The following is a 57,274-nucleotide window of genomic DNA, read 5'->3' as shown; positions in this document are numbered from 1 at the left end:
CACAGATCGTCGCCGCGGTCCGCGAGTCGCTGTCGAACGTGGTCCGGCATGCCCGGGCCGGCGCCGTCGCAGTGGAGATCACGGTGACCGGTGTGGACGTGACGGCCCGGATCTGCGACGACGGGATCGGCATCGGACCGTCCGACCGGCGCAGCGGTCTGCGCAATCTCGAGGAACGGGCCGCCGCACTGGGTGGCGCCGTACGGCTGGAGGCCAACCAGCCGCGCGGCACCGTACTGGAGTTACGCGCGCCACTCAACGCCAACCCCAGCTGATCGGAGCGCTCACCGCAGCCAGGGGTACCGCTCGACGATCGGCAGCTCCGCCCACTGCCTGCCGAATCCCCAGACGTTGCCAGCGGCAACAAGCGCCAGGGCGACCAGGGTGATCGCGCCGATGATGTGATCGTCCAGCACCGGGTTGGTCTCCAGCGGCAGACTGGCACTCCACATCAGCAGGTAGAGCACCGTTCCGGCGACGGCGGCGATCCGCATCCCGATCCCGAGCGTGACGGCCAGACCGATGCCCGCCAGTCCGATCATGAACAGCGGGGAAACCCAGAAGTCACCGACCAGCGAGTGGTAGAAGCTCGCGAACGGTCCGGTGGCGCCTTTGCCCAGGAACCCGGCAGTCGGGTCGCCGCCGTCGATCCAGCCTTTGCCTGCCTTGGTGGAGAAGCCGAGGCCGAACAACTTGTCGGCGAAGGCCCACAGGAAAGTGAGTCCGGCGGCGATCCGGAGTACGGCGAGCGCGCGCCCGGCGTTGACGCTCGTACTGCGGGCCGGGCCGGCCTCCTTCACAGGTACCGAGCCGTGCAGCCGGTGCGACGTGGCGGTCATGGTGTTTCCTTCCATTGGGTGGGAACACCTGATCGTGGCGGCCGAGGTGGCACAGCCGGCAGAGCACGCGGTCACCTAGTTGGTGCCGAAGGTCCTGGCCGGGCGGGACTCATGCCTGCTGTGCTCCGGCGCCGCCTGGCCGAGGCTCAAGACGCGGCAGGAGTTGCCGCCCGATCAGGTCGTGGAGGCCCTCATGTCCGAAGACCAGCTGACGACCGAACAGATCGACGTACTGCTGGGCGCCGCCGCGGCCGCGCCGAGCATGCACAACACGCAGCCCTGGCGGTTCGAGGTGAACGGCCCGGTGATCGACATCTACCTGGACGGATCGCGGGCGCTCCTCGCCGAGGACCTGACCGGTCGCGCAGGACGGATCGCTGCCGGGGCAGCCACCTTCAACCTGCGCTGCGCCGCGGCTTCGCTGGGCTACGACAGCTGGTTCGGCCTGCTGCCGAGCGCGTCCGAGCCGGATCTGGCCGCCCGGATCGTCGTGCAGCCGACGGACAGCCCCGACCGCGAGCTCAACCAGCTCTTCGCCCAGATCCCCCGCCGGCACACCAGCAGGGAACCGGTCCGCCCGGTCGAGGTGCCGATCGACGATCGGATGGCACTGAGTCGTGCGGCGATGGCCGGCGGTGCCGAGCTCACCTGGTTGCCGGCCGACCAGGTCCGCGAAGTACTCGCTCTGCTGATCGATACCGACCTACGCGAGATCGGCGACTGGCACCGCCGCGCCGAACGCGCCCGCTGGGTCGGCGGCGATCGCAGTACCGACGGCGTCCCCAGCTCGGTGCTGGGGCCACGCTCGGACACCTATCCGGCGCCGGTTCGCGACCTAGGGACCAGGCCCGCCGATCAGACCCGCCCCACCGCGACCTTCGAGACCGAGCCGGCGTTGGCTGTCCTGTCGACCGCCGGCGACTCCGAAGCCGGCCAGCTCGCTGCCGGCATGGCCCTCCAGCGCACATTGCTGATCGCCACCCGCGAGGGTCTGAAGGCGGCGTTCCTGAACCAGCCCCTCGAGTTCGACGACCTGCGCCGCACGGTCCAGCGCATCACCGGCAAACCCGGCTTCGCCCAGATGATCATCCGGTTCGGCCACAGCACCATCCACGCCACCACCCCCAGACGCCTGCTCGCCGGCATCGCCGACAGGTCCTGATCCCCCCGCCGCCACTACCGATCGGCATGGACGGCTCGACGCAAGCATCCGAGCTGCCGGTCGGCCCGGTCGCCGTGACACAGGCGACGATCGTTACCAGGTGAGGAGAACACCGATGTCCAGCAAGGTTCTGGTCGCCTACGCCACCAAGATGGGTTCGACGGCAGGGATCGCCGAGGCGATCGGCACTGGGCTGCGCCGGCACGGGCACCAGGCCGACGTACGGAACGTGACCGCGATCGAGTCGGTCACGAAGTACGACGCCGTCGTCGCCGGCAGCGCCATCTACCTGCGCCGATGGCGTCCGGAGGCGGTCCAGTTCCTCCGCCAGTACGCCGGTGAGCTCCGCGACCGTCAGGTCTGGTTGTTCCACAGCGGCCCGGTCGGTCCCGACCGCGAGCAGCTCTGTTCGATGCCCCACAACGTCAGCCGGCTCGCTCGCCGGATCGGTGCGACGCCCGCGATGACCTTCGCCGGCGCGCTCGACCCGGACACGGCCAAAGGCTTCCTCGCCCGCCACCTGGCCACCGGCGAGCTGGCGACCGACTCCCGCGACTGGGAGCTGATCGCCGCCTGGACCGAAGATGTCGCCGCCGCAATCTCGGCCTCCCTGACCGCCCGCATGGGAAGCTGAGGCATGCGCATAGTCATTGCACTCGGCGGCAACGCCCTCCTGCGCCGGGGTGAGAAGCCCGATGCCGCCGTCCAGCTCGCGCACCTCGTCGCGGCGGCTCCCTCGCTGGCCAAGATCGCCGCCGAACACGAGCTGGTACTTGTCCACGGCAACGGTCCGCAGGTCGGACTGCTCGCCCTCGAAAGCACCGCGGACCTGAGTCTCTCGCGTTCGTACCCGCTCAGTGATCTGGTCGCCGAGACGCAAGGCATGATCGGCTACTGGCTCCAGCAAGCGCTCAGCAACGCAGGCCTGGCTCGTCCCGTCGTCACCCTGATCACCCAGACCGTCGTCGCCGCCGACGATCCTGGGTTCGACCGTCCCAGCAAGTTCATCGGGAGCGGGTACGCCGAGGACAAGGCCCACCAGCTCGCCAAACGGAACAACTGGACGATCCGCCGCGACGGCAACAGCTGGCGACGAGTGGTGCCCTCCCCCAAGCCTCAGCGCATCGTCGAGCTCGACACGGCCGACCTGCTCCTGCGGAGCCAGACGACTGTTGTCCTCGCGGGCGGGGGTGGTGTACCGGTGACCGAAGGGCCTGACGGTTTGACCGGCGTCGAGGCGGTTGTCGACAAGGACTATGTGGCTGCCTTGGTGGCGACACAGCTCAACGCGGATCGGCTGGTGATGCTCACCGACGTACCGGCGGTGTACCTCGACTATGGGACCTCGACCGAGCGACCGCTGCACGACATCACCCTGGCCGACCTGGACGAGCACACCTTCCCAGCCGGCTCGATGGGGCCGAAGGTCGCCGCCGCCCGGCAGTTCGTCGCGGAGACGTCCGGCCGGGCAGCGATCGGATCACTCGACGACGCCACTGCAGTTGTCGCCGGCAGCGCCGGGACTCAACTCTCACGTACCTGAGTCGGAGGACATGAGATGACCGAACCTCTGCTCGACCGGGTGCAGGCCTATGCCGATAACGTGCTTCGCCCGCGCGCGCTGGAGACCGACCGGACCGGCGTCACCGAGCAGACCGTGCGCGATCTCGCCGAGCTAGGCGCTCTCAACCATCTCGCCTCAGCGGAGTACGGCGGTGCCGACCTCGATCGCGGCGCCGATCGTCGCCTGCACGAACTGCTCGCCGGGGGCTGCTACAACACCTGGCTGGTCTGGGCCCAGCACGCGCCGCAGGTCGGGCGGATCCGGCAGGCTGTCGAGCAACCGGGGTCCAGCTTTGATGGGGAGCTCGCCGATCGGCTGTTGCGTGGCTCGGTATTGCTGGGGGTCGCGCTCAGCGACGTGCGGCGGTATCCCGAGCGGTACGTCGCAGTCCGGCGTACCGATGGCGGTTGGGTGTTCGACGGAACCATCTCGTGGGTCAGTGGCTGGGGACTCAACCAGTGGATCGGCGTCGCCGGGGTCGATGCGGTCGATCCGGCCCGGCCGCGGGTGGTGCACGCGCTTGTCCCGATCGGCGACGGCGTCATCGGTACGCCGCTGCGCCTCAGCGCCGCAAACGGCAGCCGGACCGAGCGCGTCCAGCTGACCGGCGTCGAGGCGCCGGACCGCCACGTCATCGCAGTACAGGATCTCGACACCTGGCGAGCGGCCGATGTCGCCGGAGCCGCAGATGCTCGTGCACACCATTTCGGGCTGGCAGCCACCGTGCTCGACGAACTACGCGCCGGCCCGCATCCGGCCGCACACAAGGTCGCTGAGGTCTGGGCACCCAGGGTCGACCTGATCCGCGAGCAGGCTTACGCACTCACCGATGCGGTCACCGCGGCCGGCCCCGATGCCCCACAGCGCATCGACGAAAGGCTCGCCTTGAAGGTCGCGATCGGCGATGCGCTTGGCGTCCTGACCCGTGCACTTCTCATCTCCCGTGCCGGGCGGGGTCTGTCCGCTGACGACACCGCCCAGCTTCACGCCCGCTCAGCCCTCTTCGCCTTGGTCCAAGGCCAGACTTCGGCGGTCCGCGAAGCCCAGCTCCGCGCCTTGGCCACCTAGAGCCCAGCGCCACGCTCTGGCCAGCTCCGCGCTCTGGCCGGCTCCGCGCTCTGGCTCTAGAGGGTCAGCTTGGTGATGGAGTCTGTGTTCAGCGGGCTGCCCGCCAGCCGAGCTGCGTAGAGGGCGGCGCCGAGGACGGGCGAGAGCATCGGGTCACGCAGGTCGACCGGCTCCTCGGCGAGATGCTGCTGGAAGGCAGTGCGGACCTCGTCGCTCTTGAAGACACCGCCCGAGTACGACACCGGCACCACCTCGCCGGGCGCGTAGCCGAGCTGCGCGATGGTGGATTTCACCAACCCCGCAAGGGATCGACCGGCTTCGCGCAGGATCGCAGTACAGGCTTCGTCGCCGTCATCGGCGGCCGCGGTGACCAGCTGAGCCAGCGACGCGATCCGGGCCCGATCGCCCTGCCAGCGGTTGAGAACCACGTCGACGAGATCCAGGTCCGCGGCCAACCGTAGGTGCTCGGCGAGATGCTTCCGCAGCGGACCAGGAGCCAGCCGACCGTCGGACATCTTCGCGAAGGTGTTCAGGCCGCGGATCGCGATCCAGTACGCCGATCCCTCGTCGTCGAACAGCTCACCCCAGCCGCCGACCCGAAGCCCGTGGCCGTCGCGTTCGCCGTACGCCATCGACCCGGTCCCGCCGATCACGTTGACGCCGTCGATCGCGCCCAGCGACCCGGCCCAGCCGGCGACCATGTCGTTGTCGCAGCTGTAGCGCTGGTGCCCGAGCACCCGACCGGGAATCGCGTCCAAGGTCGCCAGGTCAGCACTGACCTCGCCGTATCCCGGCAGCGCGAAGAACGCGTAGGCCAACTGCTCGGGCGGCACACCCGCTGCGCCGCAGACCGACTCGACGCCGTCGCGCAACACCTGCTCGACCAGCTCGATGCCCTGCCCGAGGTAGTAGCAGCTCGGCGCCACCGTGCTCGCCAGCACTTCACCGGCACTGGACACCAGGGCGAAGGCGGTCTTGGTGCCACCACCGTCGACTCCTAGGAAGACACCGGACACGATCGCTCCCCTCGTTGCAATAATCTGCACAGATTAGCATTCAATTGTGCCTTAATGCACAGAAAGCATGTCAGAAGTTAATCGATTAAGCGTCCACAAATGATGCCTGCGGCAACTATTAGCAGCGCGTGATTGTGCTCACAGAGGGTTAGATAAACTACCCTGAGTGGCATTGTTTACCTTATTGTGATCTCTCGTGCCTACCGCTCCCGCCCCTTCTGCCCTGGCCGCCATCGTCCCCGCTCTGCCCGCTGATCGCCTCACCCTGGCCGACTTCTCGGGCCTGGCGACCACCGTCGCCGGCTATCCCTACGTCAAGCTCGTCCTCGACCAGCAGACCTCGACGGTCCACCTGATCGACGGCGCCGAGCGCATGCTGCACGTCCAGTACGTCGCCGAGCGGATCCTCGGCATGACCCGGGCCGAACTGGCCCGCAACCTGGACGCGTTCAACGACTCCGTCTACCGCGCCGGCGACCGGCGATTCCTGCTCGGGACGCTCGCGCTGCACGACCGCCCGGAGTACGGCGGCCTGTTCTTCTCACTCGAGACCGTCGAGGTCGACACGATGGGTCCCGACCTGCTCGGCGCCTTCTACACAACGGTCCGCGCTCTCGTCGACGACGCCGTACCGGTGCTGCTGAAGCCCGCGAACCATCTGCAGGAAGGCTTCCTGCAGGGCACGACCGCGCCGCTGATCCTCGCCCACGAGCTCTACTCCACCGCGCCGTACGTGCCGCTCAACCCCGGTACGACGACCGGCCGCCTGCGCGTCTTCGCCGATGAAACGGCCTACCGCACCACGACCGATCCGGTGCGCTGGCACGACATCCTCGTGATGGAGCGGATGCCCGACGACATCCCGCGGGTGTCCGGGCTGATCAACGCCAAGCACACCACCCCGCTGTCGCACACCAACGTGCTCGCCGCCGGCTGGGGCATCCCGAACGCCATCCAGCAGGGCGCATTGCGAAGCCTCGCCCAACTCGACGGCAACTGGGTAGAACTGACCGTCGACGCGGCCGCCAATGCCTTGGCCGTGCGCACGATCACCCGGCCGGACTCGGTCGACGCCGGCCCGCCCTGGGCAGTCACCCAGGTCGACATCGGCAAGCCCGACCTCGCCGCCGCCCAGATCCTCCCGCTCGAGCAGCTGCGTTCGACGGACGCGCATCGCTTCGGCACCAAGGCCGCCAACCTCGGCGAGCTGACGGCGGTACTGCGCGACGGATCGCCTTACTGGCTCGGCTTCTACGAGAAGCCGCGACCGCCGCGGCCGCACCTGCTCGAGTACCTCGCCCGGCAACTCGGCACGACCGGCACCGATACCGGCGTACTGGACCAGGCGGCGCAGCGGATGGTCGCCGAGCACGTCGTCGTACCGCGTGGGATCGCGTTGCCGTTCGCGTTGCAGCAGCAGTTCCTCGAGTCGTCGCCGGCCATCCAGCAGACCATCGGCAAGCTCAAGATGGCGCTCGCCCTCGGCGGCGAGATCGACGGACTCTGCGCCGAGCTGGGCGCGCTCATCCGCGAGACCCCGCTGCCGGCCGAGCTGCGCACCCTGATCGAGGATTCGGTACTACGCCACCTGACCGGCGCCGGCCGCGTCGTCGTCCGCAGCTCGTCGAACGCCGAGGACCTGATCGGCTTCTCCGCCGCGGGGATCTACGAGTCGGTGCCCGAGGTCGAGTCGATCGAGGACGTCATCGACGCGATCCAGCGGGTCTGGGCCTCGCTCGTCACGACTCGCGGCGTACTGCTCCGCGACGAGGCCGGCATCGGACTGTCCGACTGCTTCATGGGAGTCGTCATCCAGCAGCAGCTCGATGGGGCGCTCGGCGGGGTCATGGTCACCACGAACCCGCTCGACCGGACCGACTTCCGCTCGGTACTGCTGAACCTCGCCCGCAATTCGGTCGACGACGTCGTCTCGGGTGCTCGGGATCCGCTGCAGCACCTCTACAACACGATGGAGGGCGGCAGCCGGACCGTGGCGATGGGCGCCGAACCGGCTGACGTCGACGACCAGGCGAAGGCGACACTCGGACGGCTCGCGCTGATCGGCCGGTTGCTCCAGGCCCATTTCGCCGGTGCCGACGGATCCGTCGATGCGCCGGTTGATGTCGAGTGGCTCGTCGACGGCGACCGGATCGTCCTGCTGCAGTGCCGTCCGTACCAGCTCGCCGCGTGAGCGCCCCGACTCCCGAGGCGACCCGGGTCATCCGTCGCTACAACGCTTTTCAGCTCTTCGCCGGGCTGCTGTGGTGGTTGCCGGTCTTCTATGTCTTCCAGCGCTCGGCCGGGCTGTCCGACCAGCAGATCTTCTCGATCCAGAGCATCTTCTACCTGGCGTTCTGCCTGCTCGACATCCCGACCGGGATGATCGCGGACCGGTTCGACTACCGGCGCTGCCTGCAGGGTGGCGCTGTCATCCTCGTGGTGGCGAACGTGATCCCGGTCTGGCAGCCGACCTTCATCGGGTTCCTGGCGCAGTTCCTGTTGATCGCGCTGGCTCATTCGCTGTTCTCCGGCGCGGGCAGTGCTTATCTGTACGAGTATTTGCATCGGACCGGAAACGACGCGGCGTACCAGGGGGCCGAGGGATCGGCGCGCGCCTGGACGCTGATCGGGCGGATCGTGTGTCTGCCCGCCGCCGGCTTCCTCACTGCTTGGTGGGGTCCTTCGCCGTACGTGTTCTCGGCTGTGACGTGCGGGATCGCCGCTGCGATCGCCTTCGGTTTCCCTGCTCTCCCGAGGACGGACGAGGACCCCGCGGTTCCTGAGCCGGTGTTTCCTGCGCTGGCCGGTGCGCTCCGGTCGTTGCGCTCGTCGAAGCGGCTGATGCTGCTGATGGCGCAAGGCATCGCGATCTTCACGCTGGTGCGGATCGGGCAGGCCAACCTGTTCCAGCCGATCCTGGAGTCGAAGCACCTGCCGCTGCACTGGTTCGGCGTACTGATGGCTGCGACGACTGTCTTCGAGGTGGCGGGCGCCGCGCGTTCGAAGGTACTGGCTCGCTTCGGGCAGATCCGGGTCGTGCTGGTACTGACCGTGCTGATGGCGATCGCGCTTGCCTCTGTCATCCCACTCGGGCTGGCCGGGACGATGGTCTGTCTCGCGGTGTTCTCGCTCGCGTCCGGGCTCGCCTTCCCCGTGCAGCGCAAGCTGGTCAACTCCGCCATCACCGAGCCGTCCCGGCGGGCGACGCTGCTGTCCGTGGAGTCGCTTGCCGACCGCGCCGTCTGCGCCCTCGTGGTGTTCGTCCTGGGCTGGTTTCTCAGCCGTGGCGCGATGTCCGGCTTCCTCGTCGCGCTTGCGGCAACTGTCACCGTGGCGATGGTCGTTCTCGCCGTACTCGTCAATCGCAGCCGCGACCGCGCGGCCGTCAAGGAGCGTGTCGCGTGAAGAAGATTCTGTACGTCTACGTCAAGGGCGGCGCTCCCCTGGAGACCGCGTTCCCCCGGATCGCCGCCTGCGGAGAGCTGCATGTGCTCGCGCTGTCGCCGTTGCCCGAGGCCGCGAAGGAGATCTGGGAGCCGTGCTGCACGAGCATCACCGTGCACCCGGGCGGGCTGACGCCCGGTGAGCCGGTGGTGGAAGCGATCGTCGCGCATGCTCGTGAGCTTGGTGCGGATGCGCTGTTCACGCTGTCGGAGTTCGCAGTACTGGCTGTCGCCAACGCTGCGGATCGGCTCGGTCTGGCCGGTGCCGGGCCCGGCATCCGGGTGGCGCGTGACAAGCGGCTGATGCGGCAGGCGTGGCAGGCTGCCGGCGTACCGATACCTCGGTTTCGTCGGGTCGACTCGGCTGCTGACCTGCATGGTGCGCTGGCCGCGTTGACTCCGCCGCTGCTCCTCAAGCCTGCGTGGGGCGCTGGGTCCGTGGCTCAGCTTGTGCTCACGTCTGCGGATCAGGTCGCTGACGCCTGGGCGGAGATCGAGCAGGCGCTGGAGCTGGGCGGCCAGGTCGGCATGAACGAGCTGTACGAGCAGAACACCGACGCCGACCGGCTGGTCGAAGAGATCATGGACGGCACCACGGAGGGCTGGTACTCCGATCCCGGGTACGGCGACTACCTGAGCGTCGAGGGCATCGTTGCCAAGGGCAAGTACCATGCCCTGGCGATCACCGCCAAGCTGCCGACCGTACCGCCGTACATCGAGGTCGCCAGCACGTCCCCCTGCGTCCTGCCCGAGCCTTTGCAGCGCCGGATCGAAGAGGTCTCCCGCCGCGCCGTCGACGCCCTGGGCCTGGACACCTGCGGCACCCACACCGAGCTCAAGCTCCGCGCCGACGGCGAACTGGTCGTCATCGAGGTAGGCGCCCGCTTCGGCGGCCTCCTGACCACCCGCCAGGCCGAAATCGTCTTCGACCTGGACCCCATCGGCATGCTCATCCGCGAACAACTAGGCGAGCACGTCGACTACCCACCCGCCATGCTCGTCGAGGGCGGCCGGGCCGCAGCCTCCGTCGCCGTGGTCCCAGCCAACTCAGCCGGCACCCCCTGGCAAACCCAACCCCTCTGGCACCCCGACCAGGTGGACTGGTCAACGCTCCTCTCCCCCGGCAGCACCATCGCCCCCGTCCCCGCCTTCATGCTCCCCACCGGCACCCGAGTCCCCGAATTCGACCCCTCCGGCGGCTCCCGCAACTGGCTAGGCGTCTTCCTCCTCACCGCCGCAGACGCCCCGACCTTGTTGCGCGACTGCCGCGCCATCCTCGACGGGATGGAAGACGCTCTGCCCAGCTAGCTTCAGGGCAACAGCACGCGCCAGACCGGTAGGTAGGCGGGGCGATCGGGTTGGCCGATCAGGTAGCCGGTCAGCCCTGTCTGCTCTGCCACGGTGATCTCGGCGGGGGTTTCGCCTTCGTAGAACGAGTGGCAGGGGGCGGCTGCGTCGCGGCCCCGCTCGAAGAGGGCTGGGGCCGGCTTGGACTCGGCTTTGGTACGCGGGGTGAGGATGCGGTCGCCGAAGAGGTCCCAGGGGAAGGGGTGCGACTCGGCCCAGGACGAGTTGACGTACGCCTTCGTCGCGGCGGCCCGCTCGGCGTCGGTGGCACCCCACTCCGGCGGCACGTTGGTGATCAGCCCGACCGGTACGCCGACCGCCCGCAGCAGCAACAGATGGCGCAACGCACCCGGCATCCACGTCATCCGCCCAGGCACCGAGGTATCCACCAAGGTGTTCCCAAGGTCGAACCACACCACCGAGCACGAAGACCGACGCCGCCCCGCCGAATCCGCGGCGATTACCGGTACGAGGGCACTCGCTGGCGCGACCGGGACGGCAGACGTCGGGGCAACCCGTACGGCGCTCAACGGCGCGACCCGCACCGCGGTCGCCGGCGCGACCCGTGCGGCGGTGGCCGGAGTTGCCTGTGCGGCGAATGCCGTGGTCAATCCGGTCGAGGCCAGGAGCGTGGTTGTTGTGGTGAGGGTCAGGGCCAGGCGGGTTAGGGGGTGCACGGGACTCCTTGGGGGCGGTTACTCGAGCCAGATGGTCTCGAAGGTGGAATTCTCGTGGATGTGGATGGCTTCGTAGCCATCGGGGCCGGTGGAGAACTTGTGGGGTGTCTCGGCCGGTACGACGATGATCTGGCCGGCCCGGCCGACGAGTTGGGTGTCGCCGACGGTGAAGGTGGCCGAGCCGCGGCGGATGACGAAGGTCTCCGGGTAATGGTGCAGGTGCAGGCGCGGGCCGACGCCCTCCTTGGTGGTGGACTCGAAGATCAGTGAGACGCCGACCCCGCCGGGCAGCTCCTCGTAGTTCTCGGTCCAGTCCTCGCCGTCGTCGCGGCCGTCGGACCGCTCGACGACGAAGGCTCCGCTCGTCAGCTCGCTCATGGGGTTCCTCCACGGTAATGAACACGGTGCTTGAGGTCAGTCTCGGCCCTTCCCCGGGTCATCGGCCGGTAGTTGCTGACAGCAACAGTTTCGGCCTGGATTCCAGCCCGCTTCAAACGCGTGCTGGGTAAAGGATTTCGCGCGATTGTCAAGACGTCGCAGGGAACGGTTCGGTATTCGGCCGGCATCGATGCCGGACCAGGTCGGGGAAGTTGAGGCTGGGCTGGTGACAGGCACCGGGTCTGCGGGGACACTATCGGTGACCGAACCAGTAGGGCCCGCTTGCATTCCGTGACCGGGTTCTCATCGCACCGGCCGAACTCCCATGCACGGCATCGAACAACGGCGGCATTCCCAGCTGCTCGACCGCCACCGTCATCCCACTCGAGTACGCACCCCGAGAACTCCCACCCCCGATCAGCAACACCACCCGCGCATCGTCTCGCCGATGCCCCGGCGTACTCCCCTGCTCCTTGCGGGCCCGCAGCAACCGAATGACGTCGTCGTCCATCCACCCTTTATAGGCCGGTATCGTCCCCGAAGTCTTCTTCGAAGGCTTCCGCCAACGAGCTGCCGCCGGCCCCCTCTAATCTTGGGTGCCATGCGCAACTCAATGACTCCGCCGGCCGCCGTCGAGATCAGTGAAGGCATCTACGCCTACCTCCAGCCGGACGGGAGCTGGTGGGTCAACAACGCCGGCTTCCTGGTCGGCCGGCGAGGCGTGATCAGCGTCGACACTTGTGCGACCGAGAGCCGGACCCGCGACTACCAGGCGACGATCGGCAAGTTCAGCGACCAGCCGGTACGGACGATCGTCAACACCCATCACCACGGCGACCACACCTGGGGCAACGCGCTGTTCACCGGCGCGACGATCGTGGCCCACGATCACCTCCGCGCCCAGATGGAGGCCTTCGGACCGCCCGCGCAGCTCCCGTTCTGGACCCCGGTCGAGTGGGGCAACCTTCCGCTGGAACTCCCCAGCCTCACCTTCGCCGATCGAGTCACGCTCTGGAACGACGACCTGGCCTGCGAAGTCCGGTACGTCGGTCAGCCCGCCCACACGACGAACGACTCGATCGTCTGGATCCCCGAACGCTCGGTCCTCTTCACCGGCGACCTCCTCTTCAACGGTGGCACGCCCTTCGTCCTGATGGGCTCGGTAGCCGGCTCGATCGAGGTCCTGGAAACCGTCCTCAAGCCGCTCAACGCCACGACGATCGTCCCCGGCCACGGCCGGCTCGCCGGCCCATCCCTGATCGACGACGTGCTCGGCTATCTGCGCTTCATCCAGGAAACCGCCGAGAACGCCAGGGCAGCCGGCCTGTCTCCCCTCGAAGCAGCCCAGAACACCGACCTCGGCCAGTACGCCGACCTGCTCGACGCCGAGCGCATCGTCGGCAACCTCCACCGCGCCTACTCCGAACTCGACGACTCCCCCGTCGACCTGATCGCCGCTCTCACCGACATGGTCACCTACAACGGCGGCCCGCTGATCTCGCACGCCTGAGTACGGTCAACGGAATACTCTGTCCGCATGACCGACCGAGGGATGCAGGAGCTGGCCCTGCTGTTGCTGACGGCGCTCGCCAACGAGTCGCGGCACGGGTACGCGATCGCTCAAGAGGTCAAGGCAATCACCGACGGGCGGGTGGCGCCGCGCACAGGCGCTCTCTACGGCGCTCTGGATCGGCTCCTCGCCGAGGGGCTGATCCAGGTAGAGCGCGAGGAAGTGGTGGGCGGCCGGGCGCGGCGGATCTTCGCACTCAGTCCAGCCGGCCGCGAGCGACTCGAGGCTGAAGCCGAGCGCCTGGCAGCCACCGCCCGCGAGGTCCGCCGACGCCTCGCCGGCGGCACCGCCCCCGCTACATGACCGGCCCCTTCCACCAGGACCCGACCAACCCCCTCCGACCGCGACACCACGCCAGCCCCCTTCGGCGGCGGCATCTCGCTGGCCTCCTTCGGCGGCGGCACCTCGCTGGCCTCCTTCGGCGGCGGCACCTCGCTGGCCTTCTTCGGCGGCGACACAACGCTGGCCTTCTTCGGTTGTATCCGGCCGGCTATCGAGAGGCGTACGGCCGCGAGATTCTCGACGTGCATCGCGACCTGACGATGGATCTCCCTCTCCCGGCCCGGCTGCGCGCGGACGCCGACCTGATCGCGCATGCCCTCCGGGTGCGCCTAGGCCTCGACTCCGCCTCCCCCGCCGGCCGCTTCATCGCCCTCACCACACCCTTCTCCCTGGCGGTCGCCGCAGCGTACGCCGGCATCCAACTCATGCGCTGGTACGCCGGAATCGCCCTCTCCCCCGGCTCGACCCGCAGCCACCTGGCCACGATCGACATCCCGCAAGCACTCAACATCCTCCAGCTCGCGCTGATCACCACCGGCGCCATCCTCACCCTCACCCGCCGCTGGCCCGCCGGCCGATTCCTCACCACCACAGGCCTCCTGGCCTACGCCACCCAGTGGACAGTCACGCCCAGCCTGTACGGCGACGGACCATTCGAAGCCCTGGCCGCAACCCTGACAGCCGCCACCGTCCTCGCCTGTCCCCCCGACCTCGCCACCTCGGGCGACACCCAGGACGGAGGGCGGAGGTTGGCTGTGATGGCTGGGTTGATGGCAGCCATCGCGTGGTTTCCGGTGGCGCTTGTCGAGACTCGGGCGTTTGTCGTCAGCACGGACTACGGCGCCTGGCCGTTGCTGACTCTTGGGCTCACCGGCATCGCCCTGGCGTTCTACGCCCGGCCGGCCGGTCTGCGCCTACTGGCGGCGACCGCGGCCGCCTCGCCGTTGTTCGTTGCGCACGCCTACGTGACCGGGGTTTTGGAGATAGTCCGTTGAAGTGAGTACTCTCGGGTGCGGACTATCCCGAGCAGAGAAGACGACCAACCATGCCCTTCACCCTGGCCCACCCCGCCGCCGTACTTCCTCTGCTGCGCCATCCCTTCGTCCCCGCAGCCCTGGTCGCCGGCTCGATGGCCCCCGACGTCCCGTACTTCCTCAGAGCCGCAGGCATCACCTCAACCACAGCAGGCGACTGGTACGAGCCCCTGCTCAACGCCACCCACACCCACTCCCTCACCGGCCTCCCCATAGACCTCCTGTACGCCGTAGCGCTGGTGCTCGCCTACTGGCTAATCCGCGCCCCCATCACCGCCCTGCTCCCTCCTGGCCTGGCCCTCCCCCAACCCACGTCAAAGCCAAGGCCCGCGCCCGCGACGAGCAGCAGCAACCACGGCCGGGGCCGCGCCGGCCCCCAGTACATCGGCTGGCTGGTTGCATCCGCGCTGATCGGCGTCGGCACCCACCTGCTCTGGGACGCCTTCACCGACGCCGATCTACTCCCCGCACAACGCCTACTCCAGTACGCCAGCACAGCCTTCGGACTGGTCGTCGTCACCTGGTACCTGTGGCGACACCGCACCCAACTCCGCACCACCGAAGACAGGACCCACCACCTCACCCCGGCGGTGCGGCACCTAGTACTGGCACTACTGATCGCAGCACCTCTACTTGGCGCCGCAGTGCTAGCCCACCGCGACTACACCGACTACCAGACCGATTCGGCCGCCTGGACCGCCATCGCAGAAGGCGTTCTGACCGGCGCGGTCAAGAGGGCGGGCGCCGCACTAGCGATCGCCCTCTTGCTCTACACCGCAGCCTGGCAGGCCATCAGACCCTTACAAAAGAAGTCACCGCAGCACTGAAAGCCTCAGGCTCCTCCAGATGCCCGAAGTGCCCGCTCTGCTCCAGCACCGCCAACTGCGAACCAGGGATCAGCTTGTTGAGCTCCTCCGCCCACCGCATCCCACAGATCGGATCGAACCGACCAACGATCACCAGCGCCGGCGCCGTGATCGACCCCAGCACCTCCCGATCGTCGATCACATCCGGTACCCCGTCCGCGTCAACGCCCGAGATGTAAGTGCCACTGACCATCGCTTGCAGCGGCTCGAACTCCTCCCGCCGGTTCCAATAATCGGCAACGTAGAGCGGGATGATCCCCGCCAGCGCCACCGTCATCCCCTCATCGGTCGAGATCGCCGGAATCGACTGCACTGTCGCCAGCACCTGAGGAAGCTCCGGATTGCCCTCCTGACGGGCGATGAACGCATCAATGTTGCGCATGAACTCAGCACCGTGCTCAGGCCCGGTGACCGGCGCACTGTCGTACAGGATGATCCCGGCCAGCCGCTCCGGATGCGTCACCGCATAGCGCTGCACCACGAAGCCCCCATGCGAGTGACCGAGAAGGTAGACCGGGCCGGCACCGAGCCGATCGATCACCCCATCGAGGGCCGAGACATAGCGATCACGGGTGTAGCCGTCCGGATGACTCGCAAGCCGCCCGGAGCCGCCCGTACCGATCGGCTCGACGTAGACCATCGTGAGGTGTGACTCCAGCAGCGGCATCCTCAGGTACTCCCAGAAGACGCCCGGCCCACCGGAGTGCGCGACGCACACCGGCCCGCTGCCGTGGACGTGGTACCGCTGGGCGATTCCGTTCAGATCAATGGTGTGCGTACCCGCGGTCAGCGGGTTCGGATCGAGGTTGGTCATACCGGCAGGACGCAGGCAGAGAAACGAAGTTCAAAGCAGTCCATGTGACCTGGGCCACGAAAGGTCAAGCGGCGACAGGGTGGTACAGCCGCAGTTCCTTGACCAGGCCCTTCGACAGCGACATCAGCCAAACGGCCGCCGGTGGGCAGTGCGAAGGATCGTCCGGCGGACTGATCAGATCCGTCTCCCAGATCGCGATCTCCTGGCTGGCGACAACATGCCTGAGCCGCTGATGCACCCCAGCCTCCAGGTCGCCCTCCATCCCGCGCAGCAAGAACGAGCGCCCGCCGATCACCGACCCACCCATGATCAACGCGACATCCGGCGCCCACCGCTCCGCCAGCACCCCCGCGAACCGCCCCCGCTCGGCCTCCGCCAGCGTCTCCAACCCTTCCCGCCGGCTGGCCTCGGTCAACGCTCCCGCGTCGCCATGCGCAGCGTCCGCAGTACCGCGCAACGCCTCGGCCAGCCGAGCCCGCCCATGGCTGAGCCGACTGCGCACCGTTCCCACCGGTACGCCGCAGACCGCCGCGATGTCCTGGTATGACGTGACGCCGGTGCTGAAGTACCGCAGCATGACCGCCATCCGGATCGGCGTCGGCAGTTCCTCGACCGCCCGCCAGATCCAGTCGCGCGAAGCGTGCTGATCCAGCACCTGCTCGGGCGTCGACGAGGTAGATGCCAACGGCAAGCTTTCGATCGGTACCACCGCCCGGCTCGACCCCGCCGCTCGCAGCCGAGTCCGGCACGCATTGCGGACGATCATCCGCAGCCAGGGTCCGACAGCCGCCGGATCCCGTACATCCCCGATCCGCCGCAACGCGACCAGCGCCGCATCCTGCACGGCATCCTCCGCATCAGGCCCGAACCCGAGGACCCCGAGCGCCACCGCCCGCATCCCGGCCTCATGCCGCTGAAGCAGCACCCCCAGCGCACCGACATCGCCGCCCTGAGCCAGACGCGTGAGCTCGGCGTCGGTACCCCCGCTGACCATGCCACCAGCCTACCGAGGCACGTTACGACACCAGATATTCAACTCCGGTACCCCACCAGTCACAGCAGAACCGCGTGTCCCGTCAAGATGCGGGGGCATCGTTGCGGAGCTATGGTCTGAGCGACGAGTCCGGTCGCCCACCGGTTGAGGAGCTCGGTCTTTCCCCTGGAAGGAGGCCCGCGATGCGCGCCGGCCATCAGCAGTTCAGCGCCCTGCGGCGCTGGGCCTTGACGATCATCGGCAATCGCACCGTCCGCGTCGTCGCCCTGCTGGGCGCCGTCGGACTGTCGTTGTGGAACATCGAGCGGGTCCCGCATACCGCGGTCCTGCCCGCGATGATCGGGCTGCTGCCGTTCGCGATCGGCAAATACGTCCTGTGCCCGCTGCGCTGGCACTCGCTGTCCACCAGCGGCCGCACTCGCTGCTGGCACGTGCGGGCCTATGCGGAGAGCGAGATCCTCGGCCTCATCTCGCCCTGGCACGCCGGCGCCGACCTCTGGCGGATCCACCGGCTGGAAGGCACCGGCGTACGCCGTGCGCCCGCCGTCGCCGAAGTCGCACTCGACCGCTTCGTCGGTACGGTCGGGCTGACCTGTGCCGTCGCGGTCTGCGGCGTCGCGTTCCCGCGGACCGTGCTGATCGTCGCCCTCAGCCTTGCCGCCGTCGTCCTCGCGGTGGCGCTGATCGTGAATCGGCGGCACCCCCGGCTCGCCGGGCGCTGGCCGTGGCCGTCGCCGAAGGTCTTTGCCGGCGGCATCCTTTTGTCGGTCGGCTACCAGGCGACGATCCTCGGCCTGCTGATCGGCGCGCTCCACGCGGTCGGCGACTCGGTGTCGGCTTTCCAGCTGGCCGCGGTTTTCGGAGCCAGCCAACTCGCCGGTGCGCTGCCTGGCGTTCATGGCGCCAGCCCGCGTGAGGGCGCTCTGGTCGCTGGGCTCGCGTCGATCGGGGTTCCGTGGACGGCCGCCTTCGGGGCGGTCGCACTGACTGCGCTGCTCTATTGGGTCCCGGCACTGCTCATCGGCGGCACTTTCCTTTTCCTGCGTTGGCGTGGCTGGTTCACAGAACCGGTACTGGCCAGACCGGCCGACCAACTCGCGTAGCCAGCGAGGGAGCCGACGCCTGCTTGGCGATGGGCGCGGGGTCATCGGTCGGTTCGGTCGGGACCGAAGCAATCAGCCCGTACGGTCGTTGCTGTGCTGACCGATCCGAACTACCTGGTCCCGACCACTCCCCCGGCGGCAACCGGCGTCGCCTGGCTGCGCTCGTCCGTCGCCCGCTTCAGCAACGGCCCAACCCACGCCCGCCGCCGAGCACTGGCCGTCGACTCGCTGGCTGCCATCCGCCCCGATGACCTTCGAGCGCTGGCGGCCCACCGAGGCACCGGACCGGTCGAAGTACTCGCTGAAGCCCTGGGTCTGTCCCCATCGATCGCCGATGACATCGCCATCATCGCGAAGTCCTACCAGCCCCACACCGAAATCACCCAAGAGGCCGACGAAGCCGTAGCCCGCCTGGTAGCTCTGCTCGGCTCCAACGATGAGCACACCGCAAACCTGATCGCCCTACTGGTCCAGGCCTGCGACGCAACCAAAGCCCTGGTCGCAAACACCCTCGCCGGCCACACCGGCCCACCGGTCCCCAAGACCCGCCGCATCGCCCCCGACGGCACAACAGTCGAGATCGACCTGACCGACACCCCCTTCGGCGCCGGCCCCCACGCCTGCCCCGCCCACCTCCACGCCCTCGCCCTAGCTGACGGGCTGACCGCAGCCGGCCGTCAGCCCGGCGAACTCCGTCGCTCAGATGGAGCGTCTCGAGCACCAGCAGCGCCCTGACCACCAGCGCCGCCCGCTATCCCCGACCCCGCCGAGCCGCCCCGAGCCGACCCGAGCCGGCCCCAGGCCGTGCCCGGGCCCAGCCGGGAGGCTTGCCCCCTTTGGCCTAGCCCTGGGAGGCCTTCAGCATGTCTTCCCGGGGGACTACCTTGATGCGTTCGCGGCCCTCGGACTGGCCCAGGGACTGTTCGTGGGCGTCCAGGCGGGACCAGCCGTCGGCGTCGACGACGGTGGCGCCGCGGTCGGCGAGGTGGGCCAGGATTGCGTCGGGGTCGGAGACCTCGGGCCGCGGCAAGGCGTCGACATCGGCCAGCAGGCTGGCGATCGTTTCGGCGGCGTCCGACTTGGTGTGGCCGATCAGGCCGATCGGGCCGCGCTTGATCCAGCCCGTGGTGTAGAGCCCTGGCAGCGGTACGTCGTCGATGTCGAGCACCCGGCCGCGATCGTTGACGATGACCCCGGCCTGGTGGTCGAACGGGATGCCAGGGAGATTCGAGGAGAGGTAGCCGACGGCGCGATAGACGGCCTGTACCGGCGTCTCGACGTACTCGCCGGTGCCCTTCACCGTCCCATCACCCTGCAGCTCGGTCCGCTCGGTGCGGAGCGCCTCGACCCGGTCGGTACCCAGTACTTCGACCGGTGCCTGGCAGAGGTGGATGTGGATGCGGTGCTCGGCGCCGGTCGGCTCGGCCTCGAGGTACTTGAGCAGCGTGTCGACCATCAACCGCGTGCCCTTGTTCGTGTTGATCGCCTGCTGGCTCGCCGCGTCGATCTCGAAGCCCTCGGGGTGCACGATCACGTCGACGGCCGGCGAGTGCGAGAGCTCGCGCAACTCCATCGGGGTGAACTTGATCTGCGCCGGACCGCGCCGGGCGAACACGTGCACGTCGGTGGCCTGGTTGGCCTTCAGCCCGCGGTACACGTTGTCCGCGATCTCGGTGGTGAGCTGCTCGTCGGCCGGCTTGGCCAGCATTCGGGCCACGTCGAGCGCGACATTGCCCGCTCCGAGGACGGCGATGTGGCGGGCTTCCAGTGGCCAGTCACGCGGTACGTCGGGGTGTCCGGCGTACCAGCTGACGAAGTCGGCCGCACCGTAGTTGCCCGGCAGGTCGATGCCCGGGATGTCGAGCTCGCGGTCGGTGATCGCGCCGGTCGCGAAGATGACCGCGTCGTAGTGCCGCCGCAGGTCCTCGAGCTTGAGGTCGGCGCCGTACTCGACGTTGCCGAGGAACCGGATCCGGTCCCGCCCGACCACCCGGTGCAGCGCCTTGATGATCTCCTTGATCCGCGGATGATCCGGCGCCACGCCGTACCGCACCAACCCGAACGGAGCGGGCAGCCGCTCGATCAGATCGACCGTGGCCGTATCGTGCTCCTTGGTCAGGATGTCAGCCGCGTAGATTCCCGCAGGCCCGGCGCCGACGACGGCGACTCGGAGGTCTCTCACGATCTCCCCAGTTCCCTGATGCTAAATTAGGCAAGCCTTACCTAATCACCCTATCCGTCCGCGACCCTGATCCCCAACTCTTGAGATTTAATTCACAAGCGTGGTCCGGTGATACCCTCAAGGCATCACAGCCGGCAGATCAGGTCTTGGACGACACTCGCCCGGCGCGAGCAGAGTCAGAGCTATGAAACCCGGAATGAACCGCGACGCCGTGCTGTGGTCAGCATCCGAGACCGACCGAAATCAACGGCCCGTCCTGGTAATGCTGCACGGCTGGAGCTACGACGAGACCCACCTGTACCGCCTCCTGAAACCCCTGCTCCCGGCCGACCTCGTGGTCGCCTCGATCCGGGCACGCATCCCGGAGGCAGGCGGCTATGCCTGGTTCCCGAGCGCCGGCAACCCGATCGGCGATCCTCGACCGGAGGTCGCCAACGCGGCCGCCGAAGACGTCCTCGACTGGCTGCGAACCATCGACGCGCCGTCGATCGGCCTGGCCGGTTTCTCCCAGGGCGGTGCGATGGTTCATCAACTGATGCGCCTGGCCCCGGATCTTCTCGCGTACGGCGTGAGCTTCGCCGGCTTCGTCGTACGGGATCAGCAACCCGGCGACGCCACCCTCGCCACGACGCGCCCGCCGATCTATTGGGGTCGAGGCCACAACGACTCGGTCATCCCCGCCCCCGCCGTCGACCGCACTGAGCGGTGGCTGAAGCAACACGCCACCGCCGAGACCCACATCTACCGCAACCTCGGCCACGACGTCGCCGGTCAGGAGATCCCGGACGCGGTCACCTTCATCGCCGGGCAGTCGGCCTTCGTGTGAACACACTTGGGGTGGCCCGCTCGGCGGACCACCCCAAGTCGGTGTTGCTTTACTTGGCGAGCGTGTAGCGGAGCTGGTCGTTGCGCAGGACGTCGCCGGACACCTTCACGATCTTGAGGGTGTGGTTGCCGTCCGTCAGACCGGTCTTGCTGAACACCGGCTGCGTGGTGAGCCGGGCGTCGCTGTGCAGGTTGACCCGGGTGACGAGCTTGCCGTCGATGAAGACGTCGGCGTTGCCCTGGTCCGGAGCCAGCGCGGTGACCCAGTCGACGCTGACACCCTTGAAGGCGAAGGTGAGTGACGCGCCGTCGGCCGTCGCCGCGTGCACGTCGTCGCGGTAGTCACCCTTGAAGCTGAAGTCCAGCTTCGTACTGCCGACCGGCTGGGTCGCCAGGTACTCCTTCTTGATCGTCACGACCTTGCCCGCGACGGTGTAGTCGGTGCCCTTGACCAGCAGCTTGCCGGCGTTGGCGACCGAGGCCAGCTCGCCGGGATCGCGGGCGATCTCGGTGGTGACGTCGGCCTGGGCCTGCTTGTCGAAGGACGCCGTACCGGGGTTCAGCAGGCTCTCCTGCCGGATCACCAGCTTGTCGACGAGCATGAACTGGCCGGACTTCTTCACCCCGCGGATCGTGTGGCTGCCGTTCGGCAGATCCGAGATGCTGAAGACCGTCTGCTGCGCCGACCGCGAGTCGGCATGGGTGTCCACGGTCGCCTTCAGCGCGCCGTCGACGTAGATCTCGACCTCGCCCTGGGACGGGTCCTTCTCGGTGATGTAGTCGACGCCGTTGCCGACGAAGCTGTACGAGAACGCGTCGCCGTTGGTCTCGGTGTACTGGACGTCGTCCTGGTAGTCACCCAGTCCGCGCCCGGTACTACGGCTCCACGACCCCGTGTAGACGATGCCGGAGTTGTCGTTGTTGAGCTCGACGGTCCGGGTGCCACCGTTGCCCGCGACCGGCGGCGTCTGGGTGCCGGTGTCGGTCACGTTGACCGTCAGCGGCTCGGACACGGCCGGTACCTCGTTGTTGTTGTTCCGGGTCCAGACACCGTCGTACGAGACGCGCAGGTCGTCGTCGTTGACCCGGATCGCGGCCTTCTTGGCCGGCGTGACCTTGAACAGCCGGACGCCGTGCGGCGGTACGACGGCCGCGGTGTAGCTGCCGTTGTACTGGCCGAGGTCGCGACGGGCCCACAGGTCGCGGACCGTCGCCGAACCATCCAGACCGAGGTCGGAGAACTTCGCCGTCATGTCCGCTTCGGTGGTACCGAGGTTGAACAGGGCAACGGTGTAGGAGCTGTCCGCGTTGAGCGAGTACCAGACCTGCTTGTTGCTCTTGGTCGACACCGGCTGCGCGGGACGCCCGGCCTGGTTGACCGCGATGACCTCGGGGTTGGTGAGCAGCTCGACGCCGTACTGGTCCAGCTTGGTCATGTCGTTGCCGATGTAGAACGGCGCGGCCGAGACGGCCCACAGCGTTGCCGCCGTACGGCGCTCGTCCTTGGTCAGACCGTCCATCGTGCCGTTGCCGACGTTGAGCGAGTCGAAGTCGTTCCAGCCACCGGGGCCGGCGTGACGCCACCAGTCGGCGGCCTTCGGGAACAGCCGGTTGATGTTCGGCCAGGCCGTGAGTGCCTCACCAGGGCAGTAGCACTCGACGTCCCACTCGACCCGCCAGCCGTTCGCGACCGACTTCCAGTAGTCGGCGTAGTTGATGTCGAGGGCCCAGGACAGCTCGAGCCAGATCTTGTGCCGGGCGAGCGCCTGCGACCAGCCCTTGACCTCGTCGCGGGCATCGAGGGACAGGTCGTTCTTGCCCGAGCCCGGCGTGACGCTGTCGAACTTGAGGAAGTCGACGCCCCACGAGGCCATCAGGTCGACGATCGAGTCGATGTACTTCTGCGCGCACGGGTTGTCCATGTCGACGCGGTAGCCGAAGCCCCAGTAGTCGCCCTGCTGCAGCGGCTGCTTGGCCAGGTTGCCGGTCCGGCACTCCGGGGCGCCGTAGACCGGATAGTTGGCGTCCAGCACCGCCTTCGAGATGCCCGGGATGCTGTAGATGCCGACCTTCTGGCCGTTGTCGTGGATGTGCTTGATCAGCGCCGGCAGGCCCTTCGGGTACAGCTTGGTGCTCGGCACGGGCCGGCCGTACTCGTCCGTGCCGCCGTTCCAGGCCGCGTCGATGTTGATCCGGTCGAACCCGTACGGCTGCAGCTTCTTGTGCATCGCGTCCGACTGGGCGGTGATCTGGGCCTCGTTGATCCAGTTGCCGCCGTCGTTGGAGTACACCTGCATGCTGTAGCTGCTCCACCCCATGTAGGGCTTCGCCGCGATCGCCCCCGCCGGCCCGAGCGACGGGCTCCCGCTGGTGACGACGTTCGCCGGCATCGAGATGCTGCCGGCCGTAGTACTGGTCGTGGTCTTGGTCTTGGCATCCGCTGCGTTCGGCGCGGGTTTGGCTCCGCCCGGCCCTTGAGCGGCGGAAGCGGTCAACCCGATCGGGAGGACGGCGGCGACGAGAACCCCCGCGAGAACGCCTCGCCTCGTCTTGTTACGAAGGAACCTGGACATGAAAGATGACCCTTCTTTGTGGTCCGTCCGCCCCCGCAGCTCACGCAGACCAGAACCACAGATCGGATAGGATATTGGAACCCTCATGCCTACAACAGGTGATGTCAAGATCCCAGGGGCAGGATTATTCACGCCGTTAAGTAATCGCTACCCGGGCAGCCAGGCCCCACTACGCCCGGTGGTCGGCGGCCAGCGCTTTCGCCAGCTCGATGGTGGTGTCGTCGAGCTCGGTTGGTTCTTGTACGCCGTACGCGGTGGTGATGTGTTGCTCGAAGGTGGTGGTGTCGAGGTCGGGGCGCTCCGACGTCAGGGAGCCGACCGAGGCGGCGTCGAACGGTAGGTCCAGGTGGCGGTAGATGTCGGTGAGGAGGGGGCGGAGTTGGGCATCGTCGCCGAGGATGATCAGGGTGCTGAAGAGCCAGGCGTTGCGGATTACGCGCTGGCCGGTGCCGATGAGTTTGACGGTGCCGCGGGCGTTGACGCTGTGGGCTCCGGGGCAGTATTCGCCGGGTACTGCGCCTACGCGGGCGTCGATGCCGGAGTCGCGGAGGAGTTCGGCGTACAGGTCGCCGAAGTGCTGGAATCTGGTTTCGAGGCCGTCGGGGGCCAGCAGTTCGTGTTTGACGTGGTCGATGACGAGGGCTTGAGGGGTGTAGGCGACTGGGCGGCCGCCTACGGCTCGTACCAATGGTTCGAAGCCGGCTGCTCGGGCGGATCGGACGGCGGCGGCGAAGCCGGGGAGGCGGGTGTCGCGGCGGCCGAAGACGACGACGGGAGCGGTTGGGCGGTAGATCCGCAGGGCCTCGGTGAGGTCGCCGGTGGATGCCTGGCGCACCAAAGCGTGGGCGACGGCCAGCTCCATCGCCTCGTCGCCACCCGGCAACGCACCCGAAGACAGCCGCACGCCGCCATCGTGTCACGACCGGTACTGTTCCCCGAAAATCGGAGAGGACCAAGGCACCTGTGACGACCTACCGAGACCGCTATCCACTGTCGACGCGGGAGATCAACGGCGTCACCGTCCACATCATCAGTCCCCCACCCGCAGTCGAACCGCCGGCCGGGGTTCCGTGGGTTTGGCGGGCGGAGTTTCTTGGGGCTTTCGATGACGCCGACTGCGCGATGCTCGACGCCGGGTGGCATCTGGTCTACGTCGAGGTGCCTGACCGGTACGGCGATCCGGTGGCGATGGCGGCGTGGTGGACGGCGTACCGGTTCCTGGTCGAGGAGCTCGGCTTCGACCCGCGGCCCGGTTTGATCGCTCTCAGCCGAGGTGGGCTGTACGCGATCTCCTGGGCGGCGGCCCATCCCGACTGCGTCAGCGCCATCTACCTCGACAACGCCGTCTGCGACCTCCGCAGCTGGCCCGGCGGCCTCGGCGACGCCAAACCCGCCCCCACCGAGTGGCAGCAAATGCTGAAGGTCTATGCCCTCGACCCCGCCGACCTGGACTCCGTCGCCGCAATCAGCCCCATCAGCAAACTCGCCCCACTTGCCGCTGCCCGCATCCCCCTCCTGGTCGCCTACGGAGACGCCGACCGCGCAGTACCAGCCAACGAAAACTCCATCCCCCTCGTCGCCAACTACACCAACCTAGGCGGCCCCTCCGAGGTAGTCATCCGCCCCGGCGCCGACCACCACCCCCACGGCATCGACCCAGCCACAGTTCGGGCCTTCTTCATTTCCCACAAACAGCAACGCCATTAGGTAACGCCACCCGGCGGCCCCACTCTGAGGCATGAGCCACCTCGAGGTAGTGCCCACCGAAGAACTCTCCATCCGCCGGCTGAACGTGCTGCGCGCCGGTTACGCGTTCATGGCGGTGGGACTGGCGATCGTCAAATGGCCGGTCGTCATCCAGGACGCCCGCTCGCTGCCCGTGATGGAAGGCGTCGTCGCCTGCCTGCTGACCGCGATGTCGCTGCTGGCGATCGTCGGCCTGCGGTACCCGGTCCGGCTGCTCCCGGTCCTGCTGCTGGAGGTGCTCTGGAAGGTCATCTGGTTCGTCGCGGTCGCACTCCCCCACCTCGTCGCCGGCAACGTGGACACGGAGACCGGCAGTGTCTTATTCAGCTGCTCCTTCATCGTCGTCATCATCGCTGTGATCCCGTGGCGATACGTCTGGACGCACTACGTCAAGGCTCCTGGCGCGGCCTGGCGTTAACGGGCTTCGAGGATTGACATTCGGGTGGGGGTGTCGAGGACTCGGGTCTGGTGGAGGCCGGTGGCGGTGAAGAGTTCGGCGTACTGGGCTGCGGTGCGTTCGCGGCCGCCGGGGAGGACGAGCATGTTGAGGTCGGAGAAGGCGGCTTGAGCCTCTTGGCCGGGGCGGTCGAGGATGGTTTCGATGACCAGGACGACGCCGCCTGGGTTCAGCGCGCGGGCGCAGACGCTGAGGATGTCGACACAGCGGTCGTCGGGCCAGTCGTGCAGGATCGACTTGAGTAGGTAGACGTCGGCGGGCGGGACTTCGGTGAAGAAGTCGCCTACGACGGCGGACCAGCGAGACGCGACGGCAGCGGACGCCGGTTCGGTCGCGACGACGTGTTCCTGGTCGAAGACCGTGCCGGTGAGTTGCTCGTTGCTTCGCAGTACGGCGTCCAGCACGATCCCCTTGCCGCCACCGACGTCGACCACCGTACGGAAGCCGGAGAAGTCATAGGTCTCCGCGACCGCCGTCGCGATCTTCCAGCTGAGCGCGGTCATCGTGTCGTTGAAGATCTCGTTCTGCTCCGGCTGACCTTGCCGATGGGTCCAGACGTCGACCCCATGCAACGCCTCGAAAGCATTCGCGCCAGTACGCACGCTGTGCCCGAGATGCCCCCACGCCGCCCACAGCGCCGGATCCTGCAACGTCCGCGCGAGCGGCCGAAGCGAACCGGGCACGTCCGACCGCAACATCTCCCCCACCGCCGTGTTGCTGATCGCGCCGTCCGCCTCCGCATAGACGCCGATCGCGACCAGCGCCCGCAGCAACCGCGCCAGCGTCTCCTCATCCGCTCCCGCCACGGTCGCCAGCTCGGCGACCGTCCGCGGCCCCTTCGCCAGCTCGTCCGACAGTCCGAGCTCGGCCGCGACGCTGAGCGCCGCCGAGGTCCGGAAGCCGGTGATCATCGACTCGAGCCCACCCCTGGTATCCATGGGTCCGATCATGCACCCGGAACGCCGTGGCGCACTCGGCCCGGAGCCGACTGCTTTTCGACAGCACGTGTTCAGCCAGTAGTCGCTCGCTCACCCCAGACTCGCGGGGTTGCCCCCTTCGAGAGGACAGAAGATGAGCTGGCTTGGGAAAGCGCGCGTCGGAGTCACGGCTCTGCTGGTCGCGGGACTCGGGATCTCCGGTACGTCGTACAGCTGGGCCGCGACCACCTGGCCCGGCGGGTCCGCCGTCACCATCGCCGACGCGAGCAACGTGTTCGGCACCAACCTGAGCGGCCTGTCGTTCCAGAGCGCGACCGTACTGTGGGCGGTCGACAACGGCCCGGGCAAGGCGTACAGACTCGTTCCCAACGGCGCGACCTGGCAGCCGGACCCGGTCGGCGGCCGGACCCTGCACTACAGCAACGGCTCGGGCGACCCGGATGCCGAAGGCGTGGTCGTCACGCCCGACGGCCTGGTCGCCGCGACCGAGCGCAACAACGACGACAATGACAACAGCCTGCTGAAGGTACTCCGCTTCGATCCCGACTCCTCGTCGTCGACGCTGAATGCCAACGCCGAGTGGAACCTCACCGCCGACCTGCCCGACGTCGACCCCAACGGCGGCCTCGAAGGCATCTCCTGGATCCCGGACTCGTTCCTCACCGCCCACGGGTTCCGCGACGAGCACACCGGCGCCGCCTACTCCCCCGCAAGCTACGCGGGCCACGGCACTGGCCTGTACTTCGTCGGGCTCGAGGACAACGCGACCATCTACGCGTACGCGCTCAACCAGTCCAACAGCGGCTACACCCGGGTCGCCACCATCAGCACCGGCTTCTCGGCCGTGATGGACCTGGAGTTCGACGCCGCGACCGGGCACCTGTGGGCAGTCTGCGACAACAACTGCTCCGGCCAGACCAAGACGCTGGACATCAACGCGCAGGGCAGGTTCGCGGTCACCGCGACGTACAACCGTCCGTCCGGGATGTCCAACCTGAACAACGAAGGCTTCGCCATCTCGCCGGCCTGCTCCAGCGGTCGCAAGACCGTGCTCTGGTCCGACGACGACAACACCAGCAAGCACGCGCTCCGCGCCGGCACGCTGAACTGCTAGCCGGACACCAGCTAGCTGACGGCCTTCGCGGCCTTGTCCCAGTTCTCGTGCAGGTTGTCGAGATACGACTGCGCTTGAGCCCCCGGTTCGGCACCGGTCGCGAAGGCCCTCATGTTCCCGGCCCCAGTGTTGTAGCCGAGGGCAAGCAACTCGTCCTTGCTGTACTTCCCGCTGCGCCGGTCGGGCAGCCGCCTGGCCAGATCATGCAGATGCCAGGCGGCCGCCTCGATCGCCAGGTCGGGATGATCGGGCAGCTCTTCCCACTGCCGCTTGCCGAACCGCCCACGCTTGGTGTCGTCGAAGGCCGCCCGATGCATGTTGGCGATCCCGAACGCCGAGTCTTCCTTGAGATGCTGCCACGACCGCTCCAACTGCGGGTCATGTGGCTTGTACGCCTCGTTGTACAAGATTGCCATCAGCAACTGCGCACTGACCCCGGCCCGCTTCGCATACTTCCGCACCGGTACTGCGAACTCGGCCGGATCGTAGTTGTTGTACCAATCCGCCCGAGGCTCCGTCACCTTGGGCCGCTCCGTCGTCGGCCGCTCCGTCGTCGGCCGCTCTGTCGCGCTGGGCCGGTCCGTCACACTCGGCCGCGGCGTGGCAGTCGACTTGGCCGGCTGAGGCGACGCCGACACACCGGGCTTCGACGCGGCTTCCGGTGCCGGCGAATCGTCGCCGCCACGCGCAGCCCACGCCGCAACCACGACGGCCCCAGCCACGAGCCACCACCAGCCCTTACTCACCCACACCTCGCATCCCAGAAGCGTACTGGGCCTCAGGCCTCCCCGTAGGTCACGGCCGGTTCCTGCACGTTGGTGTCGAGGCTGATGCCGAGTTGGTCGAAGGATCGCAGCGGCGTGCCCTCGAGCACGACGTCGCGAAGTACGACATCGGTGATCGCGCCATCGGCGTTGCCTGCGGCAACGAGAGGCTTCATGCCACCCTGGCTGCGGACGTTGATCCGCTCGATCCGTACGCCGGAGACCGGCCCGATCCCCAGGCCGCGCTCGCGCGTATGGATCAGCAGCCAACTCTGATTGCCGCGGTCGTGATCGAGCGACTCGATGTCGATGTCCTGATAGAAGATCCCGCTGCAAGGCTCGCTGCCGTAACAAGGATCGATCGCGATCGCCCTGGTCGCGTTGTAGACACAGCCGTTGCGATAGGTGATGTCGCGCTGATGCGAGTAGTGCCCGTTGCCGACCTTGAACGCCGCGCAATGCGTCCACGCAACCACATCGTCGAACAACACCCGCTCGACCGGTTGACGCGGATGCGGCCAGCTCATCGCGATGTTCGCATCCTCGGCCCAGGCCTTGGTCGAGTACGGATCGTCCTCGCAGATCGCGATCGCATGCCGGACCGTGACGTCTTGGCACTCGTTGATGTCCAGCACGTCGTTCTCGAACTGCCGCTGCGTCTGAAACCCCTTGTAGTTGCTGATCTGTACGTCGGAACACCGGCTCGGCAGGAACGCCCACGACCCCGAGTCCCGCCCGATGATGCCCTCGACCACCAGCCCACGCGTACCGACCGGCACCAGCAAGTGATTGAGATAGCCACTCTCCTTGCGCATCCGCGCACCCTGGCCATCGATCGTCCCCCGCCCGGAGACAGTCACGTCGACAGAGCCGGGCGCCGTCGAGACCAGCCAGGTGCCGTCCATCCCCAAACTGTCATGGTGGAACTGCGTCGAGTAGACCAGCGGAGTACCCGTTGCCCGCAGCACCGATCCGCCGGCCAGGTAGAGGTGCACCCGCGACCGCAACACGATGTTCCCGATCGTGAACACCCCCGCCGGGACGTAGACGACTCCCCCACCGGCCTCGCTCGCGGCGTTGATCGCGCCCTGCACCGAATCGGTGGCCGGGGTCCGTCCGGTCGGGTCGGCGCCGAAATCCGTGTACACGTTGAAGATCCCGGGTCCGGCGGGGCCGGGCGGATCAACCTCCTCCGGGTCGGCCGCGATCACGAGTTCGCGAAGGTCGTCGATCTTCACGATCAGGTAGCGGCTGCGGTCGAGCGTGAACGCCAGGGTGTGGCCGCTCACCTCGGCGGGGATTTCGAGGGCCAGGGGGCTTACGGAGTACGAGGTGATCTTGCGTCTCGTGCTGACCTGGACGTTCACCGTGCCCCGGAAAGAGAAGTGCGCGTAGTGGTACTCGACCCCGCCACCCGGTTCGGGCGCGAACGCGGTGACCGGCACGTTCTCCCCGTTGACCGTGACCGCGAAGTCGGCGGACACGGGATAGATCGACGGCAGCGGATAGCTGTGCACGCGGGGCGAGAGCGCGGCGATCATCAGGCCTCAATTCGCATATGTAAATGCCATACACATCAGCGGATTTGAAACGTATTAGTTCACCGCGGCAGTGTCAATGCCGTGAATTCTTGACGCCGTTAAGTAACGGCTCGTACGGTACTTGGCATGCCAACAGCCCGCATCCTCCGCCGTGCACTCGCCCTGGCAACCGCCCTTCCTGTCGTCCTGACCGCGACGCTGGTCTCCACCAGCGCGACCGCCGACGCCAAGAGCGACTTCAGCGTCAAGCCCTTCATGGGCTGGAGCAGTTGGAGTGTCCAGTCCTCCAGCAACCCCGACTACGGGACGAAGTGGCTCACCGAGGACCACATCAAGTCCGCCGCCGACTCGATGGCCAAGAACCTCAAGCAGGCCGGCTACACCAACATCAACCTCGACGCCGGCTGGAACGCCAACTGGAACTGGGAGTTCCGCACCGACGCCAACGGCATCCCCGAGGCCGACCCGGAGCGCTTCCCGAACGGCATCGCCAGCCTGGCCCGCTACATCCACGGCAAGGGTCTCAAGATCGGCCTGTACGGCGGCGCCGGACTGCAGACCGCGATCTACGACAAGAACGCGCCGATCGTCGGCACGAACTGCACGACGCAGGACATCACCGTCTACCCGCTGACCAAGACCAACATGTGGGGCGGCGACTGGAAGATCGACTTCACCAAGCCCTGCGCGCAGGCCTACTTCAACTCGATCGCGAAGAAGTTCGCTTCCTGGGGCGTCGACTTCGTCAAGGTCGACGGCGTCACCACCGACAACATCGCGGACATCAAGGCCTGGTCGCAGGCGATCGACCAGAGCGGCCGCAGGATGTGGCTGACCGCCAGCGCCTGGCCGGTACCGCGTGACGCCGGCGAAGGCCTGGCGCCCTGGGCGAACAGCGTCCGCGTCGACACCGACGTCGAGTGCTACTGCAACACCGTCGCCACCTGGACCAGCTCGGTCGACAACCGCTGGGAGGACCTGCCGAACTGGCTCGACGTGGTCAGGCCGAACTACTGGCCGGACCTCGACTCGATGCCGATCAACAACAACACCGGCACCGGCATCCAGGACGGCATCACCGACATCGAACGGCAGAGCGTGATGACGTTCTGGTCGATGGCTTCGTCACCCTTGTACGTCGGCGGCGACCTCGCCAACCTCGACCAGAGCGCGAAGGCCATCCTCACCAACCGCGAGGTGATCGCGGTCGACCAGGCCGGCGTGATCCCGACCCGGGTCACCGACGGAACCCTGCAGGTATGGAAGAAGCGCCTCCCCGACGGCCGTCTCGCCGTCGCGGTCTACAACCTCGGCGACACCCCCGCCGACATCACCGTCGGATGGAGTCAGCTCGGCCTCCACGGCAGTAAGAAGGTCCGCGATCTGGTGAATCGCCAGGACCTCGGCAAGGCCAACAAGTCCTGGACCGCCGCGTCCGTACCGTCCCACGGCTCCCGCCTGATCACCCTGTCCTGATCATCCGGTCCTGATCACGCTGTGCTGACCGGAGGCGGTCAGCGACTCTCCAGAAAGGTGACGACGGCGAGGACCCGGCGGTGGTCCTCGTCCGTCTCCGGCAGGCCCAGCTTGGCGAGGATGTGCCGTACGTGCTTCTCCACGGTGCCTTCGGTCACCCAGAGGCGCCGGGCGATACCGGCGTTCGACCGGCCCTCCGCCATCAGCTCTAGTACTTCGCGCTCGCGCGGGCTGAGGCCGGCGAGCGGGTCGTTGTGGCGACGGGCGCTCACCAGTTCCTGGACCAGCGCGGGGTCCATCACCGAGCCGCCCCGGACGATCCGCCCGACCGTGTCGATGAACTCCTCCACGTCCGTCACGCGGCTCTTCAGGAGGTAACCGATCCGCTGACCGGTCGCCAGCAGCTCCATTGCGTGCTCGACCTCGGCGTGGGCCGACAGCACCAGGATCCCGGTCGCCGGGAGCTCGTTGCGGATCTCTCGGGCGGCATCCAGTCCCTCGACCGTGTTCGTCGGCGGCATCCGGATGTCCAGCACGACCAGGTCGGGCTTCAGCTCGCGGACCAGCGGGAGGATCCACTGACTCTCGCCGGTCTGCCCGACCACCTCGAGCCCGGACCGCTCGAGCAGGCTCGCCAGCCCCTCGCGCAACAGCACGTCGTCGTCAGCCAGCAGAACCCGCGTCCGGCCGTCCTCGGTCCCGGACAACTCGCCCGGCGAGTTGATCGCCATTACCTCAGCCTATCGCCGGGCCCCGGCCGAGCAGCCCACGGCCGACCGGACCACGCCGACCGGACCACGCCGACCGAGCCACGACGACCGAACTACGGCGGGCCGGACGGATTCCGGCTACCGGGAATGCGGACGGTACAGCGGCTTGAGACAGTGGATGCATGCTTCGGTGCCTGATCGTCGACGACAGCGAGCGATTCCTCGCGGCCGCGCGGACGCTCCTGGAGCCTGACGGCATCTCGGTGATCGGTACGGCGTCGACGGGTGAGCAGGCGCTGCGCCTGGCGGCCGAGTTGCGCCCGGACGTCCTGCTGGTCGACATCGACCTGGGCGGTGAGAGCGGGCTGCGGCTCGCCGGGCAGCTGGCTGCGCAGGCCGGCACGGACCCGATCCCGATCATCCTGATCTCCCTGCACTCCGAGGAGGACTACGCCGAGCTGATCGCCGCCAGCCCGGCGATCGGGTTCCTTCCGAAGACTGCCTTGTCCGGCAGCGCCATCACAGAGACGCTCGACGGTGTCCGTGGGCGGTAGAAACGGTCTGACCGTTCGCACGATGATCGCGACCGGCCTGCTGGCCTTGATGATCGGTGCCACCTTCGCCGTGTTGCTCTCCTCGATCGCGGAACTGCGGGCGATGGAGCACCGCGCGGAGCAGTCCGAGAACGTCCTGGTCGCCACCAACCGGCTGGAGCGGCTGGTCGTCGACCTCGAGACCGGTCAGCGCGGCTTCCTGCTGACCGGGTCCGCGGAGTTTCTGCAACCCTGGCAGCAGGCCCGAGCCGCCTTCCCCCAACAGGCCAGCGCACTCGAGGACCTGGTCGCAGGCAGTACCGAGCAGCACGCGCGCGCCGTGCGTCTCACCCAGGCCGGCACCTCCTACCTGCATGACTACTCCGAACCTCTGATCGCCGCCGCACAACGGAACAGAGCCGCGGTCAACGTCCTCGCCGCGACCGAGGAAGACCAGCGACGGGTCACCGCGATGCGCACCCAGTTCGATCAGTTGCTGGCAGCTGAGAGCCAACTGGCCGCAGTACGGCAGGACAGCGTGGACGGCGTGGCTCGCCGCGCGATCATCGCAGCGGCCGCCGGCCTGACTGGCTCAATCCTGCTGGTGGCGCTGTTCACCTGGTACCTGAACTCGCGAATCCTCCGCCCGGTACGCCGAACCGCCGCGATGGCCGGTCGACTAGCCGCCGGCGACCTGAGCGCACGAGTGCCCGGCCGTGGCGTGGGTGAGATCGGCGTACTCCAGCGCAGCTTCAACACCATGGCCGCCGCGGTCGAGCAAGGACGGCGGGAGCTGGCCGGCTCGCGGGTCCGGATCGTCGCGGCCGCCGACCGGGCCCGGCGCAGGATCGAACGCGATCTGCACGACGGGACCCAGCAACGACTCGTGTCGCTTGCCCTTCAGCTCCGCGCGGGCGAGGCAGCGGTACCGGCCGAGCACCCGGAAGTACGGGCCCAGCTCGCCGACGCCGCTCGCGAGCTCACCACCGCGCTCGACGAACTGCGTGAGCTCTCCCGGGGCATCCACCCCGCGATCCTGACCGAGGGCGGCCTCGGTCCAGCCCTCAAGTCGCTGGCCCGCCGCAGTACCGTCCCGGCGGAGGTGGCGGTGGAGGTGCCGGGCAGATTGCCGGAGCCGGTCGAGGTCTGCGCGTACTACGTCGTGTCCGAAGCACTGGCCAACACCGCCAAGCACGCCGACGCATCGACCGTGTGGATCGATGCCCGGGTAGCCGACGGCCGCCTGCACCTGTCCGTCCGCGACGACGGCCGTGGCGGCGCGGCGGCTGCCGTCGCGGACGACCGCGGCGGCGCGGCGGCCGATCGCGGGTCAGGGCTGACCGGGCTGGCGGACCGGGTCGAGGCACTCAACGGCACGATCTCGGTAGCCAGCCCGGCCGGAGCGGGCACCACGCTGCTCGTCGACCTTCCGGTGCAGCCGGGCGCCTAGGTCGCTCGCGCTCGGCGGACCACCGCATCGAAGCCTGCCGCGAGAAGCAGTACGGCACCGGTGACGACCCACTCGTAGCCTGCCGAGTTCGCGCCCTGGATGAGGTCGCTCATCCCGTTGATGATGACGGCCACGACCAGGCCACCGAGAACGGCGTCGATGATGCGGCCGTGCCCGCCGAACAACGACGTACCCCCGATGACCGCGGCACCGACCGCCAGCAACAAGGTGTTGCCCGCACCGGCGTTCGACTGCACCGACTGCAGCAGCGAGGCTGCGACGACTCCGGAGACAGCGGCCATACCGGAGCAGATGACGAACACGGAGATGCGAATCCGAGACACCACGATGCCGGCCCGCCGCGATGCTTCCTCGTTGCCGCCGACGGCGTACAGGTGCCGGCCGTACCGCGTGCGGCTGAGGACGAAGTGCCAAACCACGAACAGGATCACCAGCAGCACGACGACCCACGGCATGCCTTGCGCCGAGTTGTCGAAGAACGCATTGGTGGACACGTTGCGGTTGACGCCCATCTCGTAGGTGAACGCCGCCCCGAGCACAGCCAGTACGACGACCTTCCCCGCGATCACCGTGTACGGCGGCCGGGACAATCCGGACCGCACCCGCCCGAGCGCGTCGTTGACCTTGGTCGCGGCGTAGCCAACCACCACCAGTGCCAGCAGCACCCAGCCGAGCCAGAGCGGTACGAAGCTGTTCTCGAGCTTGATCAGTGGCGAGCCGTCGGGCAGGATCACCGACCCTTGGCCGCCGATCAGGATCAGAGTGACGCCCTGGAACGCCAGGAAGGTCGCCAGCGTGATGACGAACGACGGGATGCCGACCCGGGCGCGTAGCCAGCCCATCCCGAACCCGATGGCCAGGCCGACAACGAGACCCGCGACCAGCGCCAGCCACCAGGAGGCGCCGTGCCGCAGGATCAGTACGGCCGTGATCGCCGAGCACAGGCCGCCCGTCGTACCGGCGGACAAGTCGATCTCGCCGAGCAGCAGTACGAAGACCAGGCCCATCGCCATCACGATGATCGGCGCTGCCTGGATCACCAGCGCTTCGAGGTTGTAGGCGCTCAGAAAGCCCTGGTGCACCCAAGCGAAGACGCCGGTGATGACGACCAGTCCGACCAACGCCGGGATCGAGCCGAGCTCGCCGCCCCGCACCCGGCCGGCATAGTCCTTGAGGTAGGCGACCAAAGCCGCCAGTCCCTCCCCCGGCTCGTCCGGCGCCGGTTCGTCCTGCTGGACCAGCTCGTCCACCTGCGCGCTCATACGACCGCTCCGGAGGACTCTTCGGGCGACAACCCCAGGTCACCCGAACGACCCGCCGTGATCAGCTCGACCACCTGCGTCTGGGTCACGTCCTTGCGCCTGACCTGGGCCGCCATCCGGCCGAGGAACAGTACGCCGATGGAGTCGGCGACCCGCATCACGTCGTTCATGTTGTGCGACACCAGGATCACGGCGACCCCCTGCTCGGCCAACCTGCGCACCAGGTCGAGCACCTGCTCGGTCTGGGCGACCCCGAGGGCAGCCGTCGGCTCGTCCAGGATGACGACCTTCGACTTCCACAGCACCGACTTGGCGATCGCCACCGTCTGACGCTGACCGCCAGACAGGCTCGCCACCCGTTGCCGCACCGATCGGACGGTACGGACCGACAGCGAGGTCAGCGCCTGCCGGGCCAGCTTCTCCATCGCGTTCTCGTCCAGCGTGCGCAACCGGGTGATCTGCTCGCGGCCGAGAAACATGTTCTGGACGATGTCGAGGTTGTCGGCCAGGGCCAGGTCCTGGTAGACGATCTCGACCCCGAGCAGCGCCGCATCGCGGGGGCCGGCGACGGTGCGCGGTACTCCGTCGAAGAGCAACTCCCCCGCGTCGACCCGGTAGCTTCCGCCGATGCACTTGACCAGCGTCGTCTTGCCGGCCCCGTTGTCGCCGACCAGTGCGGTCACCTCCCCGGCTGTCGCCGTGAAGTCCACCGACGACAGCACATGGACCGGACCGAAGGACTTCTCGATACCCCGCAGTTCCAGGGTGGGTCGCGACGTCATGGCGTCTTGATCCCGTTGGCGCTGCACAGGGCCACCAGCGCGGGAGTGGGGCAGACGGCCGCGGCGGTCACATAGCCATCCGTCACCGGCAGGGCGACATTGGCCTTGGTGATCACGGTCGGATCGGCCAGGTACGCCGGAACCGCACGGCCGGTCGACGGATCCTTCACCGTCGTCGGGGCGGTCGGCTTCTGGCCCGCGAGGATCTGGCCGGCGAGTTTGATCGCCACGTCGGCCTCACCGGCGACCGGCTTGTAGATCGTGAACGCCTGGCTGCCGGCCATCACGTTGTCGAGTCCGCCCGCGGTGGCGTCCTGTCCGGAGACCGCGACCTTGCCCACCAGCCCCTGCGCCTTGAGCACGTTGATGACGGACTGCGCCATCGTGTCGTTGGCGACCATCACCGCGTTGAGGTTCGGGTGCTGCCCGAGCATCGTGGTGAACACGGTCTGCGCGGTGGCGGCGTCCCAGTTGCCGGTCTGGTCGGCCAGCTTGGTCCAGCCGGGCTGCTTGGACAGTACGGAGTTGTAGCCCTGGGCGAACTGGGCCGCGTTGTTGTCGGTCGGCGCCCCGTCGATCTCGACGTAGCCGACCGCCGTCTTGCCCTTCACCTCGGGGGCCTGGGTCAGCGCGGTGCCCTGGTCCTCACCGACCTTCACGTTGTCGTAGGACACGTAGTACGACGCGGTGCCGCCCGCGGTCAGCCGGTCGTAGTCGATCGTGACGACGTTGTGCTGCTTGGCGAGCGCCTCGATGGCCTTGCCGGACCCCGAGTCCAGGTTCACCACCAGCAGGACGCCGACGCCGGTGTTGATCAGGGCCTGCGCCTGCGACTGCTGGGTGGTCGCGCTGCCGTTGGCGTTGTCGATGTAGCAGGTGAGCTTGGCCGCGTCACACTGCTTGCGGAGTTCGGTGGGATCGGCCGACACCCAGCGCGGCGAGGTCGCCGTGTCGGGCAGCAGGATGCCGACCTTGTTGTTCGCGGGCGGGGTGCTGCCCGAGGACGTCGTCTTGTCGCCACAGGCAGTCAGCCCGGCCGTCGCCGCGACGACGACCCCAGTCACCGCCACGGCCCTACGGAGTACATGCGAGGAAGCCTTCATACTGGCCAGATTCGTCCGAACCGGACCCCGAATCATCCCGGCAGACGCCCATCTCCTGTACCTGCTAGCAGGTACAGGAGATGGCTGACCGCCAGGGCTAGGCCTTCTCCATGCCGAAGCGCGCCATCAGCTCCCGTTCTTCGTCCGGGGTTGGCGGCTCGCCGCGGTTCCACAGCTCGTGAAGCTCAGCGAAGTACGCGTCCATGGCCGGCGTATGGATCACCAGGAGCCGTGCCTCCGCGTCGCCACCGTTGCCGAAGGTGTGCGGCGTACCCCGAGGGATCAGCACGAATCCCTCGGGGCCGACGGACAGCTCCTCGTGGCCGGCCTGGATGGCGACCAGACCGTCGAGCACGAAGTACGCCTCGGTGCAGTTCGTATGGCGGTGGGGCGGTGGGCGGCGTCCACCGACCGGCAGGGTGCGCTCCATCAGCGACAGGTCCCCGTCGTCCTGACCGGCCAGCGCCTTGAAGAACATCCGGCTGCCGCGAGCCGTGTACTCCTGCTCCGACTCGCCCGGACCCAGCATCCGCACCACCGCCACCACTCCTTTCGGGGCACTTAGGGGTAGTTCACCACGTTGACCGGCACCGTGCCTGGCGGCGTGACTGCTCCGGTGTCGTTGATGACGTGGGTGATCACGCCCTGGTAGTTGAGTGAGACCGTGCAGAGGCTGTGGAAGCGGACATTTGCGTTGTTGGGAACCTCGAACGCGTTGTAGGCGCTGACGGACGGGTTGACGTTGAAGAAGTTGTAGCTACCCAGTCCCCAGGCCTCGTGGGACGTGACGTTGTCGCCCACCTTGTACGCCGGATAGCCCGCCTTCCCGCTCGGCCGGTTCCAGCTCGCCTGGTTCGGTACGTCGTACGGCATCTCGTTCTGGAAGAAGATCGTCTTGCCACCCTGCCCGTTCCAGATCACCTGCGACTTCTGGTAGTGCTCGACGAACAGCCCGGTCGCCAGCACGTTGTTGCCGTTGACAAGCAATCCGGTGTCCGCGGTCGCCTGCGTCCAGCCCCAGGTGCCCGCGTTGCCGTGGTCGGCGCGCCAGGCCCAGATGTGGTCGATGATCACGTTGTTGCTGTTGACAACAAGACTCGTCGTGGCGTGGCCGGCGATCGAGCCGCCGATCCGGAAGAACACGTCCTGCAGGGTGGTCGGGTTCGCCGCGTGGTTGGCGGATGATCCCGACGCGCCGACGGTCAGCAGCGCGGCGCTGTTCGTCGTACCGGCGTCGAACAGCAGTCCCTTGATCCGTACGCCGTCCACGTCGGCGACCTGCATCGCGTTGACCCCGTTGTCCGGGATCAGCGTCGGGTAACCGATGCCGAGCACGACGGTGTTGGCCCGGTTCACATTGAGCGTCTGGTTGAGGTGGTAGACGCCCGGCGTGAAGAACAGGTTGCAGCCGGCCGTGAGCGCCGAGTTGATCGACGAGGCGGTATCGCCGGACTTCACCACGTAGAACTGGCTCATCGGGATCGACGTGCCCGGCGTCGAGCCGTTGGCCCAGCTGGCGCCCGAGGCGTTGGTACGCAGCGACGGCGTGAAGACCCGGTACTTCCCGGCGCTGTCGATGTAGAGGTAAGGCACGTCCCGCGAGACCGGCGTGGTGGCGAGGGTCGTCTCGGGTGGGTTGGGGAAGGTGGTGGCGGGCGCTCCCGGCGTACCGGAGAACACCATGTTCCAGACGCCACCGGCCCAGCTGCCGAGGTTGCTGTCCCGCGTGTACCACTGCTGCTGCGAGATGGACGCCGTCTCGCCGGACACCTTCGTGTCAGCGATATAGCCACCGCTCGCGAAGCCGTAGCTGGCCGGGTAGAGCTGCAGGTTGCCGCGGATGTCCATCCGGCGGAACGGCGCCGCCTGCGCGACGGCCCAGCGGTTCGAGCCGCCGATCGGGTTGACGGCCATGTTCTCGGCGGACCGCCAGAAGTTCTGCAGTGCCACGCCCTGGTCGGACGCGTTGAACGCATCGACGGTGATCGCGCCGTTGATGACCACATCACCAGGGTTCTGGCCGAGGCCGGCGACCGACGTGTAGTAGCCGACGTCGTCGTGGACGCTGTACGCGCCGGGCTTGAACAGATGCGCGATCCGGCGATCGGCCATCTGCGCGGTCAGCGTGTCCTTCTGGTTGTTGAAGTCCGTGTCGAGCTGCGCCTGGATCGTCGCGGCCGACATGCCCGGGTCGAAGATCCGCGTGTTCGGGCCGAAGTTCGGTACGTCGGGCTGGGTCGTGCACCCGGTCGGTACGGACCCGATCGTGTACGACGCGCTGCCGACGGCCGAGGTGGTGAGGCCGGACTTGATCCCGATCGCGTTGACCGTCCGGGTCGTCGGGACGCTGATCGGGCCGGAGTACAGGGTCGAGGACGCGGTCGGCGTGGAGCCGTCGACCGTGTAGCGGATCGTCGAGCCCGCGGTCGAGGTGGAGATCGTCACCGTCTGCGCGGAGGTGTAGTTGCCACCAGCCGGCGAGAAGGTCGGAGTCGCGACCGTCTGCGGCGGGGTCGTGCCGCCGTGCGTGTAGCTGAAGTGCGGGGTGTCGTACTGCGGTCCGCTCTTCTCGTACGTGAACCAGTAGTCGATGACAGTGCCCGACGACAACCCGCTGACGGTCGTCCGCCAGGTGCCGCCGCTGAGAGTCATCCGGACGTTCTGCTGACCCTGTGCGGTGCCGGTGTAGTGCACATCGACGTACAGGGCGGCCGTCGTCGGGGTGAAGGCGATCTGGGCCTGGGTCGCGTTCAGCGACGTGACCGACTGGGTGTAGTCGTCGGCAGCCGTCGCCACGCCACCCACCAGGAGGGTCGAGCAGACGGCCAGGACGAGTGCGGCGATCGCCGCGCGCCAGCGCAGACGGCGTCGGCGGGTCGGGGCAGGGGTGGGTATCACGGAAGCACCTCCGGGGGCGGAAGAAGGCGAACTCCCGTGTGAGAGCGCTCACACGGACCTTGAAGGTAAACCGGATCGGGCTCCGGGGGAAGACCTCGGCCACCTTCCCCGTGAGCATCACCACTCCCCTCCGGCGGCGGCCGGTCCGCCGACTAAGGTGGGGTTGCCTCCCGGGGTGGCCCGGGGAGCGACATCGACGGAGCAGAGGACAGACGCGAGTGACTGAGTCGACCATCATCTACACCCATACGGACGAGGCCCCGGCCCTGGCGACGTACTCGTTCCTGCCGGTGATCCAGGCGTACGCCGCGCAGGCCGGTGTGGGCGTGGAGACCCGGGACATCTCGCTGGCCGGGCGGATCATCGCCGTCTTCGGCGACTACCTGACCGAGGACCAGCGGATCCCGGACGCGCTCGCCGAGCTCGGCGCGCTGACCAAGACGCCGGGCGCGAACATCATCAAGCTGCCGAACGTCTCCGCCTCGGCCCCCCAGCTCAAGGCCGCGATCGCCGAGCTGCAGTCGCAGGGCTACGCGCTCCCGGAGTACCCGGACGAGCCGAAGACCGACGAGGAGCGCGACATCCGCGCCCGCTACGACTCCACCAAGGGCTCGGCCGTGAACCCGGTCCTGCGCGAGGGCAACTCCGACCGCCGCGCGCCCGCCTCGGTGAAGAACTACGCCAAGAACCACCCGCACCGGATGGGTGCCTGGACGGCTGACTCGAAGACGAACGTCGCGACGATGGACGCTGACGACTTCCGCACGACCGAGACGTCGACCGTGATCGAGGCCGACGGCACGCTGCGGATCGAGTTCGCCGGCGCCGACGGCACCACGTCCGTACTGCGTGAGTCGATCCCCGTGCTGGCCGGCGAGGTCGTCGACTCCTCGGTCATGCACGTCGCCGCGCTGGACGAGTTCCTGACCGCGCAGATCGCCCGGGCCAAGGCCGAGGGCGTGCTGTTCTCGGTCCACCTGAAGGCCACCATGATGAAGGTGTCCGACCCGATCGTCTTCGGGCACGTGGTCCGCACCTTCTTCCCGAAGACCTTCGCGCAGTACGGCGCGACGCTGGCCGCGGCCGGCCTGTCCCCCAACGACGGCCTCGGCGGCATCTACAACGGCCTGGCCGCGCTGCCGGACGGTGACGCGATCAAGGCGTCCTTCGACGCGGAGCTGGCCGACGGCCCGGCGCTCGCGATGGTCGACTCGGACAAGGGCATCACCAACCTGCACGTGCCGTCCGACGTGATCGTCGACGCCTCGATGCCGGCCATGATCCGTACCTCCGGCCACATGTGGGGCCCGGACGGCGCCGAGCACGACACGCTCGCGGTGCTGCCGGACAGCAGCTACGCCGGCATCTACCAGGTCGTCCTCGACGACTGCCGCGCGCACGGCGCCTTCGACCCGTCGACGATGGGCTCGGTCCCGAACGTCGGCCTGATGGCGCAGAAGGCCGAGGAGTACGGCAGCCACGACAAGACCTTCGAGCTGGCCCAGGCCGGCACCGTTCGGGTGGTCGATGCCGACGGCAACGTAGTACTGGAGCAGGAAGTGGCCGCGGGCGACATCTTCCGCGCCTGCCAGACCAAGGACGCGCCGATCCGCGACTGGGTCAAGCTGGCCGTCACCCGGGCCCGCGCGACCGGCGACCCGGCCATCTTCTGGCTGGACGAGACCCGCGCCCACGACGCGAACCTGATCAGCAAGGTCGTCAAGTACCTCACCGAGCACGACACCGAGGGCCTGGTGATCAAGATCCTGGCGCCGGTGGACGCGATCAAGTACTCGCTCGAGCGGATCCGGCGCGGCGAGAACACCATCTCCGTCACCGGCAACGTGCTGCGCGACTACCTGACCGACCTGTTCCCGATCCTCGAGCTCGGCACCAGCGCGAAGATGCTCTCGGTCGTCCCGCTGATGGCCGGCGGCGGCCTGTTCGAGACCGGCGCGGGCGGTTCGGCTCCGAAGCACGTACAGCAACTGGTCAAGGAGAACTACCTCCGCTGGGACAGCCTCGGCGAGTTCTTCGCCCTGGCCGCCAGCTTCGAGCACCTCGCCCAGACCACCGGTAACGCCCGCGCCCAGGTCCTGGCCGACACCCTCGACCGCGCCACCGCGACGTTCCTCAACGAGGACAAGTCCCCCACCCGCCGGGTAGGCGGCATCGACAACCGCGGCAGCCACTTCTACCTGAGCCTGTACTGGGCCCAGGAACTGGCCAACCAGACCGACGACGCCGACCTGGCCAAGTCATTCACCCAGGTCGCCGAAACCCTGGCCACCAACGAGCAGACCATCGTCGGCGAACTGATCGCCGTCCAGGGCTCCCCCGTCGACCTAGGCGGCTACTACCAGCCCGACCCCGCGAAGGCCGCAGCCATCATGCGTCCCTCCAAAACCTGGAACGAAACCCTCGCAACCCTGAGCTGAGCCCAATGCAAGGCGCCCGGTCGATCCGGCCGGGCGCCTTTGCGTTGTCGCCGGAACGCTGGTCAACTGTTCATGACCGCGGCGCCCATCAACGAGGCGAAGACTCCGTTCGGGATGGCCAGCAGGTCCTCCGGGCTGCCCTCCTCGACCACGTCGCCGCTCTCGCTCAAAACGATGACGTGTGTCGCCGTCGAGACGAACTCCAGGCGGTGGCTCACCATCACGACCGTTCGGCCCGGGTCGGCCATCCATTCCGTCATCGGCTCCCGGACCTCCGCGAACGTGAAGGCGTCGACGCCGGCGAGCGGTTCGTCCAGTACGACGATGGGGGCCTGGTCCACCAGGATCCGGGCCAGTGCCAGGCGCTGTTTCTGTCCTTCGGAGAGCCGTCTCGCCTGCGCTTCGAGCAGTTCGACGGCGTCGGCCTCGCAGCCTGCCAGCCGAACCGTCCGGAGTGCCCCGGCGAGCACGGAGACGTCCGTTTCTTCGGCCGCGAACAGGTTCTCGCGGACGGTTCCGTCGATGACGTGACCGGTCTGGGACAGGTAGCTCATCTGTCTCAGCAAGTCCTCGTGATCCCAGGAGTCGACCCGCCTGCCGCGGACCTTGACCTCCCCCAGCTCAGGCGTCAGGAAGCCGAGCAGCATCCGCGCGATCGTCGACTTGCCCGCGCCGGATCGGCCGACGATCAAAGCCACACCGCCGACCGGGACGCGGAAGGAGCAACCCTGCAGGACCGGTCTGCCGGCCTCGTAGGCGAACGAGACCTGCGCGAACTCTGCCTCCCACGACGAACCGGCGCCGGACTCTGCCGCGACCACGGGCGTAGTGGCGGCCTCCTCCCGCGCGAGCAGGCGCAGCAACGTCCGGGAGGTCGACATCGAGCGCCTGACGCTGTCGTAGCCGTACAGCATGTTGCGGATCGGGCTCATGATCCGGGTGAACAGCGAGACATAGAAGTACGCGTCGCCGACGCCGTTCACATTGGCACCGCGGGCCGCGGCGACCAGCACGATGCCCAGGATGGCGATCAGCCCCAGATCCTGGATGAGGTTCACCAAGCCGCGATAGACGCTCTCCCGGGTGGACAGATCCTTGTCGATCGTTCCCAGCTGATGACTCGACCCGGCGAGGCGGCCGACGTAGTGGGGCTTTCGCTCGTGGGCCAGCAGGACGTCCCGGTTGGCCAGCACGTCGTTGGTGAATCCGAACAGCTGGCGGCGGCGTTCGTCGTACTTCTCCCGGCGGTTGTTCAGCCGCCGGCCCTGGTCCCAGCTGAGCACGGCGAGAACGGCAGCGAGGCCCAGGCACAGGCCCGCGAATCCGATGTGCACGTTGGTCAGCACGATGACGATGGTGGCCAGGCTGAAGACGTACTGCCCCGCCTCGACCAGCAACGTGTAGGCACTGGACACTGCGTGCGCACCTTGTTGGACCGCTCCAGCCATGCCGCCCGGCTCGTCCTCCAGGTCGACCGGCACGGACGACTTCGTGAAGGCGTTCTGCACACCGGCTTCGAACAGCCCGGAGAAGAGCCGCCGGGTGATGCTCTCCCGCGAACTCGTGGTCACGACGCCCAGCAGCACGCTCACCAGGCTGACCGCCACGTAGATGGCGATGCCCCAGCGGAAGGCGACTCCGCTGAACAGCGAGTTCGCCAGGTCGCTCACCCAGTCGGAGTCGCCCGAGCCGATCTCGCCGAGGGGGCGCGACCCGATCGGGCCTTGCTCGTTCCCGTTCACCACGTCGGCCACCGCCGCGATGATCCGGGACTCGATCAGAGATTTGACGGTGGCGATCGTGCCCGCGATGAAGGCGCCGACGACCACCGTCGCAACCGCCACCTTGGAGCGCCTGAGCGCAGACCGCAGGTATGGAAGCGTGACTCGCCACATGATCGGCCCCCCAGCCTCGTTGCCTGCTGCTCCCCGCGAGCACCTCACCAGCCCCCCGGTGAGATGCCGATCCATACGGACGACCAGCAGTTTCCCTCAGTGAGTCATGCGCGGCAGGTCGTGTCAACGGTCGGCCGATCACGAACCCGTGCGCTACCGCAGGTCGATCCGCATCAGCACGCGGGGGTGGCCGGCCAGCGTCGAGGTGGTGTCGGCGACCTTGACGAACCCGGCGCGTTCGAAGTTCTTGCGGATACCGGCGTACGCCATCGTCAGGTCCACCTTGGCGTCGCCGCTGTCGAGTGGGTAGGCCTCGACGACGGGTGCGCCGTTCGTCCGGGCGAAGTCGACGGCGCCGTCGATCAGGATGCGGGACAGTCCGGATCCGCGGTGGCCGGGGCGGACGCGGATGCACCACAAGGACCAGACCGGTAGGTCGTCGACGTGCGGGATCCTCGTGGTGCGGGCGAACGAGGTGTCCGCGCGGGGCGCGATACCGGCCCAGCCGACCGGCTCGTCGCCGTCGTACGCGAGGACGCCGGGGGCCGGCTCCTTGCGGCAGAGCTCCGCGACGTACTCGCCGCGTTCCGGTCCGTGGAGCTGGTTGTTCAGTTTCGACGGGATCCGGTGGCTCAGGCACCAGCAGACGGTCGCGTCGGCACGCTTCGGCCCGATCAGGACCCGGACATCCTCGAAGACCGAAGCAGGCCGTACCTCGATACCCATCCGCTCACGATGGCACACCGCAGGTTCTGTCACCGTTCGCCCAGGACGGGGATCATGAACCACATGGACAGCCTGGTCGTACAGACCGCCATCGGACTCATCCTCGTCTTCGCCACCCTCTCCGCCGTGGTCTCGGTCTTCACCGAGGGAGCGGCCCGCTTCATGGGGCTGCGCGGCGAGTACCTGCTCCGCGGTATCCGTTCGCTGGTCGACGGCAAGAGCGAGTTCAAGCTCGGCTGGAAGGACCTCGTACGCCGTACCTCCGAAGCCCCCGTCGTGGCGCCCAACCAGCCGCAACCACCGGTCGGAACGAGCCCGCTGGTCACCCAGGTGATGAACCAGCCGATGGTCTCCCGGACGGCAGACAACGGAGTGGTGGCCCTCGACGCGGGCAACGCCAAGCTGAGCGCCAGGGACCGGCGCGAACTGCCTTCCTACGTGTCGGGCCGTGCCTTCGCCCGAGCCTTTCTCGACGTCATCGTCCCCGACCTGTCCGGCGCCACCACCCTCGATCAGGTCAAGGCCGAGATCGCCGGCTGGCCGAACGACAACCCGCTGAAGAAGACGCTGCTCGGTCTGGTCGCCGAGGCGAAGGGCGACCTGACGACGTTCCGGCAGAGTCTCGAGCAGTGGTACAACGACCACATGGACCGGGTGTCCGGCTGGTACAAACGCCATGTCCGCTGGATCTCCCTGACCGTGGCCGCCGTCCTGGTCGTCGTCTTCAACGTCAACGCCATCGGCATCACCCGCTCGCTCTACACCGACGAAGCCCTCCGCGAAACGGTCGTCAGCCAGGCCGCCGCGAACTCCGCCGAATGCAAGGCCGACGATGCCGGCGACTGCCTGAGCGACCTCCGCAAGGAGATCCAGAAGACCCGAGCGGCCGGCCTCCCCCTCGGCTGGGGAACGGTCTCCGCCTGTACCGCCCCGGGAGCTTCTTGCAACTGGCTGGAGAAGCGCGGACTGCTCGACCCCGACCACGGCGCCGGCCAGGACATCCAGGTCCTCCTGCTGGTCCTGCTCGGCTGGATCTTGATGATGCTGGCAACCATCCCCGGCGCCCGCTTCTGGTTCGACGCCCTGTCCCGCCTCGGAACCCTCCGCTCCACCGGCCCCAAACCGGCCAGCAAATAGCTACCCCAAGGACTCGGGTAGCGGTGTCGCGTGGACGACTCGCAAGGAGCTGACTGCGCGGGTCAGTACGACGTAGAGGCGTTGGAGGCCGCGGGGTTCGGCTGCCACGATCTCGGACGGTTCGGCGACGATGACCGAGTCGAACTCGAGTCCCTTGGCGAGGGTCGCCGGGACGCAGACGAGGCGGGTCGTGTCCATCTCGTCCTCGGTGGCGCCCAGTAGGGCGGGCTTGAGGCCGGCGGCGAGCAGGGCGTCGTACAGGGTGGTGACGCGGTCGTCGGCGGCGATCAGGGCGACGGAGCCTTCGGTGGTGAGGGCGGCCCGGCAGGAGGTGATCAGGGTTTCGGTGAAGGTCTGGTCGTCGGTCGCGATGACGGTGAGGGCATCGGCGATCGTGCGGACGCCGGTCGGGGTGCCCAGGGTCGGGGCGATCTGCGGGAGGAGTTTCGCGGCGAAGTCGATGATCTGTTCGGGGACGCGGAATCCCCGGTCGAGCTCGGCGATGACGGCGTCGGGCTTCTCGAGGTGAGCGAGTACCTGAGCCCAGGAGCCTGCTGCCCAAGGGGTTGTGGCCTGGGCGAGGTCGCCGAGGACGGTGGCGGAACCGGTTCGGCAGCGTCGGGACAGCGCGCGGAGTTGCATGGCTGAGAGGTCTTGGGCCTCGTCGAGGACCAGGTGGCCGAGGGAGCCGGAGTCGCGTTCGATCAGGTCGTTGAGCTCGTCGAGCAGGAGGGTGTCGGCCGCTGACCACTTCGCCGACTTCCACGAGCGGGCCGGCTTCTGCCAGAGCAAGGCAGCGCACTCGGCCGCTGTGAACTCCTCCCCAGCACATTGCGACAGGAAGTCCGCGTCGGAGAGCAGCCGATGCAGGACCTGCTCCGGTACGACCTTGGGCCAGACCGCGTCGAGCAATGCCTTCACCGGCTTCGACCGGGCCACGGCGTTCTGCACGCGATCATCCGGCGATTCGCCCCGCCGCTCCATCTGAACCAGTACTGCGTGCGCCACCCGCTGCGCCAGCGCATCCCGCCCCGGCGCGTACCGAGTCGACTCGCGCAGCGCCGAGACGATCTCCGCCAGCTCGTAGTCGTGCACCCGATACCGCTGGGATCCCTTGCTGTAAAGGATTCCCTCGGCCGGTACGCCGATGTGCGACCACAGCGCACGTCGCAGTACCAGCGCCATCCGCGCATCGCTCTTCAGCCGTGCCGCCTCGGCGTCGTCGACCGCCGTGGCCGGCTGGCTGATCAACTCGTCGATGGTGATCTGCCGGACGTCGACCTCGCCGAGCGCCGGCAGAACCTTGCGGATGTACGACAGGAACGACCGGTTCGGCCCCACGATCACGACGCCGCCCCGGCTCAACCGCTCCCGCTCGGTGTAGAGCAGGTAGGCGACGCGGTGCAGCCCGACAGCCGTCTTGCCGGTACCAGGCGCGCCCTGCACGCAGACGCTCGGATGCAGCGCGGCCCGAACCAGATCATCCTGCTCCGGCTGAATCGTCGCCACGATGTCACGCATCGGCCCAGTACGCGGCCGCTCGATCTCGGCCCGCAGGAACGCGTCGGCCTGGTCGGTCTCGACCGCCCCGATCAGCGACTCGTCCTCGAACCCGGTCAGCTCGGCATGATCGGAGAACCCGTACCGCCGCCGAAGCACCAGCCGCTGCCGATCGCTGCGGGTCGCCCGATAGAACGGCACCGACACCGGCGCCCGCCAGTCGATGACCAGCGGCACCCCACTGCCGTCGTGGACGTGCCGGCGGCCGATGTGGATCTGGTCCAGATCCTCGATCGTGCCGACCTCGTAGTCGAGCAGCCCGAAGAACAGCGGCACGTCCGGCAGATCGAGCAGCGCCTGCGTCCGCATCTTCTTCGCGCGCTCGTTCGCCTCGTTGGTGAAGCGCTCGTCGTTGTCCTCGCCCCCGATCAGCGGGACGTCGCGCTCCTCCACCTCCTGGTGCATCCGCGCCAGCGCGGCCTTGGCCTCGGCCAGGAAGACGCGCTCGGCCTCGAGCTCGGCGGTTGAGGCAGGGTTGAGTGTGGTTTCGGCCATGACAAGGAGCCTCGAATCATCGAATCGGACTGGTCGCGGTCAGAAGATCCCGCCCCGGAGATCCACCCGGTTCGATTCGATCCACCATCAAAAAGACAGGCCGGGGACGTTACCCAACCGGCCCGGTCCCCCGCAACTCGATTTCCGTCAGCCCTCGATCTCGGCCAGCCGCAGCTCCAGTAGCTGTTTGAGCGGCAGCGACTCGCCGTCCCGCGCACCCTGCCCGATGATGATCGGCGGATCGGACGGCACCACCCGTACGCCGAGCAGCCTGGCCTTCACGCTCGGCTGCATCCCCAGGATGTAGAAGTTGCCCTTGGCATCGACCCCGAGCGACTGGTTGCGCCGGAGGTACCAGCCGGTCACATCGGTCCGGTAGCTCGCGCCCGTCCCGACCACCGGAGCCCGCAGTGGCTGAGGTTCGATTCCCCGCGAATGCATCGTCGCGACGAACTCCGCCAGCAACTTACGGGCCTGCGCAGTCTCGTTGTCCTTACGGTGCTGGAGAGCTGCTGCTTGGGCCGCGGCAGCCTCTCTGCGGGCCTCTCGCCAAGTCTGCGGATCGTCCATCATGCAAGCGTATGCGCGGAGGTCTGGACAACGTGTGCGCGGGGCTGTGTACTCACCTCACCCCAACGGAGGTGGTGATGACAGCAATCCGGCTGGACTCGGTTTCGAAGACCTACGACGGCAAGTATCCCGCCGTGAACGACGTGTCACTGAACGTCGCGGACGGCGAGTTCATGGTGTTGCTCGGACCGTCGGGATGCGGCAAGACGACCCTGCTGCGAATGATCGCGGGGCTCGAGGAGATGAGCGCGGGAGAGGTCTGGTTCGGCCGGACGCTGGCCACCGACCTGTCCCCGAAAGATCGCGGCGTCGCGCTGGTTTTCCAAAACGGCGCGCTCTACCCGAACCGGACCGCGCGCGAGAACATCATGTTCCCGTTGCGGATGGCCGGCGACGACGTGACCGAGGCGAGCACGAAGGCGGCCGGGCTGGCAAGGATCCTGCGGATCGAGGGCGCGCTCGACCGGTTGCCGAGAACATTGTCCGGCGGCCAGCGTCAGCGCGTGGCGATCGGTCGTGCGATCGTGCGGCAACCGCAGATCTTCCTGATGGACGAGCCGTTGTCCAATCTCGACGCGACGCTGCGGACCGAGCTGCGCCAGGAGATCGGCGCGATGGCCCGCGATCTCAACGTCACCACGGTGTACGTCACCCACGACCAGATCGAGGCGCTCACCCTGGCCGACCGGATCACGGTCATGCGCGACGGCCGGATCGAGGACGTCGGTACTCCGGACCAGGTCTTCAACGACCCCGCGACCGCCTTCGCCGCCGGCTTCCTGGGCAGTCCCCGGATCAACCTGATGTCGGCCATCGTCCGGGTCACCGCGCACCACCGGGTCAGCCTCGACTTCGGCGCCCAGTCCATCCAGCTGCCGCCGATCGACCGCCGGTCGCTGATCCTGAGCAGCCACGACGGCGCCAAGGTGATCGTGGGCGCCCGCTCCGACGCCTTCACCGTCGCCGCGGCCGGTGGCGGCGAACCCGGTCACCTCTCCGGCAAGCTGCGGACCCTCGAGTTCCACGGCAACCAATGGATCGCGTTCATCGAGTGCGGCGTCGAGATGCTCAACCCCGACCTGGTCGGCGTCTCCCCCCGCCCCCGTACGCCGAAACGCCTCGCCTTCGCCGACGGTGGCCCGAGGACGCGGCATGCGGCTCCCCACATGTCCGGTCTCACCTCCCGCCTGTCGGGCTGGCGTTCCAAGGCCAGGACCCGCCTGGGCCGGGTCGAGGCGTCATCGATCGAGCCCGAGCCGACCGCCGCCGCGACCCACCGCCGCGCCGACCTGGTACTGGAGATCGACCCGAACGCCGGCCTGAAGACCGGCTCCAAAGTCCACCTCGCCGTCGACACCGCCCGGCTCCACATCTTCGACGAATCCGGCCGCCGCGTAGACCGAGTCACCCGCGATTCCGAGACCCGCACCCGGTGACCGCAGCCGCTGACCTCTGCCGCTAGCGCCAGCCGTGCCGAGCGGCCTGGAGTCCTGCCTGGAAGCGACTCGTCGCGCCCAACTGTTCCTGGACCTGCGCGATCCTCCGCCGCAGTGTCCGCCCGCTGACCCCCAGCTGCCGAGCGATCGCCTCATCCTTCATCCCACTCGCCAGCAGATTGATCAGCGAAGCAGCCGGGTCGACAGCATCCGACTCCGTCAGCCGCAACGGCGTCGCCTGCCCCCACAGCTGATCGAACAACACCTGCAGCGCATTGGTCAGCGCCGAATCAGTGACAACCACTGCCCGAGCCTGGGCCGGACTGGTCGGCTTGTCATCACCGGCCAGCGGCAAGATCGCCGTGGTGCCGTCGACGATCAGCAGCTTCAAGGGCACCTGAGGTAGTACCCGCGCCTGTTCACCCCGCTCCGCCATCGACGTCAGATGCGCCACCCACGCCGGGTGATCCAGTACTTCGGAAGCGTAGATCGACCGGAACCGCACCCCCCGGTCCAGCAGCGCCAACTCGGCACTCGACACCTGGTGGCTGCCGTCCGCAACGTAGGGCGGCGTATCGGTCCCCACCGCCTGCTCAGTTGCCCCACGCAACATGTCCTCGATCCGCGCCTCGATCGCCTCCCGCCCGACCGCGATCTCGATCAGCCGGCTCGGCTCGGCCCGCAACTGTCCCGCGCTGAACTCGCGCGCCAGCTGATCGGTCATCGCCGCGACCCCGTCGAGCGCCGCCCGCCGCTCCCGCACCAGCATCCCGACCCCGGACCGCGGATCCACCGGTGCCGGCGCCTCCTCCGAGCCACCGCGTACCAACCCCACCCCAACCAGCCGAGCCACCGCCGCCTCAACCGTTGCCACCGGCACCCCGAGCGCCTCGCCATGCTGCGCGACCGCCACCCCCGGCTCCCGCAGCAATTGCCGATACAAATCTGCGTCGAACCCGCTCAACCCCACTGCTTCCCAATCAGCCACTCAAGCAGCCTAGATGGCCACAATCGGCGCTTGGCCGGAATGGGCGCCGAACGGGCCGGGACAAGGCTTACCGTGTGCGGTGGCAGTCGTCTAGGTCCGAGGAGTGAACAGTGCGTCTGTATGTTGGCCGTTCCGCGATTGCGCTGGCTGGGGCGATCGCGACCGCATTACTCGTGAGCTCGGGAGCGAGCGTGGCGACCGCGCAACAGCCCGCGGCCCCGAAGTTCGCGCCGCAGTCCATCGTCTGGCCGACCCCGAACGACGGCTACCTGCTCGGCAGTTGCGGCAACGCGAGCTGCTTGGCGGAAGTACAGGCGACTCACGATGGCGGCAAGACGTGGGCCAAGGCAGGCACGACGCACAACCCGCTCGCGATGAGCGGCGAGCCGGGGCTGACCAGCCTCCAGTTCGCCAACACGAAGTTCGGCTGGGCATACGATCCGTACCTCGAGGTCACCAAGGACAGCGGCAGAACCTGGACGAAGGTCGCGGTGCCTGGCGGCGACGCCAAGGTGCTGCAGTTGCTCGCGGCACCCGACGGTACCTACGTCGTGACCTCGGGCTGCGCGATCGGCACCGGCATCTGCGACGACCGGCCGCTCAAGGTCTGGCGCGCCCCCGCCGGGAAATCCACCGGCTGGCAGCAGGTCAAGGTCGACGTGGCCGCCGATGACAACGTGCTCCTCGCTGCACAGGGCTCGACGGTTTACTTGCTCACGGCATCCTTCACGGCCCCCAACAAGCTCACCACACTGCGCGACGGCAAGGTCCAGGCGACCAGCACGCTGACCTGCGCGGATGCCGAGGACGCGATCGTCACCGACCTCGCGACCAACGGGCCGAACCGGCTCTTCGCCCTCTGCATCGCCCACTACGGCCGCGGCCAGTCGGAGAAGACCGTCATGGTCTCCGGCGACGGCGGCAAGACCTTCCGGTACGACGCTGTGCCCGGCACTCTCGGCCTGGGCAGCCAACTCGCCGTGAACGCGGACGGCGCGGTCATGCTGACCACCGTCACCGCGAGCCTCGTCTACAACCGCCCGGCGCTCACCAAGTCCTGGCGCTACGACCAGAGCTGGCTGGAGAACAGCGAACACATCCACGACCTCGTCTGGCAGTCGCCGACCACCGCTTGGCTGGTCGAACGCGACGCCGCCTACACCCCCGATACCCAGCTCTGGGTGACCCGCGACGCAGGCAAGACCTGGCAGAAGACAGGAGTACACCAGTGACCGCCCTGCGCCGATTGGCGATTCCCCTGGCCCTGCTCATGGTCGGCGGCACGAGCATGGTCGCTTCCGCCGAGGTCACCGAGTCCCCGAAGGTGGTGGCCAGCTGCGACCAGAAGGTCGAGCCCGGCTACTTCACTTGCTTCGCGCAACGACGGGCCGACCTCGGCTTCCGCGCTCGCGCAGCCGGTGCGCCGCAAGGCTACGGCCCAACCGACTTGGCTTCGGCGTACAAGTTGCCAAGTGCAACAGCAGGCAAGGGCCAGCGCATCTACATCGTCGACGCCTACGACGACCCGACCGCCGAGTCCGACCTGGCCGTCTACCGCAAGCAGTTCGGGCTGCCGGCCTGTACTACGGACAACGGCTGCTTCCAGAAGCTCAACCAGAACGGCGAGACCAGCCCGCTGCCGGCCCCGTCGTCCTCCTGGTCGGGCGAGATCTCGCTGGACCTCGACATGGTCTCGGCCGTCTGCCCGAACTGCGGCATCACCCTGATCGAGGCCGACTCTCCGAGCAACGACCTCCTGGCCGCGGTGAAGACCGCTGAGAAGCTGGGTGCGAAGTTCGTCTCGCTGAGCTGGGGCGGCCCCGAGTCGGGCAACCTGCCAGAGCTCGACAAGCAGTACTTCAACACCAACGGCATCGTCTACGCCGCCTCCACCGGCGACTACGACTACGAGGCCGGTACCTCCTATCCGGCAAGCTCGGCGGCGACCACGGCCATCGGCGGTACGACGCTGACCAAGACCGACTCCGGCCGCGGCTGGTCCGAAACCGTCTGGAACAACGAACCAGGCCACGGCACCGGCTCCGGCTGCTCCGCCGAGATCACCAAGCCAACCTGGCAAGCCGTCATCCCAGCAGCCACCTGCCCGAAGCGCGCCATCGCCGACGTCTCCGCAGTCGCCGACCCCGCGACAGGAGTGGCCGTCTACCAGACCACCGGCGGCAACGGCTGGGCCGTGTACGGCGGTACCAGCGCGGCCGCGCCGATCATCGCCGCGACCTATGCCCTCGCCGGCGACCCCTCCCCCACTTCGCAGCCTGCCAGCTACCCCTACGCCGGCACCGCCGATCTCAATGACGTTGTCGAAGGCAACAACGGCGAGTGCAAGCCGGCTCCGCTCTGTACTGCGCAACCCGGCTGGGACGGCCCGACCGGCCTCGGTACGCCGAACGGCCTCGGCTCACTCACGTCACCGACCAAGGCCAACCGCATCACGGTCAACACGCCGGCCCAGCAATTCAGCTCCGTCGGCACCCCGGTCGTGCTCCACGTCCGGGCGACCGATTCGGGCGGACGTCCGGTCCGCCTCACCGCGACGGACCTCCCCGACGGTCTGCGCCTCAACGCGATCACCGGCCTCATCTACGGCGTACCGAGCAAGCCCGGCACGCACTCGACGACGGTCACCGCGACCGATTCGACCGGGGCGCGCGGCAACACGGTGATCAGCTGGGTCGTCAGCACCCACAAGGGAGCCGTCGTCAACGGCGACTTCGAGGCCGGTACCGGCGGGTGGACCCAGTCCGCCGACGTGATCCGCTCCGATGGCCAGTACAGCAACGCCGGACTCGGCTACGCGATGCTGGGCGGGTATGGCGCAGTCCAGTCGGACATGTTGAGCCAGCAGGTCGTCGTACCGACCACAGGCCGACCGCAGTTGCGCTTCGCCGCACGCATCACCGGCGGCGACAAGGCCGACTCCCTCAAGCTGACCATCAACGGCAAGACGGCCCGCACCCTGACCGGCGCCCAGTCCACCTCGCGGTACGTCACCCAATCACTAGACCTCACGCCGTACCGAGGCCGCACCGTCACCCTGTCCTGGACGAGCACCGAGAACGACACAACCCCAACCTCGTTCCTCCTCGACGACATAGCAATCACCCGCTGAGGCTGGGGCGACATCAGGGTCAGCCGGCCCGACGCTGGGACGACATCAGGATCAGCCGGCCCGAGGCTGCCGGCCGAGGCCGGGATCAGTCGCCGGTGGCTGACTGCTTGACCGAGTCGATCAGTGCGTATGACGCCTGGGCGGCGGTCTCGGGATTTCCATCCCGGATCGCCGCCACCAAGGCGTGGTGGGCGTCGCGGACGCGGGGGTCCTCGGGGATCGTCGCGGTCTCGTGGATCGACGCTGTCAGCACTTCGGCGACAGCGTCGTACAGGCGAAGCAACAGCGGGTTGCCACTCGCCTCGACGATGCCCCGATGGAACGACGCATCCGCGGCGACATAGCCGTCTAGATCGCCCGCCTCGTGCGCACTTCTCCGCGCGACGAGTGCCGCCTCCAAGGCAGCGAGACCTTGCCCGGTGTGATGCAACGCAGCCAGCCGGGCGGCCGCACCCTCGATGCCGGCGCGTGCGTCGAGGACATGCGTCAACGTCGCCGACAACTCGTCGCGGACCAGTACGCCGCTGATCTCGTTGGTCGCGCGCACGTACGTACCGTCACCAACCCGCGGCTCGAGCAGCCCGGTCAGGCTGAGCGACCGCAACGCCTCACGCACCGTCCCGCGGCTCACCCCCAGCTCCCCAGCCAGCTGGTTCTCCCCCGGAATCTTCGCCCCGACCGGCCAAGCACCACCCTCGATCAGGGCCCGAAACTGCTCTGAGACCTGCATCACCAACGGAGCCTGCCGTACCGGTCCACTCAATCCCATGGTTAGAGTGTAAATGTCGGACATTTAATCGGTCGAGCCAGCGAGGTGGACCGTGACAGGGGCGTGGACCGTGGATCGTGACAGGGACCGTGGACCGTGGCAGGGCCCGTGGGTCGTGTCAGTGAGATGCGGGGCGTGGCAGTGAGACGGGGCACCGGTCGTGGCAGTGAGACGGGGCATGGCAGTGAGACGGGTCGTGTCAATGAGATGCGGGGCGTGGCAGTGAGACGGGGCACCGGTCGTGGCAGTGAGACGGGTCGTGTCAATGAGATGCGGGGCGTGGCAGTGAGATGCGGGTCGTGGCAGTGACGTCGTGGCGGTGACCACCGGAGCGGTGACTGCCCGGCGGAGTTCCTTGATCGCCGCGAGCGTCTTCCTCGTCGCGCTCTGCCTGCGCCCGGCCATCACCGCGGTCGGCCCTCTCCTGCCACAGATCGGCCTGGACGAAGGCCTCGGCGAAGGAGCCCTCGGCGTGCTCGGCGCGCTCCCGCTCGTCGCCTTCGGCCTCGCCTCTCCCCTGGTCCATCGCCTCTCGAAGTGGCTCGGCATGGAGCGCGCCGTCTTCGTCTCACTGCTCGTACTGGCCGCCGGCAGCGTCCTCCGCTCCTACACCGGATCCGTCGGCCTATGGCTGGGAACCCTCGTGATCGGCGCCTCGATCGCGGTCGGCAACGTCCTCGTACCGGTCCTGATCAAACGCGACTACGCCGGCCACGTCTCCCGCGCGATGAGCATCTACACCGCCTTCATCACCGGCGGCGCCGCCCTCGCGTCAGCGATCGCCGTACCGGTCGCCGCCGGCTCCAACTGGCGCCTAGCTCTGGCAATCTGGGGCGGCCTCGCGCTGGTCGTCGCCTTGATCCGAATCCCAGCCCACTCGAGCTCCGCCCCGCTCCCCGCCGAGCCAGCCGACGACAACACGCCCCTGGTGAGCGTCTGGCGGCAACCGATGGCCTGGCTCGTCACCGCCTACATGGGCCTGCAGTCGACGAGCTTCTACGTCTTCGTCACCTGGCTGCCTACGATCGAGCTCTCACACGGCTTCTCCGAGCAGGCCGCCGGCATCCACCTGTTCCTCTTCCAGGGCTTCGGCCTGGTGGGCGGCCTAGCCATCCCCTGGCTGATGCGCAACCCGCGCAGCCAGCGCGCCGGCGCCGTCACCGCCAGCATCCCGATCGTCGTCGCGCTCCTCGGCCTGCTCCTGGCGCCGAAGCTAGTCATCGCCTGGGCAATCATCGGCGGCCTAGGCCAAGGCGCCGCACTGGTAGCAGCCCTCTCCCTGATCAGCATCCGGGGCCGCAGCCATCACGAAACCACCCAACTCTCCGGCATGGCCCAATCCATCGGCTACCTCCTGGCCGCCACCGGCCCCGCCCTAGCCGGCTACCTCACCGAACTAACCACCACCTGGACCACCACCCTCATCGTCTTCACCACCCTCGCCACCCTCCAAATCCTCATCGGCGCCACCGCCGGCCAAGACACCCGCCCCACGCCGTAACCACCCCACCCCACCAACCAACCCACCATCCACCCAGCCCACCCCAGCCCGACCACCCCACCCCAGCCTGACCACCCCACCCCAGCCTGACCACCCC

General features: G+C 68.0%; 52 protein-coding genes (1 of these 52 cut by a window edge). 27 read left to right on the top strand and 25 right to left on the bottom strand.

Annotated elements, in window-relative coordinates; translation table 11 throughout:
• Window positions 1-275, top strand: the final stretch of a protein-coding gene (locus tag ABD768_RS31730) for a sensor histidine kinase (protein WP_344846734.1). The gene continues 1,375 nt to the left of window position 1, outside the view; 275 of the gene's 1,650 nt are visible here — the last part of the coding sequence; its start codon lies beyond the left edge, outside the window; it ends in the stop codon at window positions 273-275.
• 9 nt (window positions 276-284) lie between these two features.
• Here ABD768_RS31730 and ABD768_RS31725 read toward each other — a convergent pair whose 3' ends face one another.
• The gene (locus ABD768_RS31725; RefSeq protein WP_344846732.1) at window positions 285-839 is read right to left on the bottom strand and encodes a hypothetical protein; all 555 of its coding nucleotides are present in this window, start codon (window positions 837-839) and stop codon (window positions 285-287) included.
• 193 nt (window positions 840-1,032) lie between these two features.
• Here ABD768_RS31725 and ABD768_RS31720 point away from each other — a divergent pair, with 193 nt between their 5' ends.
• From ABD768_RS31720 to ABD768_RS31705, 4 genes are all read left to right on the top strand, one after another.
• A complete protein-coding gene (locus tag ABD768_RS31720) occupies window positions 1,033-2,001 on the top strand; it encodes an Acg family FMN-binding oxidoreductase (RefSeq protein ID WP_344846730.1) in 969 nt (322 codons plus the stop codon).
• Window positions 2,002-2,116: 115 nt separating this feature from the next.
• On the top strand, window positions 2,117-2,635 hold the full coding sequence (locus ABD768_RS31715; protein ID WP_344846728.1) for a flavodoxin domain-containing protein: 519 nt from the start codon (window positions 2,117-2,119) through the stop codon (window positions 2,633-2,635).
• 3 nt (window positions 2,636-2,638) lie between these two features.
• Window positions 2,639-3,544, top strand: a complete 906-nt coding sequence (locus ABD768_RS31710) for a carbamate kinase (RefSeq protein ID WP_343965368.1) — start codon at window positions 2,639-2,641, stop codon at window positions 3,542-3,544.
• 15 nt (window positions 3,545-3,559) lie between these two features.
• Window positions 3,560-4,633 carry an acyl-CoA dehydrogenase family protein gene (locus ABD768_RS31705; RefSeq protein ID WP_344846726.1) on the top strand — a complete coding sequence of 358 codons (1,074 nt, stop codon included), beginning with the start codon at window positions 3,560-3,562 and terminating at the stop codon, window positions 4,631-4,633.
• 56 nt (window positions 4,634-4,689) lie between these two features.
• On the opposite strand, the gene ABD768_RS31700 is transcribed toward ABD768_RS31705, so the two are convergent.
• A complete protein-coding gene (locus ABD768_RS31700; RefSeq protein ID WP_344846724.1) occupies window positions 4,690-5,649 on the bottom strand; it encodes an N-acetylglucosamine kinase in 960 nt (319 codons plus the stop codon).
• A 196-nt stretch (window positions 5,650-5,845) separates the two neighbouring features.
• On the opposite strand from ABD768_RS31700, the gene ABD768_RS31695 reads away from it, so the two are divergent.
• From ABD768_RS31695 to ABD768_RS31685, 3 genes are read left to right on the top strand one after another with little or no spacing between them, the layout of a single operon-like run.
• Entirely contained in the window at window positions 5,846-7,840 is a 1,995-nt protein-coding gene (locus ABD768_RS31695; protein ID WP_344846722.1) for a PEP/pyruvate-binding domain-containing protein, read from the top strand.
• Window positions 7,837-9,054: an MFS transporter gene (locus ABD768_RS31690; protein WP_344846720.1), complete on the top strand. Its 1,218-nt coding sequence runs from the start codon at window positions 7,837-7,839 to the stop codon at window positions 9,052-9,054. Before ABD768_RS31695 ends, ABD768_RS31690 begins: the two co-directional genes overlap by 4 nt.
• Window positions 9,051-10,400 (top strand): ATP-grasp domain-containing protein, encoded by a 1,350-nt coding sequence (locus tag ABD768_RS31685; protein WP_344846718.1) that lies wholly within the window; start codon window positions 9,051-9,053, stop codon window positions 10,398-10,400. Before ABD768_RS31690 ends, ABD768_RS31685 begins: the two co-directional genes overlap by 4 nt.
• A 2-nt stretch (window positions 10,401-10,402) precedes the next feature.
• Here ABD768_RS31685 and ABD768_RS31680 read toward each other — a convergent pair whose 3' ends face one another.
• From ABD768_RS31680 to ABD768_RS31670, 3 genes are all read right to left on the bottom strand, one after another.
• A complete protein-coding gene (locus ABD768_RS31680; protein ID WP_344846716.1) occupies window positions 10,403-11,116 on the bottom strand; it encodes a hypothetical protein in 714 nt (237 codons plus the stop codon).
• Between the two features lie 18 nt (window positions 11,117-11,134).
• Window positions 11,135-11,494 (bottom strand): cupin domain-containing protein, encoded by a 360-nt coding sequence (locus tag ABD768_RS31675; protein ID WP_343965384.1) that lies wholly within the window; start codon window positions 11,492-11,494, stop codon window positions 11,135-11,137.
• Between the two features lie 253 nt (window positions 11,495-11,747).
• A complete protein-coding gene (locus tag ABD768_RS31670) occupies window positions 11,748-12,005 on the bottom strand; it encodes a hypothetical protein (RefSeq protein WP_344846714.1) in 258 nt (85 codons plus the stop codon).
• Between the two features lie 90 nt (window positions 12,006-12,095).
• Between ABD768_RS31670 and ABD768_RS31665 the strand changes: the two genes are divergently transcribed.
• The 4 genes from ABD768_RS31665 to ABD768_RS31650 all read left to right on the top strand — a co-directional run bounded on the left by ABD768_RS31665 (window position 12,096) and on the right by ABD768_RS31650 (window position 15,207).
• Window positions 12,096-13,004, top strand: coding sequence for an MBL fold metallo-hydrolase (locus tag ABD768_RS31665; protein WP_344846712.1), 909 nt, complete (start codon window positions 12,096-12,098; stop codon window positions 13,002-13,004).
• A 27-nt stretch (window positions 13,005-13,031) separates the two neighbouring features.
• Window positions 13,032-13,367, top strand: a complete 336-nt coding sequence (locus ABD768_RS31660) for a PadR family transcriptional regulator (protein WP_343965389.1) — start codon at window positions 13,032-13,034, stop codon at window positions 13,365-13,367.
• A 173-nt stretch (window positions 13,368-13,540) separates the two neighbouring features.
• The gene (locus tag ABD768_RS31655) at window positions 13,541-14,341 is read left to right on the top strand and encodes a hypothetical protein (RefSeq protein WP_344846710.1); all 801 of its coding nucleotides are present in this window, start codon (window positions 13,541-13,543) and stop codon (window positions 14,339-14,341) included.
• Between the two features lie 50 nt (window positions 14,342-14,391).
• Window positions 14,392-15,207: a DUF4184 family protein gene (locus tag ABD768_RS31650; protein WP_344846708.1), complete on the top strand. Its 816-nt coding sequence runs from the start codon at window positions 14,392-14,394 to the stop codon at window positions 15,205-15,207.
• Here ABD768_RS31650 and ABD768_RS31645 read toward each other — a convergent pair.
• Both ABD768_RS31645 and ABD768_RS31640 read right to left on the bottom strand, forming a co-directional pair.
• Window positions 15,173-16,060, bottom strand: a complete 888-nt coding sequence (locus ABD768_RS31645; RefSeq protein WP_344846706.1) for an alpha/beta fold hydrolase — start codon at window positions 16,058-16,060, stop codon at window positions 15,173-15,175. The two genes, ABD768_RS31650 and ABD768_RS31645, sit on opposite strands and share 35 nt — an antisense overlap.
• A gap of 64 nt (window positions 16,061-16,124) precedes the next feature.
• On the bottom strand, window positions 16,125-17,054 hold the full coding sequence (locus ABD768_RS31640; protein ID WP_344846704.1) for an RNA polymerase sigma factor: 930 nt from the start codon (window positions 17,052-17,054) through the stop codon (window positions 16,125-16,127).
• Window positions 17,055-17,236: 182 nt separating this feature from the next.
• Between ABD768_RS31640 and ABD768_RS31635 the strand changes: the two genes are divergently transcribed.
• Together ABD768_RS31635 and ABD768_RS31630 are read left to right on the top strand one after the other, a co-directional pair.
• Window positions 17,237-18,157, top strand: a complete 921-nt coding sequence (locus tag ABD768_RS31635) for a lysylphosphatidylglycerol synthase domain-containing protein (RefSeq protein ID WP_343965399.1) — start codon at window positions 17,237-17,239, stop codon at window positions 18,155-18,157.
• A gap of 93 nt (window positions 18,158-18,250) precedes the next feature.
• Window positions 18,251-18,892, top strand: a complete 642-nt coding sequence (locus ABD768_RS31630; protein WP_344846702.1) for a cytochrome P450 family protein — start codon at window positions 18,251-18,253, stop codon at window positions 18,890-18,892.
• 106 nt (window positions 18,893-18,998) lie between these two features.
• On the opposite strand, the gene ABD768_RS31625 is transcribed toward ABD768_RS31630, so the two are convergent.
• Window positions 18,999-20,339 (bottom strand): FAD-dependent oxidoreductase, encoded by a 1,341-nt coding sequence (locus ABD768_RS31625; RefSeq protein ID WP_343965402.1) that lies wholly within the window; start codon window positions 20,337-20,339, stop codon window positions 18,999-19,001.
• Window positions 20,340-20,523: 184 nt separating this feature from the next.
• Between ABD768_RS31625 and ABD768_RS31620 the strand changes: the two genes are divergently transcribed.
• Complete coding sequence (locus tag ABD768_RS31620; protein ID WP_344846700.1) at window positions 20,524-21,165, top strand: alpha/beta hydrolase; 642 nt, start codon at window positions 20,524-20,526, stop codon at window positions 21,163-21,165.
• 49 nt (window positions 21,166-21,214) lie between these two features.
• Here the strand turns inward: ABD768_RS31620 and ABD768_RS31615 are convergent, their stop codons facing one another.
• Together ABD768_RS31615 and ABD768_RS31610 are read right to left on the bottom strand one after the other, a co-directional pair.
• Window positions 21,215-23,737, bottom strand: a complete 2,523-nt coding sequence (locus tag ABD768_RS31615; RefSeq protein ID WP_344846698.1) for a X2-like carbohydrate binding domain-containing protein — start codon at window positions 23,735-23,737, stop codon at window positions 21,215-21,217.
• A 169-nt stretch (window positions 23,738-23,906) separates the two neighbouring features.
• Window positions 23,907-24,641, bottom strand: a complete 735-nt coding sequence (locus ABD768_RS31610; protein WP_344846696.1) for a lipoate--protein ligase family protein — start codon at window positions 24,639-24,641, stop codon at window positions 23,907-23,909.
• Window positions 24,642-24,700: 59 nt separating this feature from the next.
• Between ABD768_RS31610 and ABD768_RS31605 the strand changes: the two genes are divergently transcribed.
• A complete protein-coding gene (locus ABD768_RS31605) occupies window positions 24,701-25,444 on the top strand; it encodes an alpha/beta hydrolase family protein (RefSeq protein ID WP_344846694.1) in 744 nt (247 codons plus the stop codon).
• A 31-nt stretch (window positions 25,445-25,475) separates the two neighbouring features.
• Window positions 25,476-25,901 (top strand): hypothetical protein, encoded by a 426-nt coding sequence (locus tag ABD768_RS31600; RefSeq protein ID WP_344846692.1) that lies wholly within the window; start codon window positions 25,476-25,478, stop codon window positions 25,899-25,901.
• Here ABD768_RS31600 and ABD768_RS31595 read toward each other — a convergent pair.
• Window positions 25,898-26,878, bottom strand: a complete 981-nt coding sequence (locus tag ABD768_RS31595) for a methyltransferase (protein WP_344846690.1) — start codon at window positions 26,876-26,878, stop codon at window positions 25,898-25,900. The genes ABD768_RS31600 and ABD768_RS31595 overlap by 4 nt on opposite strands.
• Before the next feature lie 133 nt (window positions 26,879-27,011).
• On the opposite strand from ABD768_RS31595, the gene ABD768_RS31590 reads away from it, so the two are divergent.
• Window positions 27,012-27,992, top strand: coding sequence for a hypothetical protein (locus tag ABD768_RS31590; protein ID WP_344846688.1), 981 nt, complete (start codon window positions 27,012-27,014; stop codon window positions 27,990-27,992).
• Between the two features lie 11 nt (window positions 27,993-28,003).
• Here ABD768_RS31590 and ABD768_RS31585 read toward each other — a convergent pair whose 3' ends face one another.
• Complete coding sequence (locus tag ABD768_RS31585) at window positions 28,004-28,738, bottom strand: transglycosylase SLT domain-containing protein (protein WP_344846686.1); 735 nt, start codon at window positions 28,736-28,738, stop codon at window positions 28,004-28,006.
• A gap of 32 nt (window positions 28,739-28,770) precedes the next feature.
• On the bottom strand, window positions 28,771-30,297 hold the full coding sequence (locus ABD768_RS31580) for a glycosyl hydrolase family 28-related protein (RefSeq protein WP_344846684.1): 1,527 nt from the start codon (window positions 30,295-30,297) through the stop codon (window positions 28,771-28,773).
• 126 nt (window positions 30,298-30,423) lie between these two features.
• Between ABD768_RS31580 and ABD768_RS31575 the strand changes: the two genes are divergently transcribed.
• Window positions 30,424-31,773, top strand: coding sequence for a glycoside hydrolase family 27 protein (locus ABD768_RS31575; protein WP_344846682.1), 1,350 nt, complete (start codon window positions 30,424-30,426; stop codon window positions 31,771-31,773).
• 38 nt (window positions 31,774-31,811) lie between these two features.
• Here the strand turns inward: ABD768_RS31575 and ABD768_RS31570 are convergent, their stop codons facing one another.
• Entirely contained in the window at window positions 31,812-32,504 is a 693-nt protein-coding gene (locus tag ABD768_RS31570; RefSeq protein WP_344846680.1) for a response regulator, read from the bottom strand.
• 161 nt (window positions 32,505-32,665) lie between these two features.
• Between ABD768_RS31570 and ABD768_RS31565 the strand changes: the two genes are divergently transcribed.
• Both ABD768_RS31565 and ABD768_RS31560 read left to right on the top strand, forming a co-directional pair.
• Complete coding sequence (locus ABD768_RS31565; RefSeq protein ID WP_344846678.1) at window positions 32,666-33,037, top strand: response regulator; 372 nt, start codon at window positions 32,666-32,668, stop codon at window positions 33,035-33,037.
• A gap of 22 nt (window positions 33,038-33,059) precedes the next feature.
• A complete protein-coding gene (locus ABD768_RS31560; RefSeq protein WP_344846677.1) occupies window positions 33,060-34,466 on the top strand; it encodes a sensor histidine kinase in 1,407 nt (468 codons plus the stop codon).
• Here the strand turns inward: ABD768_RS31560 and ABD768_RS31555 are convergent.
• The 5 genes from ABD768_RS31555 to ABD768_RS31535 all read right to left on the bottom strand — a co-directional run bounded on the left by ABD768_RS31555 (window position 34,463) and on the right by ABD768_RS31535 (window position 40,532).
• On the bottom strand, window positions 34,463-35,749 hold the full coding sequence (locus ABD768_RS31555; protein WP_343965432.1) for a sugar ABC transporter permease: 1,287 nt from the start codon (window positions 35,747-35,749) through the stop codon (window positions 34,463-34,465). The genes ABD768_RS31560 and ABD768_RS31555 overlap by 4 nt on opposite strands.
• Window positions 35,746-36,531 carry an ATP-binding cassette domain-containing protein gene (locus ABD768_RS31550; RefSeq protein ID WP_343965434.1) on the bottom strand — a complete coding sequence of 262 codons (786 nt, stop codon included), beginning with the start codon at window positions 36,529-36,531 and terminating at the stop codon, window positions 35,746-35,748. The genes ABD768_RS31555 and ABD768_RS31550 overlap by 4 nt, the downstream gene beginning before the upstream one ends.
• Window positions 36,528-37,634, bottom strand: coding sequence for a sugar ABC transporter substrate-binding protein (locus ABD768_RS31545; protein WP_344846675.1), 1,107 nt, complete (start codon window positions 37,632-37,634; stop codon window positions 36,528-36,530). The genes ABD768_RS31550 and ABD768_RS31545 overlap by 4 nt, the downstream gene beginning before the upstream one ends.
• A gap of 97 nt (window positions 37,635-37,731) precedes the next feature.
• Window positions 37,732-38,163, bottom strand: a complete 432-nt coding sequence (locus ABD768_RS31540) for a cupin domain-containing protein (protein WP_344846962.1) — start codon at window positions 38,161-38,163, stop codon at window positions 37,732-37,734.
• Window positions 38,164-38,195: 32 nt separating this feature from the next.
• Window positions 38,196-40,532, bottom strand: a complete 2,337-nt coding sequence (locus tag ABD768_RS31535; protein WP_344846673.1) for a chitobiase/beta-hexosaminidase C-terminal domain-containing protein — start codon at window positions 40,530-40,532, stop codon at window positions 38,196-38,198.
• A gap of 218 nt (window positions 40,533-40,750) precedes the next feature.
• On the opposite strand from ABD768_RS31535, the gene ABD768_RS31530 reads away from it, so the two are divergent.
• Window positions 40,751-42,970 carry an NADP-dependent isocitrate dehydrogenase gene (locus ABD768_RS31530; RefSeq protein ID WP_344846671.1) on the top strand — a complete coding sequence of 740 codons (2,220 nt, stop codon included), beginning with the start codon at window positions 40,751-40,753 and terminating at the stop codon, window positions 42,968-42,970.
• A gap of 62 nt (window positions 42,971-43,032) precedes the next feature.
• Here the strand turns inward: ABD768_RS31530 and ABD768_RS31525 are convergent, their stop codons facing one another.
• Window positions 43,033-44,814: an ATP-binding cassette domain-containing protein gene (locus ABD768_RS31525; RefSeq protein WP_344846669.1), complete on the bottom strand. Its 1,782-nt coding sequence runs from the start codon at window positions 44,812-44,814 to the stop codon at window positions 43,033-43,035.
• Between the two features lie 204 nt (window positions 44,815-45,018).
• A complete protein-coding gene (locus ABD768_RS31520; protein WP_343965444.1) occupies window positions 45,019-45,591 on the bottom strand; it encodes a GNAT family N-acetyltransferase in 573 nt (190 codons plus the stop codon).
• Between the two features lie 54 nt (window positions 45,592-45,645).
• Between ABD768_RS31520 and ABD768_RS31515 the strand changes: the two genes are divergently transcribed.
• The gene (locus ABD768_RS31515) at window positions 45,646-46,728 is read left to right on the top strand and encodes a hypothetical protein (RefSeq protein WP_344846667.1); all 1,083 of its coding nucleotides are present in this window, start codon (window positions 45,646-45,648) and stop codon (window positions 46,726-46,728) included.
• Here ABD768_RS31515 and ABD768_RS31510 read toward each other — a convergent pair whose 3' ends face one another.
• Window positions 46,729-48,783, bottom strand: coding sequence for a HelD family protein (locus tag ABD768_RS31510; RefSeq protein ID WP_344846665.1), 2,055 nt, complete (start codon window positions 48,781-48,783; stop codon window positions 46,729-46,731). It lies immediately after the preceding gene.
• 147 nt (window positions 48,784-48,930) lie between these two features.
• Window positions 48,931-49,353 (bottom strand): hypothetical protein, encoded by a 423-nt coding sequence (locus tag ABD768_RS31505; RefSeq protein WP_344846663.1) that lies wholly within the window; start codon window positions 49,351-49,353, stop codon window positions 48,931-48,933.
• 77 nt (window positions 49,354-49,430) lie between these two features.
• On the opposite strand from ABD768_RS31505, the gene ABD768_RS31500 reads away from it, so the two are divergent.
• Window positions 49,431-50,789 carry an ABC transporter ATP-binding protein gene (locus ABD768_RS31500; protein WP_344846661.1) on the top strand — a complete coding sequence of 453 codons (1,359 nt, stop codon included), beginning with the start codon at window positions 49,431-49,433 and terminating at the stop codon, window positions 50,787-50,789.
• A 22-nt stretch (window positions 50,790-50,811) separates the two neighbouring features.
• Here the strand turns inward: ABD768_RS31500 and ABD768_RS31495 are convergent, their stop codons facing one another.
• Window positions 50,812-51,777 carry a LuxR C-terminal-related transcriptional regulator gene (locus tag ABD768_RS31495; protein WP_343965454.1) on the bottom strand — a complete coding sequence of 322 codons (966 nt, stop codon included), beginning with the start codon at window positions 51,775-51,777 and terminating at the stop codon, window positions 50,812-50,814.
• 110 nt (window positions 51,778-51,887) lie between these two features.
• Here ABD768_RS31495 and ABD768_RS31490 point away from each other — a divergent pair, with 110 nt between their 5' ends.
• Window positions 51,888-53,009, top strand: a complete 1,122-nt coding sequence (locus ABD768_RS31490; RefSeq protein ID WP_344846659.1) for a beta propeller repeat protein — start codon at window positions 51,888-51,890, stop codon at window positions 53,007-53,009.
• A complete protein-coding gene (locus tag ABD768_RS31485; protein ID WP_344846657.1) occupies window positions 53,006-54,907 on the top strand; it encodes a putative Ig domain-containing protein in 1,902 nt (633 codons plus the stop codon). Before ABD768_RS31490 ends, ABD768_RS31485 begins: the two co-directional genes overlap by 4 nt.
• Before the next feature lie 85 nt (window positions 54,908-54,992).
• Here the strand turns inward: ABD768_RS31485 and ABD768_RS31480 are convergent, their stop codons facing one another.
• Window positions 54,993-55,676, bottom strand: a complete 684-nt coding sequence (locus tag ABD768_RS31480) for a FadR/GntR family transcriptional regulator (protein ID WP_344846655.1) — start codon at window positions 55,674-55,676, stop codon at window positions 54,993-54,995.
• A 319-nt stretch (window positions 55,677-55,995) separates the two neighbouring features.
• Here ABD768_RS31480 and ABD768_RS31475 point away from each other — a divergent pair, with 319 nt between their 5' ends.
• A complete protein-coding gene (locus ABD768_RS31475) occupies window positions 55,996-57,177 on the top strand; it encodes an MFS transporter (protein ID WP_344846653.1) in 1,182 nt (393 codons plus the stop codon).
• The last annotated feature ends 97 nt before the right edge of the window (window positions 57,178-57,274 follow it).

The sequence above is a fragment of the Kribbella ginsengisoli genome (assembly GCF_039537185.1).
In the GTDB taxonomy this organism is placed as follows: domain Bacteria; phylum Actinomycetota; class Actinomycetes; order Propionibacteriales; family Kribbellaceae; genus Kribbella; species Kribbella koreensis.
The sequence above is the reverse complement of the archived record's forward strand: the minus strand, read 5'-3'. Positions and strand labels throughout refer to the sequence as shown.

What these genes read in the sequence shown, in the direction of transcription:
- ABD768_RS31515 (WP_344846667.1), top strand. Translation starts at nt 45,646, where the DNA reads ATGAACCACATGGACAGCCTGGTCGTACAGACCGCCATCGGACTCATC.
- ABD768_RS31565 (WP_344846678.1), top strand. Translation starts at nt 32,666, where the DNA reads ATGCTTCGGTGCCTGATCGTCGACGACAGCGAGCGATTCCTCGCGGCC.
- ABD768_RS31665 (WP_344846712.1), top strand. Translation starts at nt 12,096, where the DNA reads ATGCGCAACTCAATGACTCCGCCGGCCGCCGTCGAGATCAGTGAAGGC.
- ABD768_RS31640 (WP_344846704.1), bottom strand. Translation starts at nt 17,054, where the DNA reads ATGGTCAGCGGGGGTACCGACGCCGAGCTCACGCGTCTGGCTCAGGGC.
- ABD768_RS31480 (WP_344846655.1), bottom strand. Translation starts at nt 55,676, where the DNA reads ATGGGATTGAGTGGACCGGTACGGCAGGCTCCGTTGGTGATGCAGGTC.
- ABD768_RS31615 (WP_344846698.1), bottom strand. Translation starts at nt 23,737, where the DNA reads ATGTCCAGGTTCCTTCGTAACAAGACGAGGCGAGGCGTTCTCGCGGGG.
- ABD768_RS31645 (WP_344846706.1), bottom strand. Translation starts at nt 16,060, where the DNA reads ATGACCAACCTCGATCCGAACCCGCTGACCGCGGGTACGCACACCATT.
- ABD768_RS31600 (WP_344846692.1), top strand. Translation starts at nt 25,476, where the DNA reads ATGAGCCACCTCGAGGTAGTGCCCACCGAAGAACTCTCCATCCGCCGG.
- ABD768_RS31620 (WP_344846700.1), top strand. Translation starts at nt 20,524, where the DNA reads ATGAAACCCGGAATGAACCGCGACGCCGTGCTGTGGTCAGCATCCGAG.
- ABD768_RS31590 (WP_344846688.1), top strand. Translation starts at nt 27,012, where the DNA reads ATGAGCTGGCTTGGGAAAGCGCGCGTCGGAGTCACGGCTCTGCTGGTC.
- ABD768_RS31670 (WP_344846714.1), bottom strand. Translation starts at nt 12,005, where the DNA reads ATGGACGACGACGTCATTCGGTTGCTGCGGGCCCGCAAGGAGCAGGGG.
- ABD768_RS31650 (WP_344846708.1), top strand. Translation starts at nt 14,392, where the DNA reads ATGCCCTTCACCCTGGCCCACCCCGCCGCCGTACTTCCTCTGCTGCGC.
- ABD768_RS31595 (WP_344846690.1), bottom strand. Translation starts at nt 26,878, where the DNA reads ATGGATACCAGGGGTGGGCTCGAGTCGATGATCACCGGCTTCCGGACC.
- ABD768_RS31720 (WP_344846730.1), top strand. Translation starts at nt 1,033, where the DNA reads ATGTCCGAAGACCAGCTGACGACCGAACAGATCGACGTACTGCTGGGC.
- ABD768_RS31660 (WP_343965389.1), top strand. Translation starts at nt 13,032, where the DNA reads ATGACCGACCGAGGGATGCAGGAGCTGGCCCTGCTGTTGCTGACGGCG.
- ABD768_RS31675 (WP_343965384.1), bottom strand. Translation starts at nt 11,494, where the DNA reads ATGAGCGAGCTGACGAGCGGAGCCTTCGTCGTCGAGCGGTCCGACGGC.
- ABD768_RS31710 (WP_343965368.1), top strand. Translation starts at nt 2,639, where the DNA reads ATGCGCATAGTCATTGCACTCGGCGGCAACGCCCTCCTGCGCCGGGGT.
- ABD768_RS31545 (WP_344846675.1), bottom strand. Translation starts at nt 37,634, where the DNA reads ATGAAGGCTTCCTCGCATGTACTCCGTAGGGCCGTGGCGGTGACTGGG.
- ABD768_RS31520 (WP_343965444.1), bottom strand. Translation starts at nt 45,591, where the DNA reads ATGGGTATCGAGGTACGGCCTGCTTCGGTCTTCGAGGATGTCCGGGTC.
- ABD768_RS31635 (WP_343965399.1), top strand. Translation starts at nt 17,237, where the DNA reads ATGCGCGCCGGCCATCAGCAGTTCAGCGCCCTGCGGCGCTGGGCCTTG.
- ABD768_RS31715 (WP_344846728.1), top strand. Translation starts at nt 2,117, where the DNA reads ATGTCCAGCAAGGTTCTGGTCGCCTACGCCACCAAGATGGGTTCGACG.
- ABD768_RS31570 (WP_344846680.1), bottom strand. Translation starts at nt 32,504, where the DNA reads ATGGCGATCAACTCGCCGGGCGAGTTGTCCGGGACCGAGGACGGCCGG.
- ABD768_RS31705 (WP_344846726.1), top strand. Translation starts at nt 3,560, where the DNA reads ATGACCGAACCTCTGCTCGACCGGGTGCAGGCCTATGCCGATAACGTG.
- ABD768_RS31575 (WP_344846682.1), top strand. Translation starts at nt 30,424, where the DNA reads ATGCCAACAGCCCGCATCCTCCGCCGTGCACTCGCCCTGGCAACCGCC.
- ABD768_RS31540 (WP_344846962.1), bottom strand. Translation starts at nt 38,163, where the DNA reads ATGCTGGGTCCGGGCGAGTCGGAGCAGGAGTACACGGCTCGCGGCAGC.
- ABD768_RS31500 (WP_344846661.1), top strand. Translation starts at nt 49,431, where the DNA reads ATGACAGCAATCCGGCTGGACTCGGTTTCGAAGACCTACGACGGCAAG.
- ABD768_RS31550 (WP_343965434.1), bottom strand. Translation starts at nt 36,531, where the DNA reads ATGACGTCGCGACCCACCCTGGAACTGCGGGGTATCGAGAAGTCCTTC.
- ABD768_RS31555 (WP_343965432.1), bottom strand. Translation starts at nt 35,749, where the DNA reads ATGAGCGCGCAGGTGGACGAGCTGGTCCAGCAGGACGAACCGGCGCCG.
- ABD768_RS31505 (WP_344846663.1), bottom strand. Translation starts at nt 49,353, where the DNA reads ATGGACGATCCGCAGACTTGGCGAGAGGCCCGCAGAGAGGCTGCCGCG.
- ABD768_RS31580 (WP_344846684.1), bottom strand. Translation starts at nt 30,297, where the DNA reads ATGATCGCCGCGCTCTCGCCCCGCGTGCACAGCTATCCGCTGCCGTCG.
- ABD768_RS31560 (WP_344846677.1), top strand. Translation starts at nt 33,060, where the DNA reads ATGATCGCGACCGGCCTGCTGGCCTTGATGATCGGTGCCACCTTCGCC.
- ABD768_RS31510 (WP_344846665.1), bottom strand. Translation starts at nt 48,783, where the DNA reads ATGGCCGAAACCACACTCAACCCTGCCTCAACCGCCGAGCTCGAGGCC.
- ABD768_RS31725 (WP_344846732.1), bottom strand. Translation starts at nt 839, where the DNA reads ATGACCGCCACGTCGCACCGGCTGCACGGCTCGGTACCTGTGAAGGAG.